Below are 57671 nucleotides of genomic sequence, written 5' to 3'. Positions count from 1 at the left end.
GGTGGTTTTTGGCATGCCTAAAGAGGCTATTAAACGGGGGGCGGCAATGTACATCATCGACCTTGCATCAGTGCCAGAAAGCATAATGAGCTATTCACAAGGATAATGCTATGAACCCTATGGCGACGCTATCTGCCTTGATAGTCGAAGATAGTAAAATTCAGCGGAAGTACTTAGTCGATTTATGTATGAGGCTAGGTGTCGTCGCTATCCAAGAAGCGGAAGACGGGCAATCGGCATTAACCATATTAGAGGAACATGACACCGAATTTGATGTGCTGATCTGCGATCTAGAGATGCCGGGCATAGATGGGATTGAATTGATTAACCTATTAGCCCGTAGACATTACATGTGTGGACTAATTATTGTCAGCAGCCGTGAAATGGCATTAATTCATGCCGTGGAACTGATGGCAAAGGTAGAAGGCTTAAATGTACTCGGCTCCCTACAAAAACCGGTGCAAATGTCTGAGTTAGAAAAGCTGATACAAAGCAACAAACTCACGCTTTCGGATATTAAACCGAGCGGCCACTCCCCTGCACCACAAGTGACCGAAAGCTTATTACGTCAGTCCCTGATTGATAATAGGTTTGTGCTGCATTTTCAGCCCAAAGTCTCGATAGCCAGCAGGAATATCGTCGGCGTAGAAGCGTTAGTTCGTCTGCAACATAATGAACGGCTTATTTTCCCCAACGACTTTATTCCATTATGTGAACATTACCAACTCATAGACGAACTCAGTATTTTGATCGTTGAAATGGTGATAAAGATGCAGCGAAAATGGCTCGACGATGGGCTATTTATCCCAGTTAATATCAACTTTTCCGCCACCTCTTTTGAAAGCCGAGAGTTTTCTCAGGCGATATTAGAACTCATCAAAAAATCTGGCATTCCACCGCAATATTTTATCTTTGAAGTGACTGAAACTGGGGTAGTGAAAAATACCGCCACTGCGCTTGCGATGATCACTCGGCTACGTTTAATGGGGTGCGGACTCTCCATCGACGATTATGGCACTGGCTATTCCTCCATTAAGCAACTCTCTCAACTGCCCTTTAATGAGCTTAAATTGGATCAGAGTCTGATTAATGGTATTAGCCATAAACTTCATTTGCAGATCATTTTTGAAAGCACCTTAACCATGTGTAAAAAATTAAATATTCGACTCGTAGCAGAGGGTATTGAATCCGTGAATGACTGGCATTACCTGCAAAAGAATGGCTGCCACATAGGTCAAGGCTATCTTATCTCTCCCCCTATGGCGGAGGCGCAACTCTTAGACTGGATAGCCAATGGCATGCATTTTCTTAAAAGCATTACGGCTGATAAAACATAAGCCGATTGAAATAGCCTATTAAAATAGCCGCTCGCTTTAGAACCGCATTGAAATCATGTTCGATAGAGAACCTTAACCACATGCCAGCCAAACTTAGTTTTCACTAAATGCGGTACTAATAACTCTCCCGAAAATGCGACTTTATCGAATTGGGGCACCATTTGGCCTTTCTTAAATTCGCCTAAATCGCCGCCTTTTTTCGCCGAAGGGCAAGAGGAGAAACGTTTCGCCAGTGCCGCAAAATTAGCCCCATTATTCAATTGCTTGATAATGTCTTCCGCCTGTTCTTTGTGTTTGACTAAAATATGCACTGCGGCGGCGGTTTTATAGATCATGTTCACATCCTCAAGGTTTCGCCCCATGGCAAAGGCGTTAGGGCCTATGCCATGGGGCGATTCATTTATTCACTGACTTTCAATTACTTAGAGAGCTTATTGGCCTAAAATCTTCTGCCACCACTGCAATGGCTCACCGCAGTTTACCGCAGGATTGTAAGTGCCCTTTAATGCAGGAAGCGCAATAACCTGGCTGCAACCCGCTTCCTTCGCTATTCCGGTATCGCGGTCAAAATAACCTTGTACGACCCCAGGCACAGGGATAGAGCGTAAGCCAATGGGCGGGCGCTCATTTAAGAAAGATTGATAAACAGCCATAGCGCCGCTGCTGCCATAGAGGCTGGTTTTTCCGTTATCGTCCCGTCCAACCCAAATGGCGGCCACGTTACGTTCATCAAATCCAGCAAACCAAGAGTCGCGACTGTCGTTACTAGTACCGGTTTTACCCGCAAGGGCAACACCAGGGAAGGCATTGCCTAAACGGACCGCGGTTCCTGAGCGCACCACCTGTTGCATCGCATATTGCACCAAAAAATCCGTCTCGGGAGCTATGGCCTGCTCCTTCGCTAAACGGGTCACAGGTAAGGGCTGATTGTGGCTATCGAGCACGGCGGTGACAGTCGTGAGTTTGCGGTAAGTCCCATTATCGGCAAGGGTTTGATAGACCTGAGCCACCATTAATGGCGAGCCATTCACCGCACCTAATAGCATAGACGGGTACTCGTTTAGGGGTTCTTCCCAGCCCGATTTGGCCAGCGTTGTTGCCACCGCCCCGACACCGACCGCAATCCCGAGATTAACCGTTGGCACGTTCATCGACTTCTTTAACGCCGTTAATAACAGTACTTGGCCGCTAAAGGACTTATCAAAATTCTGCGGCGACCAAGTCTTACCTTGCTCATTCTTCAGGGTAATAGGTTGATCTTTGAGCGGCGTAGCAAGTGTGAACTTGCTGTTAGGTGTCAGCGCCGTCGCATACACAAAGGGCTTAATTAATGAGCCTATGGGGCGACGAATTTCTACCGCACGGTTAAAACCATCGAATCCTGGGGTTTTATCCCCCACCATGGCCGCAATACCACCTGTGTATTTATCGGTGACGACCATACCTATCTGCAGGGATTTATTGCCCTTATCTAAACTTTTAAAGGTTTGTGTCACGGCTTTTTCTGCGGCTTCCTGGGCCATAGGATCTAGGGTCGTATAGATTTTCACCCCTGACTGTTTCAGTAGCGCATCGCCGTAACGCTCAACAAGTTCTTGTTTTACCAGCGCATAGAAGGCAGGTAACTTTTGATGCACAGGTTTATTCTGATTACGTAACCCTAATGGCGACTCGACTGCGACTTTATATTGGGCCGTATTTAATTCGCCCGCCTCCATCAATAGGCGCAGCACGAGATCGCGCCGCTCTTGACTACGTTCTGGGTATTTCCACGGGTTGTAATAGGAAGGCCCCTTAATCGCCGCCACTAAAAACGCTTGCTGCGCCGTGGTTAATTCACCAATTGGGCGTCCAAAATAAAACTGCGACGCCAGCCCCATACCGTGGACGGCGCGGGATTTATCCTGCCCCATGTAAACTTCATTCAAATAGGCTTCGAGGATTTCATCTTTGCTATAACGGAAATCGATAATCACCGCCATTAAGGCTTCCCGCACCTTGCGCAGTAAGGATCGCTCACTCGAGAGGAAGAAGTTTTTCGCCAGCTGCTGGGTTAAGGTCGAACCGCCCTGCACTGTACGCCCAGCACTTAAGTTAACAACGGCGGCGCGCACAATGGCAAAGGGATTCACGCCGTGATGTTCGTAAAAACTCCGGTCTTCCACCAGCAATAATGCCTGTACTATGAGTTTTGGCATTTCATCTGTGGGGACAAATAGCCGGTCTTCACCATCGCCGGCGATAATTCTATCGAGTAGCACGGGTTCGAGGTGGAACACCGCCAACTGGCGTTTGTCTTCCATGCGCGCCACCGAGCTCACGCCGTCACTATCGAAGCTAATCATCACTCTCTGTTCGGCTTGATCGCCCTCTGGGTGCAAAAATGGCCGACGCCATAGTTCGATACGGGTACTCGATGCGGAAAACTCCCCGACTTGGCGCGGATTCGCCACCTTGCGATACCCTAATAATTTCAGTTCCGCCATCAACTGCGGATGACTCACTGCGGCACCGGGATACAGGGCCATAGAGCGACTAAAGACCTGGGCGGGGAGATGCCATTTTTGCCCCTCGAATTTACGGGCAATCACTTGGTCGAGGTAAATACTGTAAAAGGTCACCACCGCAAGCACGACCAAGGCGAGCTTCCAAGTGAGCGACCAGATCCGTCCAAACAATCCGCGACTACGCTTAGTTTGGCGCTGGGCAGGTGTTTTTTTTGTCGTCTTAGTTGTCATATCTACTTCATCATTACGGCATTAAAGGCTTCAGTCACAGACACAACACGCCAGTGTTGTTAATCAAAGCAGTCTAAACGCTATGACTGGGATAAACCCAAGGTTTTTTTCTTGGTAAATTTTGTGGGTAAGGTATTTGCGGGATCATCCGGCCACAGATGTTTTGGATATCGGCCGCGCATTTCCTTCTTCACTTCAACATAGGGGCCCTGCCAAAAACTGGCTAAATCCGCCGTTAGGGCTAAGGGTCGCTGGGCGGGTGACAATAACTCCATGGTCACCTTCAGTTTCCCCTGTGCGAGCACTGGGCTTTGGGCCATGCCAAAGGTTTCCTGCAATCTGACCCTCAGCAAGGCTCGACCCGATGCCTCATACACTATCGGCGCAAAAGTCCCCGTCGCTAACGGCCATGAGGTCGGCAATAGGGCGTCGAGCGCCTGTTGTTGCTGCCAACTCAGCCGATTGGCGATAAAGCTAAAGCAATCGAGTTTCTGTAATTGCGGCAGATTATTCACATTTTCGAGGTATGGCGCCAGCCAAGTTTCAAGGCTCGCCAAGAGCGCAGCATCGCTTATATCGGGCCAATCTGCGTTAGCATCTAACGTCCTAGCCAGTTGGACCCTAGACTGGAATTGCTCTAAGTTAGCGTTCCAATTGAGGATTTGTAAACCTTGCTGACGAATGTAATTCAGTAATGCGGCAATAATTTGCGGGCGTTCAGGTTTTGCTATGACCTCAGATTTTATGACAATTTGGCCGATCTTAAACTGCCGCTCGGCAACCACCCGCCCCTTGGCTTCGTCCCAACCGCATTGTTCGCTCAGTTCGAGCAAAGATTTCAGTGCCCCATCAAACAAACTGGGCTCTAGCTTGGACGCCAAATAGATCCGCCCTGCGTTTCTGCCTTCGGTTTCTTGAAAGTCCGCCACCACCAGCCAAGGTGTTTGCGACAGCGCATCTTCAGCCGCCAGCACGACGCCAGTGCCATTGGCCAATTGATAGCCCTCAACACCGCGAGCTTTAGCGATGCGATCTGGATAGGCTAGCGCCAACAGTAAGCCAACATCGCTGTGGTGAGCTTGGGTGGCAACCTTAGATAAGTCTGCGGTTAATCCTAGCTTCTTCTGCCATTGTTTTGCCTGTTGCCCCGCTTGCCCCTGACAGGCAAAGTGCAGGTAATTGAGCATATCCGCGCCTTTTCGAGGTAATCCTCGCGCCTCTAAAATCCCCGCAAGCAAACAGGCTAAACTGCCTAGCGCCATTGCATTGAGTGATTTTGCGACCAACAGCATATGGGCAAGGCGGGGATGGCAACCTAGCTCATAGGCTGCCTTACCGTGGGAGGTCAGTTTATGTTGGGCATCCACCATACCCAAACGCTGCAGTAATTGCCAGGCTAAGGTTTCATTCACACTGGGCGGCGGCGTGAGTAACATCATGTCGCTAAAGGATTTTGCGCCCCAATAGGCGCAATCGTGGGCCATAGAGACCAGATCCGCTTGGCTAATCTCGGGCTCATCGGCCTTTAACATCCGCCCTTGTTCTTCTTGGCTCCATAATCTGATACACACGCCAGCGGCTAAACGCCCAGCCCTGCCTGCGCGCTGCGTCGCCGAGGCTTGGCTTATCCGTTTAAGACTTAAGCGGGTTACACCGGTTTTAGGGTTAAAACTTGCCTGGCGTTTATAGCCACTATCGACAACAAAACCAATGCCTTCGATGGTTAAACTCGACTCTGCCACGTTAGTCGATAGTACTATTTTACGTTTCCCCTCCTGCGATGCTCGGATAGCGTTATCCTGCTCGGCCCCTGAGAGCTCACCATAGAGGGGGCAAATTAAAAAAGCCGCGCTATCGAGGCGCTCACCTAGATACTGGGCCGATTTCAGGATTTCCGCCTTACCGGGTAAAAACACTAACACATCATTATGGGGCGTTAAGCTTGCTGTGGTGGCGAGTTCGAGCACGCAGCGGCAAAGATGATCTAACCACAGCTGTTGGCTGGGTACGGGCCGATATTCAAGGTCAACGGGAAAACTGCGCCCTTCACTGTGCAGAATCGCCGCGGCGGGCATAAGCTCACCGAGTGCCAGCCCAGACAGGGTTGCCGACATGGCTAATATCTTTAAATCGTCCCTAAGGGAGCTTTGCACTTCGAGGGCGAGGGCCAAGCCTAAGTCAGTCGTGAGATGCCGCTCGTGGATCTCGTCAAAAATGATCATTTCAACCCCAGTTAACTCGGGATCTTGCTGGATCATCCTAGTCAATACACCTTCGGTGACTATCTCTAACCTTGTGTTACTACTGACCTTTGACTCACCGCGGACTCTATAGCCAACCTCTTGCCCGACGCTCTGTTGTCGACAGCTGGCAATATAATGCGCCACACTGCGGGCAGCGACTCGGCGCGGTTCTAACATTAAAATTCGCCCGCGAATTTCAGGCCAATCGAGCATAGCCAGCGGCAAAGCGGTAGATTTACCCGCCCCCGTTGGCGCCTCGAGGATCACTTGGGCGTGGGTCGAAAATGCAGCGCGTAGCGGCGCTAACAGAGAGTGAATAGGTAGAGAGTTCAAAGCTCAGATGTCTAAGGCCAAAATAGGCCGTCAGTGTACTAAGAATCGGCCTTAAGTACCATTTTGCGCTAACCTAATCCAGATTAAAGGTTGATGTAGGCCGCTAAGGTATCATGGGTCTGTAGCCAAGGTTGGCTCAGCCCCGAGTGTAATTCAGATAACCGCATGGGTTTATTGATGGCATAACCTTGGGCGTAGTCTACTCCTAAGGCTTGTAATTTAAGGCCAATTTCCTGGGACTCCACAAACTCGGCGACCACATCAAAACCCATATCCTGCCCTAGTTGGCAGATCGCTTTGACTATGGCCTGATCGGCGGGATCGTCACAAATGTTAATCACAAACTGACCATCCACTTTAACAAAATCCACGTTCAGACGCTTAAGGTAAGCAAAACTTGAAAAACCCGCACCAAAGTCATCGAGGGCCAACTTACACTTAAGCGGGCGCAGGACTTCGATCAGTTTAGTCGCTTGGTCTAACTGACTCACGGCGGCCGTCTCGGTGATCTCGATGCACAACTTATCCACCAGCTCAGGTTCCGTCATCAGACGCATTTCGAGCCAATTCATAAATTCACGATCCCCCAAGGAAGTGGCGGACAGATTGACCGACACTAAATCCAGCTGCTGCCACAGCGCCAAATGGCAACTTCCCCATTTGAGTAAATTATCGATCACCCAAAGGTCGACCTTAGAGGCTAAGTTATAACGCTCGGCGGCCGGCAAAAAAATCGCCGGAGAGACAATAGTGCCGTTCGACTGCACCATTCGCAGCAGGATTTCCAAATGCAGCCCAGACTCTTCACGATTGAGTGGCGCTATCGTTTGAAAATAGAGTTCGAACTGATTAAGGGCTAAGGCGCTGACAATATCCACAGAGGCCATCATCTCAGTGTAGAGACGGGTCATTTTGGGATCTTTGGCGCTGTATAAGTGCCAACCATTGCGGCCTTGATCCTTGGCAAGACGGCAGGCGGCGTCCGCTTGGCTCATCACGGTATAGATATCCGTCGCCGATTTATCGAACTTAGCGATCCCCATGCTGACACTGACATTGTGGCAACGGTTTTCCCACACAAACTCATGGCTCGCCAGTTGGGTACAGATCCGAGTGGCGATATGCTGCGCGGAATCCACATTGCAATAATGCATTAAAATGCCGAATTCATCGCCACCTAAACGCGCGACAATATCGCCCTTACGCACTAACTGTTTAAGACGTAATGCCAATTGGCACAATAGCTTATCACCGGCTTGATGGCCGCTAATATTATTGATGACTTGAAACTGATCGACATCGACAAAGGCCACGCAGGTGGGCATATCGTCCCGAGCTTGCAAGAGATTGTCGAGCAAGGCCTCAAAATGTAAGCGGTTGGGTAATCCCGTCAGCGCATCGTAATTGGCGTGGAAGGAGAGTTCATCGGCGAGGCGATATTTTTCACTCACATCTTCGGCAATCATCACTAGCGTGTCCCTATCACCGTGGATCTGACTAAAACTTAACCTCAACCAATCCAGTTGATGCACCGATTTTAACGGCAATTCGCACCAAGCTTGGCCTAGCACGCCCTCGCGCACCATATGCAGAGTATCGGTCAGCATGGCATGCTCTTCTTCACGCACCATACAAAATAGATCGTAACCGTGTTGCACCGGCAGGGTTTGCTGCGCCACTTTATTCAACATGGCCAGTTGATTATGTTTATCGAGTAAGGCGCAGGCTAAGGGCAATTGGTTAAACACTTCACGGTATTTATGCTCACTCGCCAGCATATCGTGGGCAATGCGGGTCAGCTCCATGGCCGAGCCTATCATCACTGCCGCATGGTTAAACTCAAGGATAAATTCATCGCTCCACTCGCAGCATTCAGAGCAGTTTACCGCCCCCAATGCAATCCGAGTTTCGCCGAATACCACGGGGGGTAATACCAATAGACTCTTAACATTCCAGTCCCTTAGCAGGGCTCGTTCCGCCTGCGCATCCGCAGGTAGCGTATTCACATCGGGGAGGTTTAATAGCCGAGGACTGCGCACTAAGGAGCGGAAAAAGGGCATTCTCGCTAGGGGCCAGACCCGGGTCTGTTGCCCTTGGGTAAATTGCGGTTTGAGATAAATATTGCGGGTGCGTAAATGGTCGAGGGATTGGCTACCAGTCAACACAAACACCCCATCACAATGGAGTTGTAGGGTGATTGTTTCTAGGGCGCGGTCAACGTTTTGCTCTAAGGTTTCTAGCGGTGTTTCGCTAAAAATGGTCACCAGTGCCTGTTGGAGTGAATTTGTTAAACCATCTGACATGTAAAGGTATTTCCTTACCTAAAACGCTATTTAACGTAATATTGCCATGCTCTGAGTATAGAAGCTCACGCGAACAATGCTTGTATGCCAATACAATTGCATAATAAAAGCGCTATCGAACAAAAGCATAGCTTATTCTTTACATCTCGGTTGCGATTCTAAGGAGAAACACTTGTTACAACGATTATTTCTTGGGTTTGCGCCGACGGAAATACAGCGTCAGCAACTGGAGCAATTACAGCACATCTTAATCAACAGCCTTAATCCAAAAGCCAAGGCCGTCACTGCGGCCAACTTACACTTGACCCTCGCATTTCTCGGTATGGCCACAGAATCCCAACGCCAACAGTTGATAAGTTTGCTTGATGTATTAGATAAGCCGCGATTGAGTGTTCGACTTCACCAAATCACCCTCTGGCCCAAGGCGCAGGTCTGTTGTTTGAAGGGGACTGAGGTTGGCGCAGAGCTAGCCCTATTGGCCGAGCAAACCCAATCCATAGCGCAGGATTTAGGGCTGCATGTGAGTGAGCACGCTTTTCGCCCCCATATCAGTTTATTTAGAAAGGCCAACAACCTCAGCCTAGCCCAAGACACCTGCTTAAGCTCATTAGCGAATATGCCCTTTAACGAACTCACCTTAGTGCCCGATGCCCTACATTTATATCATTCGGCGAGCACTCAGTCGGGAGTCGAATATCGTCTGCTGCACACTTGGCCACTTGGGAAATAAGTCACTTGGAAAATAGGCTTGAATTTACCTCAAAAAAATAGCCCGAACGGATCCGGGCTAGATAATCTTCATCGACAACTGCAACGGGTTTATTCTAACAAACGTACAGTTTCACGGTAGGCGCGCTTTTGTTCATAGGTCTGTAGGCGCTGCATAAACTCGTCAGTCTTAGTGATCTCTGCGCTCATTTTTAATGCTTCTATGGCTTTTTGTTGCGTCGAAATTGCCGCACCAAAATCCCCGATTTCGGCATAGGCGGCGGCGAGATTATCGAGGTTTGTCGGATCGTTCTCGTTCACTTTAAGCAACTGTAAGGATAACTCGACCGCTTTATTGCCATCTCGATATTCGGCTTCTGGGCAGGTTGCTAAAATCCACGCCACATTGCCTAGGGCAATATCATCGCCCACTTGGGTAAATTGCTCGACCGCCTTACCACAATTGCGCGCGACACCATCGCCACCAGAAGCATAAATAAAGCCTAATCGAAACTGGGCCCAACGACTGCCACGCTCACCCATGGCCTTATACCAATGCTCAGCGACCGCTAAATCACGTTTAATTAATTGCCCTTCAAAGGAAAGATCCGCCAGAGTTTGCTGGGCTTTTTCATGTTGCTGCTCGGCGGCGAGCGACATCCAATGCACTCCAGAGGGTATTTCCTGGGCGACAAAACGCCCGGAGAGATACATCAGCCCCAGTAAAAATTGAGCATCGGCATCGCCCTGCGCTGCTTGTACTTGAATATGCACAAATTTACTCGCCGCAATTTCAGTTGCTGGCTGTGGGATAGAAAAGGCGTGTGCCGCCGTGCTGAGTCCTGCGACTACAGCTAAACCAGCACCTAAAACCCATTGTTTGTATTTCACGTCCTAACCTCTCTGAAAAGCAACCGCACCACAAAGTTAGCCTGAATTTAGCCCATAAGTCGAGCCAAAATCGCGTTTACCCCACGACTAAATGAAGCAGACGAGACTAAAATAGCCCGAATGAATCCCCACATTGGTCATTATTTTCTTTATTTAGGTTATAAAAGGATTCCTAAGATGTGATTAACTCTACAGAGTTAGGTGAATCCAATGAGTTTCACGCCGATTTAGTTGACTTAAATCACTAAAGTAGCAAAATGAGCTCTAATTTTAGAGAGTTAATTGCATTTATTCGTTGATTCTAAACTAAGACTTTCATCAAGTTTTTATCAGTTTGATTGACGTAAAATGCTTATTTAGAATATCCTTACTTTCGTTTTAATCAATCGAGGAACACCAACATGGCTCTGATTGGTAAGCCAAAACCTGATCCAACTTTGGAATGGTTTTTATCACACTGTCACATTCATAAGTACCCCGCAAAGAGTACCCTTATCCATGCTGGTGAAGACTCAGACACCCTTTATTACATCGTAAAAGGTTCTGTTGCGGTATTGATTAAAGATGAAGAAGGTAAGGAGATGATCCTTTCGTATCTTAATCAAGGCGACTTTATCGGTGAACTAGGGTTGTTCGAAGAACAAGCCGAGCGCACTGCATGGGTTCGTGCAAAACAAGCCTGTGAAATCGCTGAAATTTCTTACAAGAAATTCAAACAGCTAATCCAAGTTAACCCAGAAATTCTGATGAAACTGTCGGCGCAAATGGCCTATCGCCTGCAAAGCACCAGTCAGAAGGTCGGTAATTTAGCGTTCTTGGATGTGGCAGGTCGCATTGCTCAAACCCTATTGCACTTAGCCAAGCAGCCAGATGCAATGACGCATCCCGATGGCATGCAGATCAAGATCACTCGTCAGGAGATTGGTCAGATCGTCGGTTGCTCCCGTGAGACTGTGGGTCGTATCTTAAAGATGCTCGAAGAGCAGAATTTGATCCAAGCACACGGTAAAACCATAGTGGTTTACGGCACCCGTTAAGTTAGTCTTCAGCTTGATTTAAGCCTGCTTCATTAAAGTGGCCTAGCGTAAATTCTAGGCCATTTTTTATTGGGGAGCACAAATGAAACGGCTGTTTTTTATCTGTTTTTTCAGTCTGTTCACATTGATGTATCCAACAATAAATAATGCTGAACCCATTGAATTAGAACACTATCAAGTTAAAGCACTGGTTAACTCAGGGCAAATACTGTCACTCAATGGCACCCTTAGCGTCGTGAATCAATTTTGCCAAGGTGAACTAATTGACGCCCATCTCTACCAAGAAGATCATAAATGGCGTTATGATTTACAAATCAAAGTTCAACGCGGCCAAATAGTCAATCTGAGTATCGATGCCACTAATGGTCAACCCGTGGACTCCATAGCATTACCGAGCGAATGTCGAAAACATGAAACTGCTACTCGTTGAAGATAACCCTATGCTAGTCACCGAGTTGGAGAAACAACTCAAACTCGCAGGCTATGTCACTGATATTACGGATAAAGCCCTTGAGGCCGATTATCTAATCAAAGAAACCCAATACGATTGCGTGATCTTAGATATAGGCCTACCCGATGGTAATGGGCTCGAATTGCTCGAAGGTTGGCGTAATCAGGGCATCAGCACCCCTGTCATCATGCTGACCGCCCGCAGCCAATGGCATGAAAAAGTCGAAGGCTTTAATGCGGGCGCGGACGATTACTTAGGCAAACCTTTCCACACTCAGGAGCTATTGGCGCGCATTCAAGCCTTGATCCACCGTGCCCACGGCCGCTTAAATACCTCAAGTAAACAACTGAGTTATGGCGGTGTCACCTTAGATGAAGCCGAACAAACGGTGGAAGTTGCCGAGCGCGTTTTTGAACTGACAGCAATGGAATTTAGGCTGCTGAAGATCTTCCTAATGTCGCCTAAGAAGTTGTTATCTAAAGTACAGCTGACCGATAAGCTGTATCAATTTGACGATGAGAAAGAAAGCAATGTCGTCGAAGTCTATGTGACTCATCTGCGTAAGAAGCTTGGGAAAACCGCCATCGAAACCCGTCGCGGACAAGGTTATATCTTCCACGGCGTAACTGCATGATCTCCATTCGCACTAAGCTCAGTTTATGGTTAACGGGCTTATTAGTGTTAGGCACAGTGATTGGACTCATATTGTTTGAGTCCATGCTGCGCCAAGCCTTCCACGACTCTATTATCAATCGGTTAGAAGAAGATCTCGAACACATTATGTTGGCCACCCATATCAATAATGGGGAGATCCACATAGATCAGAGCCAACTTTCCAGCTTTTACAAACCCGCCTATTCTGGCCGCTATTTTCAGCTTAACCTGCCCACAGAAATCATTCGCTCTCGATCCCTGTGGGATATGCAGTTAGATATCGAGCCACTCGCCCCCAATCAGACCCGAGTATGGCAGGCAAAAGGGCCGAAAAACAATGATATGCAATTGTTGTCCCTAGGGTTAAATTCCAGCAGTGCCAATGTAAAAGCCACCTTAACCGTTGCCCAAGATTTGAGTATCGGCAGACGGGTGTTTAGCGAGGTCTACGGTACTAAACTTGGGGTCAATCTGGCGATGCTAGTGGCGATGATCGCGGGGATCTTTCTGATCCTCAGGCAATCCTTTAAGCCAGTCAAACATATACAGCATGCTCTTTCCCGCCTGCAGGAAGGCGAAATCAACGCGTTAGAATTGAATCATCTCCCGCCCGAGGTGCAGCCACTAGCCAAAACCTACAATGAGTTACTCGAATACACAGCCAAACAAATCAAACGTAGTCGTAATAATTTAGGTAACTTGAGCCATGGCCTTAAAACCCCATTAGCCGTGATGCAACAGCAGGTTGAGGCCCTTGGCCTTAAGGATCCCGACACCGCTATTGCCCTACAGCAACAGCTAGATGCTATCCATAAGATGGTCGAACGTAAGCTCGCCGCGGCCAGGATCACCGGCGATATGCTCCCCGCCGCGCAATTGGTTATCCCAAGGGATTTACACAGTCTTGCCAATACCTTGCATAAGGTGCATCGACATAAATCGATTAAATGTGAGTTTGAAATAGACCCCAATATACAGCGACTGCCCATCCACCGCGAAGATGGCATGGAACTCCTAGGCAATCTATTAGATAACGCCTTTAAATGGGCACAGAGCCGAGTGAGCGTGCAGCTATCCCGTCAGCAGGAGCGGATCTTACTCTGCATCGACGATGATGGGCCGGGTGTCGCGGGTAATGAATTGGATAAACTCACCCAGCGGGGCATAAGGCTCGATGAATCTGTGATGGGGCACGGCCTAGGTTTATCGATAGTGAAGGAGATTGCCGAGCAATATGGTATTGAGCTTAGCTTTAATCATAGCGCCCGCCTTGGGGGGCTTGGGATTGAACTGCGCTTTAGCTAACCCAGTTTATCCCATAAAAAACGCCATCAAAGGATGGCGTTTTTATACACATATCTAGGTAACGCCTTAATAATCTAGGCTTTATTCACGTTTGTGCTTTCAAAAATCTTATCGGCAGATGCCGCCACAAAACCGGTATAAAGCTCGCCATTCGCCTTAGGATAACGCAGGGCAAACTCGTAGAAGCAGCTTGGGATCTCCACAGTCATATCGCTAAATTCAACCCCAATTTTATCGGCCATAGTCGATGACTGTTCGAGTAACACATCGGCCGAACCTTTTATTTCACCGCCAGCAGAATTAAGCACAAATCCCACCTGTTTCAAGGTGTTATTTACCGTTTCCAGCGAATGATAACCATCGAGATGATTAACAGAGACAGTGAAATGGTTCGCACGGTAACCAAATGCGGCCACCCAAGCGGCGTATTCGCTCTCGGCCAACAGATCTTGATAGGTTTGATAATCCAGTGACCAATGGCGACCCGAATAGATAAAATTATCCGCCGTTGTTGCGGCGTCATCCACCTGGGCGATTAAACCTTGAATGGTCGCTTGCAGCGCAGGGCTAAACTCTTCTACCAACAGCTCAGAGATAAACACTTTAGGTTGGGTCGAGTCAGGGTGCTCAAAATGCTTAGCGACTAACTTCTTCTGTTCAAACTGATAGTCACCACAGGCAACATAACCCAATGAGGTGAAATGCGCCGCCAACACATCCAAATTCACCTTAGCAATATTGAAAGTACGCAGGGCGATATGATCGTTGATGATCGCCTTGCCATCACCGAGTAGTGCGTGTACTTTCGCCGCTGAAGGGGTCATCTGGATATAGTCTTGCCATAAAGCGGCAAACAACGCATTAATATCTGTGTGCATAAAAAACTCCACTTACCGTGCCCGCGGCGATTCATAGGGTTTGCCGCAGCACTGATGTAACGACTTAACGACTACTGCCAATATGGCTGACAATAAAAGTCTACATAAGGTTACTGCTTGTTATTAAAAAGGAAGAGCATCCGCCCTTCCTCCTATTTACTTCAATTAGTTAATTTTATTGGTAACCAAGACGCCTACAGACTCAAGCCAGGGCTTAGGGTCGCAGGTAGGCTTACCGCATCGGCCTCGACCGAAGCCACGGGATAAGCACAGTAATCGGCTGCATAGAAGGCACTCGCCCTATGGTTACCCGAAGCGCCAACGCCACCAAAAGGTGCCGCTCCCGATGCGCCAGTGATCTGTTTATTCCAGTTAACAATCCCGGCACGAATGCGAGCGAGGAAATAGTCATAATCCTCACGGCTATCGGCGAGTATTCCCGCTGACAAGCCATAACGCGTCTGGTTGGCTAATTTGATCGCCTGATCGAAATCACGGTAACGCACTAATTGCAGCAGCGGGCCAAAGTATTCTTCATCCGGCAAGGCATCGATTGCTGTCACATCGATAAGCCCAGGAGACACTAAGCCAGTACCAACCTCTAGATGGGTTAACTCGACTAAAGACACGCCACCTAAACTCACTAAATTCGCCTGCGCAGCAACCATACCTTTCGCGGCGGTTTCAGAAATCATTGAGCCCATAAAAGGTTGCGGCTGGGCGTTCCAAGGACCGACTTTAATCTGTTTGACTGCCTCGATTAACATGGCAATCAGGGCATCGCCCTGCTCGCCTTGTTCGACATATAAACGGCGCGCACAGGTGCAACGTTGGCCCGATGAGATATACGCCGACTGCAAAATATCGTGCACTGCGGCCTTAGTATCCTGCACACCTTTGATAATCAGCGGATTATTACCGCCCATCTCCAGCGCTAAAATCTTGCCCGGATGCCCCGCATATTGTTGATGCAATACATGGCCAGTGCGTGAGCTACCGGTAAAGAACAGGCCATCGAGCTGCGGGTGAGAAGCCAGCGCTTTACCCGTATCGACCTCTCCTTGAACTAAGTTAAGTACGCCAGCAGGCAGACCCGCCTTATCCCATAGGCTGACCATCAACTCGGCGACTTTAGGCGTCAATTCCGAGGGTTTGAAAATCACAGTATTACCCGCCAGTAGCGCAGGGACTATGTGACCGTTCGGCAAATGGCCTGGGAAGTTGTAGGGGCCAAATACGGCGACAACACCGTGGGGCTTATGGCGGATCACCGCGCGTCCCGCCGGCGTATCGTTAGCCTCTGTGCCTGTACGCTTGTTGTAAGCCGCGGCCGATAAAGCAATCTTGCCTATCATGGCCGCCACTTCGGTTGCGGTTTCCCATTGGGGTTTGCCCGTTTCTTGGGCAATGGTTTCTGCAAGTTCAGCTTTATTGGCTTCGAGCTGGCTGCGATAGGCTTCAACTATTTTTAAACGTGCATCGAAACCAAGCATAAACCAGTCGAATTGCGCTTCGCGGGCGGCATCGACGGCGGCGTTCACTTGTTCTGCGGTGGCGGTTTTACCAGTCCAAATAGATTGTGCATTGGCAGGGTTAATTGAGGTCACGTCATGACCCTTGCCAGCATGCCACTGGCCTTGAATATAATGTGTCATTGGTTATTCCTACATTGCCAAAATACGGATTTGATCGCCTTTTGCGAGTAACAAACCCGCAGCTAGCTCGGGGCTAATGGTGATATGTTCGGACTTATCATCGACAGCCAAATAGGCCGACGTCGCACGGTAATTGGCTAATTGAGTATTCGAGATAATAAACTGGCTGTCGGCTTCGACCATATCACCGATATCAATAGTCAATAATCGGCTTTCACGTACGGCGCGAATGTCCGATAAACGACACTCTACCGTTGGCCCACCATCGAAAATATCCACATAACCACGGCATCTAAAACCTTCAGCCTGCAATAGACTTAAGGCGGGGCGAGTATTGGTATGCACTTCACCGATGACCTTTTGCGCTTCCTCCGGCAACAGACAAACATACACTGGGTTACGGGGCATCATTTCCGCCATAAACGCCTTTTTGCCTAGGCCAGAAAGATAATCCGCCTGAATAAAATCAATGCCTAAGAAGTGCTTTTGTAGCCAACCGTAAAAAGGCGAGTGACCATCGGCATCGCTGACACCGCGCATTTCGGCAATCACAGTTTCACCGAAGCGTTTTGCATGTTGGGCTAAAAACAAGAAGCGACTGCGGGATAACATGCGGCCATTGTTACCTTTACGGTAGGCTTCACGCAAAAACAGCGTACAAAGCTCGGCGGCGCCTGTGTAGTCATGGCAGAGGGTTAAGGTTTCAACCTCATTACGTACTTCAATTTGTTCGGAATGATAGACTTCGGTGCCGAGGCGATAATGGTAAAACGCATCTTCCATCCCGACTGCGGCTTCGATTGCGCAAGTGCCGACAACTTCGCGGCTGTCGGTATCCTCAAGCACCATCAAATAACCTTCATCGAAGGGAGTGTCTACGGCTTTGACAAAGGACGTTTCGGCTCTGGCAATCTTATGCCTCAGTAAATCCGCATTGACGGGTAATGACGTAAAACCATGCCCAGACTCTTCAGCAATCTGGTATAAGGCTTCGAAATCCCCGGCCTGAATAGGACGTATGATTAACATCTTAGTGTCTCCTCACTTTGACTTGCCGTGCACCAAGGCGCCTATCTGTAACAAGACAGGTAGTGATGCACGTAAGTATTCCCTGACAAAAAAGGAGTGCGAATAAATTCAGCACTCCTTTGGTCATTTAGGCGGCAGCTATGCTCGCCACAGCACGTTCAAAACGAGCTAGACCTTCGGCAATATCTGCCTCAGGGATCACCAGAGAAGGAGCAAAACGCACCACGTTAGCGCCCGCCATCAGGCTCATTAAGCCTTCGGCAACAGAGGCCACCAAAAAGTCCCGTGAGCGACCTTGGTATTGTTCATTAAGAACCGCCCCTAACAGCAAACCTTTACCGCGAACTTCTGAAAAAACATGATATTTTTCATTGATTTTATTAAGACCATCACGCAATAACTGCTCGCGATGTTTTACACCGTTCAATACTTCTGGCGTGTTTACTACATCTAATACCGCATTGCCGATTGCACAGGCTAATGGATTGCCGCCGTAGGTTGAGCCGTGGGTACCGACCTTTAAATGCTCGGCAATTTCAGCGGTTGTCAGCATAGCCGCGATAGGGAAACCACCACCGAGTGCTTTAGCTGTGGTTAAAATGTCCGGTACTATGTCAGTACCCATATAAGCATACAGTTCACCAGTACGGCCCACACCGGTTTGGACTTCATCGAAAATTACCAGCGCGTTGTACTTGTTCGCTAATTCACGCACGGCTTTCAGGAATGCAGGATCGGCATCGATAATACCGCCCTCGCCTTGCAGCGGCTCAAGCATGATGGCGCAGGTTTTGTCCGACACTGCAGCTTCTAATGCGGCAACATCGTTAAATGGCAGGTGAGTAATGCTCTGTGGCTTAGGACCAAAACCATCGGAATAGGCGGCTTGGCCACCGACGCTGACGGTGAAGAAGGTACGGCCGTGGAAGGCCTTATCGAAGGCGATAATTTCATCTTTCTCAACGCCATGTTTCTCTAGGGCATAACGACGGGCAAGTTTCAGTGCCGCTTCGTTGGCTTCGGCGCCAGAGTTAGCAAAATACACTTTGTCGGCAAAGGTGCTGTTAACTAACTTAGTCGCTAATGCTAAGGCTGGCTCGTTGGTCATTACGTTTGACAGATGCCATAATTTTTCGCCTTGCGTCTTAAGGGCATTCACAAGAGCGGGATGACAGTGACCTAAGCAATTTACCGCGATACCGCCAGCAAAATCGATAAACTCGTTGCCCTCTTGATCCCATACTCGGCTGCCTTCACCGCGAACAGGTATCACGGCAGCAGGCGCATAATTAGGCACCATAACTGCGTCAAATTGGGCACGATCTAACTTCATATCAACGCTCATTCTACTTCATCCTTTGGTTTGTTTAACGGCATCGGGCGCCGTCTGGGTCCCTGTGTATCTTTATTTTGAGTTAGTGATACTGGGAATACTTGTGTCTGTTAACAGCCATTATTAGCGAAATTGTGATCAAAATACCAGTTTTTCACAAACAACAATCGCCATGCATGAGTGCAAAGTGCATAAAGATTGCAGTTTAAGAACTATACAAGCGTTTAAGCTAGAGGCTTACAGCATATTTAGTCAGAAAAAAAGTTATTTCCCTCTCTTTTTGCTAGCTATTCACTGAATATGAATAACTACACAATTTTAACGAATCAAATGAGAAAGCACAAAATGCTTAATTTGCTCCCTTGCCTCAATGGCTTCGGGCAATAAATCAAACAGAGGAAACACATGGGGCATATTAGGGTAAAAGCAGCCCTTAATCTCACCATCGCAGGCCTTTACTTGGGCGACCAAACGCTCAGAATCCTGCAATAACAGCTCCCGTGTACCCGCAACCACTAGAATAGGCGGCAGCCCTGCTAAGTTACCTTGCAAGGGTGAAACCTTAGCCGACATAGGGTTAGCTCCCGCAAGGTAGGCACCGCGCAAACGCAGTAATGACTCTATGGTAAAAAAGGGATCATCGGCCCCAAGTATAAACTCAGTGTCACCCGTCATAGCCAAATCGAGTGCGGGTGATAACAGCACACAGGCTTGGGGCAATGGCAAATCTAGGCGTTTAAGCTCAAGCAGTAAACTTAATGCTAAATTCCCGCCAGCCGAGTCACCCATCAAAATCAAATTATCTGCGCCTTTAAGCTCGATTAAGCGCCGATAGGCTTCGAGAACATCGTCAAACGGCGCGGGGAATGGATGTTCTGGGGCGAGACGATAATCGGGAATATAGGCATCCAATTGGCACCGCTGACTAATATCCGCGATCAATCTTGCATGTGCGTGCGGTGTTTTAAAACAAAAACCACCACCTCGGATATAAAACAGCTTTCCAAGGCGAACTTGTTCATCGAGGAGTACATAATGCAGCAGGCTGGAATGGCGCAGGGGAATGCTGGCGCTGACAAGCTTATCCGGCCAAGGAAGCCAACGTTTATCCAGCTCAAACAACTTTTTGCGCACCTGAGCTAAGGGTATTTTGGCCTGTCCACGACTGATGGATGGCCTAGCAACATAGGATAAAATTGTATTCAGTACAGATGCTTGCCAACTTGGCATATCCCTTCCTCCACATAAACGCCGCAATCATGGCGCTACGCAGCAGGCCGTGGATTACAGCAGATCTAGCTTCCGATAATTCTGTGCTTTTAAGCGCAATACCTCTTGTTCACTCAACTCGTAATAGTCAAACATTAACCGCTTTTCTTGGGGATCGATTTGACGCATCTCTTCGAGCAGCAACACCTTAGCATAACAGTTGGCCCGGGCGACAATTGCCGCTTGGAAAGAGAGGTCTCGATAACTTAATGTTTGATCTAACTCCTTGAGTAGCTGAGTCAAAGGGCTATTTTCAAACTTAAGCAACTCGAGCAATTGCCAGTTCAGCTTAAGGCCATGGCTTAACACTTGTTCAAACACGGCCTTGGCCGGAAACTCTGTGGCGATCACCGCATCGTACACTTCTTTATCGCGGCTGCTACTGGCCTCCCGTATCCATGATCCCCAGGTTTGATCGAATAAGCGCGCACTTAAACTCAACACCACAGAGGTGCCTAATTGATTGAGTAAGGCACTACTATAAACGAGGGCCGAGTCAGTATTATGAAGCTGCGCCAACGCATTGGCTGCGATACCACTGACTATGCTATAACGCCACAGTTTTCGAGTGGTCCAGAGCAGTTTGGCATTGCCACTGGGAAGCCAGTTACGCAGGCAAAAATACGGGATAATAGTGCGTAAATTTTCGATACCAATGTAATTCATCACCAGTTTGATATCGGTGACGCGCACCTCGGAACCCTGTGGACGACGGGCACGAAAACTAGGGCTATTAACCATATTGGTTAAATCCCGACACAGCCAGCTTAAGTTACTGATCAGCGGGCGTAATCGTGTTGCATCGAGGTTTTTGGCGAGTAACAGCTCAAGCAGTAGGATCTGGGATTCATTGATATCGGATTTAGCCAACACTAATTCAGGGGAGGCCAATTGGTGCTCAATGGCATTATTAACGGTTTCATGTAATTGCTTTGAGACGGCCTCAAAAACTTCCCTGGCCTGAATTTGTTTGAGCAAGCGCGACAGAATCGCTTCGCGCTCGACATCTAATTTATTGGCATCGGCCTCCAGCTCAAGATCCAGCTCATCCAAAAGGGTCGGACTCGCCTTTTGCTTGCCGAGGATCAATTGCTGATAGAGCCTATGCTCTATCTCTATAATCTTGCCGGGTCTAACGCCACCCGCTACCGAAATTGCCACTATTAGACTTTCCTATATCGCCGATATCATCTGGCGCTAGCACGGTAAAATATTCAAAAACATTACAATTTCAGCACATACGCTTAATCTTAGCAATAAGTAAACCCTGCGGTATTCAGATGGATGAACAGATATTTAATACGCTTGATATTAGCGCCATAATTCCGGCAATGGCGCAATAAAAAAGCCTCATAATGAGGCTTTTGTTTGGATTAACACCCTATTTAAGTTCTTGTTCAAACAACTTATAAATACGGCGATATTCGTCCAACCAGCTAGACGGTTGACGGAAACCGTGGGGCTCGACGGGATAAATCGCCATTTCAAACATAGGTTTTTCCAATTCGATCAGATGCTGCACCATGCGCACGCTGTCTTGGAAGAAGACATTATCATCCATCACCCCACTCATGATCAGCAGCGGCTTTGTGAGTCCTTGGGCATGCTCGATAGGAGAACTGCGCTCATAGGCGATAGGATCGATATCGGGCGTATTTAAGATATTAGAAGTATAAGGCGCATTATAATGTGCCCAATCTGTCACCGGCCGCAGTGCAGCACCTGCTTGGAACAAGTCAGGGGCAGTGAACAAAGACATAAAGGTTAAGAATCCACCGTAGGAACCACCATAGGTCCCAACACGCTGCGTATCGACGTTCGTATTACTTCCCATCCAGCTAACGCCATCCTTTAAGTCCTCTACTTCTGGATGACCCATATTACGGTAAATCGCGGTGCGCCAATCGCGGCCATAGCCTTTAGAGCCACGGTAATCCATGTCCATCACCACATAACCTTGCTGAGTCAGTAGGTTGTGGAACATAAACTCGCGAAAATAACCGCTAAATCCATAGTCAGCGTTTTGCAGATAACCCGCACCGTGGTTAAAGATAACGGCTGGGTATTTCTCGGCGCGGGATTTATCGTAACCCTGAGGTAGATAAACGCGGGCGTACACTTTACCTGCGCCATGACTTGAAGGTACGGCAACCACCTCTGGCGCTTGCCATGAATAGTTTTTAAAGGCATCACTGGTATAGGAAGTTAACTGCTTTAATGCGCCGCCTATGGGTTGAATATAGAGTTCATTCGGCTGCGTACGGCGTGAAGCATTGAGTAATAGCTGAGTGCCATCTGGGCTTAGGCTGTAATCTAAGTTGCCATCCCACTGGGTTAATTGCTCATTCTTACCTGTGGTGAGATTTACGCGGTGCACATTATAAATACCAGGGTGGCTTTGGTTAGCCTTGTAGTAGATGTAGTTCGCATCGGGCGACAGCGTAATATCGCTCACCACAAACTGACCTTGAGTCAAGGCTCGCGGCTTTTCTCCCAGTGCTTTGATATAAAGCTGAGAATAACCGGTTTCTTCAGAGAGATAGTAAAGGGTGTCCGTACCTGGTAACCAGCCAAATTGGTTGTAGTCGTAATTCACCCAAGCGTCATCGTGCAAACGATGTTCGGTGATAAATTTACCCTTGGATAGATCGACGGTGGCGATCCAACGGTCTTTATTGTCGGTGGCTTCAACCATCACGGCGACCTTATTTTCAGACGCGTGCCACTGAATCGCGCTCTGCGTCCAGCCCCAGTCCTCCATTAATTGGATCTTCCGCGGCACTTTTGTGCTCTGATAGGTTTCACCTTTAGCCTTAGCATTTTCCGCTTTGACTTTCGCCAGCACGTCTTCATCGAAGCCAGTGAGCCCCTCGATAGTGATATCGACTTGTTTATGCTCATTTAAATCGAGCACCACAAAGCGCTGCCCAGGTGGAGTGTCTTCGGCGACACGGGCACGTACTGGCACAGGATCGATATACCCTTTGCTACCTAAGTAGTTCGGCATAATGTCGTGTTCACTGCTACCTGTGTAATTCTTATCCGTCAGGGCAAGTAAGATATAACGACCATCGGGTGACAGGCTAAGCTCTGACACCACTTCGCTATCACCTAAATACCAAGTGCTGGCGGCGAGCGTCGGGTCGCTTTTTTGCAATTCATCTTTAAACTGTTGTTTAGCCTTAGCGTTTTCCTGCTGCTGCGCCACATACTTAATTAATCTGTGTTGTTGCTTAGCAATATAAGTGCTCGGCTCTTTTACGCCTTCCGGCGCTTTGGCCATTTTGATTTCGGCAAGCTGTTCGACTAAGCCTGAACTCTGGTGAATTTGAAACACATTATCACCCTGCCAATAGGCGATATCGCCATTATTCAAATAACGCACACCATCGATGGCGCTGTGTTGACGGGTGAGTTGAGTGACCTTGCCGGAGCTTAATTGCTTAACAAAAATATTGCCTTGGTAAAGATAAACCTTATTGGATTTAGTCGGATCGAATGCGCCAAATTGCTGATCCGCAGCGTGTAATTTATCGAGGGCTAATTCAACCGCACGGCTATCATTGATGCCTTGCTGATAATAGCTAGGTAGAGGCGCAGCACTCGCTTGACGGGCAAAGAACACACTTTGGCTGTCATCGCTCCAATAAGCCTGTTTAGCGAAAATACCCATCCAATCGGGATTCGCCATAATTTGATTCAGCGTCAGCGGCTGTGAGACTTTAGGAGGTTGAGCCAAAGGAACTTGAAATGCGGGTTGATCTAATGTTGGAGCCGTTGTTTCGGTCGATGACGCCGCGCACCCCGCCAATACGGCAACCGCCAAGGCACTTAAACCCAAATGTCGCATTACGCTTTTCATTAATCCTTCCTTTTATCGTTATCGCAGCGGTGCGAGCAAAAGGGGCTCCCCAGTAGACTCGCAAACGGGCGTTGTTTTGCGGCAGTTATATCACACTTAGGCGACATATTTGCTTAAAAGGAGGAGAAATCTTGTAACAGAGATTGATAAATTGGTGGCTAAAGCGGCGCTCGCTTTTATGCTAAAGCGACAGATTGGGATAAAAAATTAGCTAAAAGTTCATGGCCTTGTTCAGTGAGAATCGACTCTGGGTGAAACTGCACCCCATAAAGCGGCAAGTTTTGGTGGCTTATGGCCATGATTTCTAAGCCATGGAGAGGATCATCAAACCAAGCATCCAATACAAAACCCTCGGGAACGGTATCAACCAATAGCGAGTGATAACGTGTCACAGTTAAGGGCTGATTCAAGCCTTTAAATAACCGTTCGCCACTATGACAAATAGCACTGACTTTCCCATGCATGACTCGTTGCGCCCGTATAACCTTAGCCCCAAAAACCTGCGCCATGGCTTGATGACCTAAGCACACACCTAAAATGGGGATACGGCCAGCAAAGTGCTCGATTGCCGCAAGGGAAATACCCGCTTCATTCGGTGTGCAGGGGCCAGGGGAAATCACTAAATGGGTTGGCGCGAGCGCGGCTATTTCATCTAGGCTAATTTCGTCGTTTCGCTTAACCACTATCTCTTGCCCTAGCTGCTGAAAATACTGCACTAGATTAAAGGTAAAAGAGTCGTAATTATCGATCATGAGCAACATACAAAATCCATGGGCTATACAAGATTACCCATTTGCTAATGGGCAATGCGGGCACAAATGCTACCACACCTTCCCCTTAAGGTTTAGCCGAAGGGATAAAATATAGCGACAAAAAAGCCAGTCACTTGACTGGCTTAGTTTTCAATTTAATTTTCAAAAAATTGCCGAGGCTATATAAATCCTGCTACTTAACGACAGTTAAGTGACTACGACGCTTAGGCGGCTGATCCGTTGGCTCTAGTGGTTTTTCCGCTGTATCGACCACGGATAGCACAGAATCTACTTCATCCTCCATCAGATATGCGTCTTCAATATCGAAGACTGTGCCTGCACCATTTTCACGGGCATAAATGGCAACAATCGATGCCATTGGCAATAATACCTGCTGGGGAACGCCCCCAAAACGTGCATTGAACTCCACAAACTCATTGCTAATTTGCAAATTGCCCACTGCGCCAGCTGCAATATTCAGCACTATCTGGCCATCCTTCACATACTGCTGCGGCACTTGAGTCCCTTTTACAAAGGCATCGACCACAACGTGAGGCGTTAATTGGTTATCCATCAACCAATCATAGTAAGCCCTTAGTAAATAAGGACGATTAGGAGTCAAAGGCTTCATTACATACCCATGCGCATTTCGCGTTCTGCTTCCGTTAAGGAGGCTTTGAACGACTCACGCTCAAAAATACGTGTCATATAGGCTTTGATATCTTTCGCTACGCGGCTATCTAATTCAATACCCAATACAGGTAAGCGCCACAATAGTGGCCCAAGATAGCAATCCGCTAGACCAAATTCTTCACTCATAAAGTAAGGAACTTCAGTGAAGACTGGCGCTATGGCAATCAAGCTTTCCGTCAGCTCTTTACGAGCCGCTTCAGCACGATCACCCTTGCGAATGCGATCAACCAGCGAATACCAATCAGTATCGATGCGGTGCATCATCAAACGGCTTTGGCCGCGGGATACTGGATAAACTGGCATCAGTGGTGGATGAGGAAAACGCTCATCCAAATATTCCATAATAATGCGTGATTCGTATAAAACGAGTTCACGATCTACCAAAGTTGGCACTGAGTTATAGGGATTTACTTCGAGCAAATCCTCAGGCATTTCATTAGGGTCGACCAGTAAAACATCAACAGTAACCCCTTTCTCAGCTAACACGATACGTACTTGATGGCTATACAGATCATCAGCACCTGAAAACAGTGTCATGATAGAGCGTTTGTTGGCAGCAACAGCCATTGATACCCTCCAGAATCGAAATAAAACAAAAGTAAACGAGGGGCAAAGCCCCCCGTTTACACTATGCGGATATTATATTTTACCCGTTATTGGTGCCTAGTGTACATCTTTCCAATACTCTTTCTTCAAGAGGTAGGCCACAATAAAGAATATAAACAGGAATCCGAGTACCCACCAACCCATAGCTTCACGCTCTAGTTTAACGGGTTCAGCCGAATAGACTAAGAAGCCCGTGATATCACGCACCGCTTGGTCATACTCTTCTGCGTTTAATTTACCGCCAGTGACCACAATACTGCCATCTTCTTGCTTAACAGGCATACCTTGTAACTCTTCGAGCACATGTGGCATACCTACAGATGGGAATACAGTGTTATTCACGCCAAATGGACGGCTTGGATCTTTGTAGAAGCCTTTGAGGTATGAATATACCCAATCTTCACCACGAACACGGGCCACTAAGGTTAAGTCTGGTGGCGTCGCACCAAACCACTTAGCCGCATCTTTCGGTGGAATCGCGTTTTGCATAAGCTCACCAATTTTAGCATCGGTAAACATATACTTATTACGCATATCATCCATAGAAATACCGATATCGGTCGCCACGCGCTCATAGCGTTGGTACTGAGTGCTATGACAGCCAGAACAATAATGTTGGAATAGGTCCACACCACGTTCTAAGGAAGCTTTATCATGCAGATCAACATTGGCGTCTTCTAAATGTACGTGTCCGCTCGCGGCAATTGCCAAGGTCGGCAACAAGGCAACTAATGCAATCAATAATTTTTTCATTAGTGTGTCAACCTCGCTGGAACAGGTTTAGTTTTTTCATTCTTGCTGTATACCCACAGCGCCACAAAGAAACCAAAGTAAGTAAAAGTAAATACCTGTGCAACTATCGTCAGTGTTGGTGTCGCAGGGACTACACCTAAGTAACCTAACACAATGAAAGACACTGCAAATTGCGCAATATTCAACTTGTGCAGCGTGCTACGGTAGCGGACTGACTTCACTTTACAGCGATCTAGCCAAGGCAACACAAACAGTACAGCAATCGACAGACCCATCATGATCACACCGCCCAATTTATCGGGAACGGCACGTAAAATGGCGTAGAAAGGTGTGAAGTACCAAACGGGTGCAATGTGCTCTGGGGTCTTCATCGAGTTAGCCGCTTCAAAGTTTGGCTTCTCAAGGAAGTAACCACCGCCCTCAGGGATAAAGAACAACACATAACAGAATACAATCAGGAAGCCAGCGACGCCCATGATGTCTTTTACTGTGTAATATGGGTGGAATGGAATACCATCAACTGGCCAGCCATTCTCGTCTTTGTTCTTCTTGATTTCGATACCGTCAGGGTTATTCGAACCCACTTCGTGCAGTGCAATTAAGTGTAAGAACACTAATACGACTAACACTAATGGCAGTGCGATAACGTGCAGCGCGAAGAAACGGTTCAGTGTCGCGCCAGAGATCACGTAGTCACCACGGATCCACAGGGTTAAGTCGTCACCAATAACAGGAATCGCACCGAACAGAGAAATAATTACCTGCGCGCCCCAGTATGACATTTGTCCCCATGGCAACAAGTAACCCATAAAGGCTTCAGCCATCAGTACGAGGAAAATCAACATACCGAATAGCCATAGCAGTTCTCTAGGCTTCTGATATGAACCGTAAATCAGACCACGGAACATATGCAGGTAGATCACCACGAAGAACGCAGAAGCACCCGTTGAGTGCATATAACGCAGCAACCAACCGTATTCAACGTCACGCATGATGTATTCAACAGAGGCGAAAGCGCCTTCTGCTGTTGGTACATAGTTCATCGTCAACCAGATACCCGTCAGTAATTGGTTAACCAATACCAACATCGCTAGCGAACCGAAAAAGTACCAAAAGTTAAAGTTAGTTGGTGTTGCATACTGTCCAACATGACGGTTATAAGTCGCCGTCATAGGGATGCGAGCATCAATCCAATTAATTAAATTCTTAACCATTACGCCACTCCTTTATCTACACCGATAATCACGGTGCCATCATCAACATATTGATGTGGAGGGATAACTAGGTTCAATGGAGCAGGTACGCCTTGGAAAACGCGACCAGCCATATCAAACTTAGAGCCATGACATGGACAGAAGAAACCAGAAGTGACACCTTCAACTTGCTCACCAAATGAATCTGGTAAATAAGTAGGTGAACATCCGAGGTGGGTACAAATACCAACGGCAATAAAATACTCTGGCTTGATTGAACGCAGAGGATTTGTTGCATAATCAGGCTGCTGCATTTCAGCAGAAGCAGGATCTCTTAACTTATCATCGTGGGTTGGCAGTTCATTGATCACGGCTTCTGTGCGACGGACAACCCATACAGGTTTTCCACGCCACTCAACACGGATCAGCTGACCTGGCTCTACTTTACTGATATTTACTTCGACCGGTGCACCTGCAGCTTTCGCTTTGGCACTCGGATTCCATGACTTGATGAAAGGAACCGCTACAGCGACGGCACCAGCACCACCTACTACGGCGGTTGCGGCTGTCAGGAATCTGCGACGTCCGGTATCGACTGGCGCATTGCTCATCCACTTATCTCCCAGAGGGTGTTGGAATTTTTGTTTTTCAAAGACTTTCCGCCCGGGGTCATCACCATGGGCAAAAATCGAAGTTTGAAGCGGGGCTCATTATAGCTAAAAATTAGAAGCAGATCATAGTGAAAACACGCAAGTAAGTTAGGGAGATTGCGTGTTTTTTAAAAAATGGACAAAAAAAGCACAACTTTTAACCTATTTCAACCTTCGTTGAGGATATTTTAAGCACATCCTCTTTTAGCTCGGCATAAAGCATGCATCACTAATGTAAATAAAGTCTCAGCCCCCCAAATCCATCGCCTCGAGATAAAAAAATAGGCCCTGTTAAACAGGGCCTATTTCAACGCGAATATTTAGCGATTATTTCTTAGGTGCAGTGCTCTTCATATATTTGAAGAATTCACTGTCGGGCTCTAATACCATGATATCTGAGTTGCCAGAGAAACTCTCACGATAGGCTTCTAAGCTACGGACAAAGCTGAAAAACTCAGGATCTTTGCTGTATGCATCAGAGTAAATCTTAGCCGCTAACGCATCACCTTCACCACGAATGGTCAATGCTTTACGTTCAGCTTCGGCAATCTTCACCGTCACATTAGCATCAATCGTTGCACGAATGATTTCAGATTGCTCTTTACCCTGTGCTCTGTGCTCTTTTGCCACAGCTTGACGCTCGGCACGCATGCGCTGGTAAATACTATTACTGACGTTAGCCGGTAAATTGATTTGCTTTACACGCACGTCAACCACTTCAATACCTAAGTCTTTAGCGCTTTCTGAAGCATTAGCGAGTGCATCATTTTGCAATTCATCACGCTTACCAGAAACAATTTCCTTGATAGTGCGACGACCAAACTCAGTACGTAAGTCGTTGTTGATCTTACGTTGTAACAGCGATTCTGCATTCGATTTAATACCACCATTTGTGGATAGGTAATACTTCTCGAAGTCAAAAATACGCCACTTCACATAGGAATCAACCATCAGATCTTTTTTCTCTGAGGTGACAAAGCGATCGGCTGCACCATCCAATGTCTGAATACGGGCATCGAGTAGCTTCACTTTATCGATCACTGGCACTTTAAAGTGCAATCCAGGACCAAAAACGCGAGTCACTTGGTTACCGTCAACATTGTCTTTTACGATTTCACCGAATCGCGCCACAATGGCTCGCTCGCCTTCGTTGACGACCATCATAGAAGATAAAACCACGCCTAAAACAACGGCGATAAGAATAATACCTAATCTACCCATGAATTAATCCCTCCCTTGGCGAGTACGATCATCGCGGGACGGACGTCCACTCAAAGGCTCACCAATGCGAGTCGTTGATACAGATGAAGAATTGACATTCTGCTGAGGCTTAGGTTCAAGATCAGGTGTCGCTGTCTTCTCTTTCATTAACTTGTCTAACGGCAAGTACATTAAGTTGCCATTGTTTTTGGCATCAATCAGCACTTTGTTGGTCTCCGTCATCACCTGCTGCATTGTATCTAAATACAAGCGTTTACGAGTGACTTCAGGCGCCGCTTGGTACTCAGGTAACAGCAACTCAAAACGAGCAACCTTACCGCGAGCTTCTAGGATTTCACGCTCTTTATAGGCATTAGCTTGTTGCGCCATGCGTTCCACTTCACCACGTGCTTTGGGTTCAATTTCACGGGCATAGGCTTCAGCTTCACGAATAAAGCGCTGTTCATCTTCTTGGGCAGAAATAGCATCATCGAAGGCATCTTTCACTTCTTCTGGCGGACGCGCAGGTAAGAAGTTAACGTCGACAACCTCAAGGCCCAATTTGTACGGTTCAAGAATACGTTCTAATTCTTTCCAAGTGTCGCGACGAATAGCATCACGGCCCGTGGTCAGAATATCGTCCATCTTGTTATGACCAATCACATAACGCAGGGCGCTATCGGTCGCTTCACGTAAGCTGGCATTGGCATCAACCGCACTGAATAGATACGAGTACGCATCTAAAATACGATACTGCACATCAAGCTCAACTTTCACGACGTTTTCATCGGATGTCAGCATGCTACCAGACGCTGGAATAGAGCGAACCGATTGAATGTCGACGGGATAAATCTGGTCGATAAAGGTCGCTTTCCAGTGAAGGCCAGGGCCAATTTCACCATTGTGTTGACCAAAACGCAGTGCTACACCACGCTCAGCCTCTTTAATTGTGTAAAAACCCGAGAGTCCCCAAACAGCTAAAGCAATGGCAAGAATGATGATTAAGCCAAACGAACTAAAGTTCTGGCCTGATGAGCCATTGCCTTTGCCGCCAAAGCGCTTTGAAAGATTACGAAAAACCTCATCAAGGTCCGGTGGTCCTTTGTCGTTACCACCTTTATTTCCCCAAGGATCATTACCCTTGTTACCGGGCTCGTTCCAAGCCATTTAACACTCCATAAGTGGATGAAATAAATTAGATTATTAACAAACAGCCTTTTCTATCGACGTATCGAAGATAAAGGTTTCTAACTCACCCTGACTCTGTTTAGCTAATCGGCGCCAATCGGCGTCCGATAAACGAACAGACAAAATACAGTTCCCCAGATCGTCGTACTCTTTCTGCTGTATCGCATCCAGTCGATAAAACTGGCCAAGATAATGTCCAGCAGTTGCCGGAATTCTAAGTGTTAACTCCCTAATGACCTCACCAATAAGCTCAGTGATAGCCTTGAGGAGTAAATCAAACCCCAAACGCTTTTGTGCCGAAACCCATACGCGAACAGGCTTGCCTGTATCGTCATACTCGATTCGAGGTGTCACATCTTCAAGCAGGTCAATTTTATTACAAACGACCAGCTGCATGACTTCATCGGCTTCGATGTCTTTCAGCACATTTTGCACTTGTTCAAAATTATCCGCCATATTTTCATCTGCACAATCAACAATATGCAGTAGTAATTCCGCCTGACGAGTCTCCTGTAGCGTTGCCTTAAATGCGGCGACGAGATCGTGTGGCAGATGACGAATAAACCCCACTGTATCCGCTAATATCACGGCACCATCGGGTAAATCGAGCTTTCTAAGCGTGGGATCGAGTGTGGCAAATAACTGATCGGCTGCATAAACGTCTGACGAGGTTAACGCATTGAACAAGGTTGATTTGCCCGCGTTGGTATAACCTACCAATGAAACCGTTGGCATTTCGCTGCGCTTACGGGCGCGGCGGCTCTGCTCACGTTGCTTATCAACTCGCTCTAAGCGCTTATTGATATTTTTAATCCGCCCCCTGAGCAGACGTCTATCGGTTTCAAGCTGAGTTTCCCCAGGCCCACGTAAACCAATACCGCCTTTTTGGCGCTCAAGGTGAGTCCAACCACGCACAAGGCGAGTCGACATGTGACGCAATTGCGCTAGCTCCACCTGCAACTTACCTTCGTGAGTCCGTGCACGTTGAGCAAAAATATCCAAAATAAGCGTGGTCCGGTCCAATACTCGGCACTGGCACACTTGCTCAAGATTACGCTCTTGGGCAGGACTCAAGGCGTGGTTAAAAATCACCACATTGGCCTCAGTCGCAGCCACAAGTGCGGCTAATTCTTCGGCTTTTCCAGATCCCACAAAAAACTTGCGGTCTGGTGAGCGTCGACTTCCAGTAATGACCCCGACTGAACGCGCGCCAGCGGACTCAACGAGTAGCTGTAGCTCGACTAAGTCTTCTCGGCGTTCCTCATCGGAAAAGTCGATATGGACAAGAACCGCTGTTTCTCCCGCCTCATAACGATCAAACAAGAAGCAAACTCCTCAAATAAAACTTATTCACCACTAGGCATATCATCCTGCGCGCCGTATCCGCCCTGGGCATTTTGATGGCCAGTAACGTTGAATGGACGAGCGGGAACCACGGTAGAAATAGCGTGTTTGTAAACCATTTGGCTCACTGTGTTTTTCAACAGAATGACAAATTGATCAAACGACTCTACCTGTCCCTGGAGTTTAATGCCGTTTACCAAGTAAATTGATACAGGAACGCGCTCGCGGCGCAGTGCGTTCAAAAATGGGTCTTGTAAAGATTGCCCCTTAGCCATTTTATTATTTCCTTTTTAATTTATATAAAAATAAATCTATATCAGTGAAGTTTTTTGTTTAGTTTTAGTATTATACAGCAAGGGCTAATAAGCTAGCGGCATTGACGCATAAGTGTAACTAAATTCCCCTCAGCACCACTTTCAAGCCAATTCAACTCTGGCCAACTGCGCAACCATGTTAATTGACGCTTAGCCAATTGCCTAGTAGCTGCAACTGCTTTTTCGACCATAGTATCATAGTCAAACTCACCATCGAGGTACTGCCAACATTGTCGATATCCCACACAACGCATTGATGGTAAATCTAAATGCAGGTCATTTCTCGTTTTTAGCTGCGTAACTTCATCAATAAAACCTTGCTGCAACATGATCTTAAAGCGCTGCGCTATTAAGTCATGTAACACTTTACGCTCGCGGGGGGCAATGGCAAATTGCACCACATCGTAGGGCAAAGGTGCTGACTTAGTGTGTGTCAGCTCAGTCAGACTCTTGCCGCTTATTCTATAGACTTCCAGCGCTCTTGAAAGCCTTTGTGGATCATTAGGATGAATTCTTTCTGCCGACACGGGATCTATCTCCCGTAATTGGTCGTGCAGCACGTCCCACCCCTTAGTGTCCGCCTCGGCTTGGATCTCTGCCCGTATCGCTTCATTGGCACTGGGAAGCGGTGATAATCCTTCTAATAACGCCTTAAAATACATCATGGTGCCACCGACCAATAGGGGTGTTTTTCCCATGCTGATAATTTGTTCAATCTCTGCCAGTGCATCGGTTCGAAAATCGGCAGCCGAGTAACTTTCGGCCGGATCGCGAATATCGATTAAGCGATGCGGCCAACGGGCTAATTCTTCAGCCGAAGGTTTGGCGCTGCCAATATCCATACCACGATAAATCAGGGCGGAGTCAACTGAGATAATTTCACAGTTGTGTTTCTCGGCCAACTCTAGTGCTAAAGCCGTTTTCCCCGAGGCCGTAGGCCCCATAAGGAATAACACTTTAGGCTGTTGTTTTTTATTCACTTGCTTGCTCTTCTAGCCACGACTGCCAAGGTAAGGATATTGCATTTTTGGTGATATACTGTCTTTTCTCTTCACTTAACTGACAAAATGCAGCCCAGATCTCAGGCGCTGACACAAATCCCGCTAGACTCTGCTCCGCCAGCCACACAGCTAATGCATTGGGTGCTGGCGCCTCAAAACGCAGCGATTGTAACCACTCGGGGATCACCTTAGCCAACGGGCTGTCCCTGAGATATGGGGGCACTTTTTTAATTATCAACTGCTGGTAACGAATTGTCAGTTCTAATCCCAGTTGACGTATTAAGGTCTCGTGCTCATCGATTAACGACTGCCACTCAGTATCGGCAGCGACCGATACTGGCATCAATAAAGGCTGCCCAATCAACCCTGTAGCCAGTTTCATTTCAATTTCATGGCAGCGGATCGCTAATGCTGCAGACTCAATACGTAATAAACTTAATTTTGGCCCATCAGTAAATACCCAAAATTGTCCATCGAGTATCGCAGGCATAGGTTGCGCTGGTTGATACACCTTATCCTGCACGCTGTAGGATGGGGTTTGCAATAACGCACCATAGCTTGCAATTGCGGCCTTTGAAGGCAGCTCAGTACGCGGTCGAGCTCCCCCTGCCGCACCACTGCGAGTCTCCCTTGGCACAGCCATGCTCCCAAAGGCGTTGCTATGAATCACAGTTCCAGCGCGAGTCCTTGGAATGTCAGCAGAACGAGATCCAGCTAATGCCGTTTCAGTTTGACTCTCCCTAGACGTATCAACCCAGGCGAGGCTGTCTTTCGCATCTGAAGATTTAAGCTCGAAAGCAGAATGCGCTGGCTGGCTAACATGAAGATTATCTTCTAGTTGTGGCGAGTTTGGTTCAAAACTGAACTCGCCAGCTTCCTCTAGCGCCGATTGCAACGCCTGCAAAATATAATCATGCACATAACGGCTCTGATGGAACCTGACTTCATGCTTAGCGGGGTGGACATTGACATCCACTTGATGGGGGTCGATGTCCAACATCAGTACATAACCTGGCTGTTCAAGTTCGGCTTTTTGCGCAAAGGCTTGACGCACCGCATGATTCACAAGACGGTCACGCACCAGTCGACCATTCACATAGAAATAATGGGTGTCTGTAAGCACGGTTGACCAAGGCGACTGCAAATAACCACTTAGGCGCAGATCATCATGCTGGCATTCAACCCGCAGCGCCTCATCGGCAAATTGCCGTCCGGCGACCTGCGTCAGCCGCTGTAAATATTGAGGCTCATTCATCGCGGGGCGATAGTTACGCACCGTTTTACCATTGTGAGTCAAGGTAAAATGGATATCTCCCCGTACTAATGCGATACGTTTTAACCATTCATCGATATGGGTAAATTCGGTTTTATCACTCTTTAAGAAGCGTCTACGAGCCGGGGTATTGAAAAATAGATCCATCACTTCAATGGTCGAGCCCACGGGATGAGCGGCGGGCATCACCTTAACCGCCATATCGGCCCCTTCGGCCTGGGCTTGCCAAGCTTCGGTTTGCTTAAGCGTGCGTGACGTTAAGGTTAAGCGAGAGACTGAACTAATACTGGCGAGCGCTTCCCCGCGAAAGCCAAAACTTAAGATAGCTTCGAGATCGTCCAGCGTATGCAATTTGGATGTTGCATGGCGTGATAATGCTAAGGCAAGTTCGTCCTTTGGGATCCCCGAGCCATTATCACGGATCTTGATAAGCTTACTGCCTCCCCTATCGATTTCAATATCGATGCGCGTCGCACCCGCATCTAAGCTGTTCTCGACTAGCTCTTTGACGACTGAAGCAGGCCTTTCAACGACTTCGCCGGCGGCAATCTGGTTGGCCAGTTGTGGAGGAAGGATCTGAATACCCATAGTTTTTTCCATGTTAGCTCTCAGGGATCACTAGGGTTTGGCCTAACTGCACTACATCGGATTTCATTCCATTCGCTTGTTTAATACTGGACATAGACACACTGTAGCGCAGCGCGATTGCAGATAAAGACTCACCGCGACGGACCTTATGCTTAACCTTTGTCGGAGCAGTATCATCAACATAGGCTGTAGGGGTTCTTTCCGTCGGGGTTCTTTCCGTCGGCGTTTTTTCGGTTGATGCTTTTGTAGTTGTTTTTACTGACTTAGCACTGCTGGAACTTCCACCCCGCCTTTGGGCAAGTAAGGTATCCGCTGGCGGATTATTATGATAGTAACGACTCACACCCTTATAAATAGCATTGGCGATGCTCTCTTGATGACGACTGCTCGATAACAAACGTTCTTCTTTGGGGTTTGAAATAAAACCTGTTTCCACCAAGATTGAAGGAATATCCGGCGACTTTAACACGGCTAAACTCGCGGACTCGGGGCGACTCTTATGCAATTGTGTCACGCCGCCTAGATCTTTTAAAATATCCCCCGCAACGGAGTGGCCAATGGCCATGGAGCTGTTCATGGACATATCGAGCAATGTCATTGCAAGATATTGTTCATTATCGGTATTTTGGATAATCTCCCCCGCACCACCAAGCAGTTCTGAATGCTTTTCTTTTTGCTCTAACCAGCGACCAATTTCACTATTGGCACGACGCATGGAGAGCACCCATACGGAGGCTCCACGGGGATTGGGTGAAGTAAAAGCATCCGCATGGATAGAAATCAACAGGTCCGCCTTACTGTTACGAGCCAGTTCCGAGCGTTTATTTAAATTCACAAAATAATCGCCGGTACGGATCATCACGGCACGCATCCCAGGCGTGTCATTAATTTTACTCGAAACCCGCCGCGCAATTTCAAGGGCGACCTTCTTCTCGTATACCCCAGAAGGGCCAATTGAACCGGGATCGTCACCACCGTGGCCGGCGTCGATAGCAATCACAATATCACGGGAGGATTGCGCCGCTTGGGTCACCGTTTTAACCGGGGTTGATGATACAACTGCCGTTGCCGTAGTGACGGTTTTATCTTCGAGGTCTACCACCAGACGATTGCCGTAAGGCGCGGTAACGGGTAGGGAAAATAAGTTGGCGTTTAACGGTTTAACCAGATCGATCACTAAGCGCAAATCACCTTTGGTCGGGGATTTACTCACCCGGATCCCTTTAACCAACTTGCTATTATTATCGATATTTTTAAGGTTTAGCTTAGTCGATGCCTTTTTAAGATCGACCACTAAGCGATTCGGGCCATCGATGGAAAAGTGTGTGTAGTTTGGTGCTTCACTTAAGTCGAATACGACGCGGGTCGATTCCGGGGCGGCCCAAATACGTACGCCTTCTAACTGATTTGCCGCATGGGCAGACACAGTAAAAAAGGCACACAATAAAACAGTAATAATTTGAAAGTAATGCTTATTTTTAGTCATTGTTGTTTTTATTTTATCGCGGCTAATAGCTTTTTACCTGATTCTGATAAAGCTTGGATTTGGATTTCACGCCCAGTATTGGCATAACTTAAATGCAGGTGGATATCGGCATCGGGCAACAAACCTTCTCCTTTATCAGGCCATTCCACTATACACAGGCTCTTATGGGTAAAGTAATCGCGGATCCCCATAAACTCGAGTTCTTCAGGATCGTTTAAACGATACAAATCAAAATGATAAACTTCGACACCATCAAGCTCATAAGGTTCAACTAAAGTGTAAGTCGGGCTTTTAACTGCACCTTTATGGCCCAACCCCTGAATTAAGCCGCGACTCAAAGTCGTCTTACCGGCACCCAAATCACCCGTTAAATACAGAGTCAAAGGCGCTTGAACATGGCGAGCCAATTTTTGCCCTACCGCAATGGTGTCGTCTTCGTTTTTTAAAAAAAAGGTTAACTCTGTCATTTCCACTTATATCACTACTATTGTTGATGGATGAGGTTGCTCAAGCATAAAAAACCAGCAATGGCCTATGCTTGAGTCTCACATACCGCCTAGAGTAAATCACTATTCACTAATTGGCGAATAAAAGGCATTAAATCACTCGCTAACATGCCCCGTTCACCTTGTACTGCGGCAAGATCCGCAGCGCAGCCATGGACAACCACCCCAACGACGGTTGCCTGCATATTATCCATTCCCTGTGCCATGAGCGCACCTATAATACCAGATAACACATCCCCACACCCACCACTGGCAAGCCCAGGGTTACCCACAGGTGCGACAACCATTTGCTTACCGTCGAAAATCACAGTACCCGCGCCCTTTAAAAGCACTACACCGCCATACTTCTGCTGCATTGCGCGCACGGCGGCAAATCTGTCCTGCTCAATATCAGCGACAGAGCACCCCAATAAACGGGCGGCTTCCCCTGGATGGGGCGTTAACACCCAATTTGTTTGCCTGCGAGGTTCATTACTGAGCAGATTCAATGCATCGGCATCTAATACACAGGGTTTATCACTCAGGCCCACCGCTTTAAATAAGTTATAACCCCAATCATGTTTACCCAGCCCAGGCCCAAGCACTATAACTTGAGCCCAACCAAGACGCAGATACACCTCCATATCCACGAGATCGCAGCCCCAAAACATCAATTCAGGACGGGAAACATTGACTGTTAGTTGATGTTCGGGGCGACTTATCACTGTGACCAACCCAGCTCCTGCACGTAAACAGGCTTCACTGGCAAGACGTATAGCCCCAGCCATACCGATATCACCACCAATCAGAGTCACTTTGCCCGATTGCCCCTTATGACTATCCCTCGCACGGGCGGCAAAATAGCCTTTTAGCATTTCTCTGCCAACACGTAAGGCGTTGCAATCTCTAAAGAATGGCGTTAAACCTAGATCGGCAAATTCAATAAAACCGCTATAGTGCCGCGCCTTGCTGGTGAGTAACCCCTGTTTTATACCGCCAAAACATAGGGTCACATCGGCCATAACAGCAACCCCCGCAACAGTCCCCGTATCGGCAATAATTCCCGACGGGAGATCTAGGCTCAATACCCAGGCAGTACTTTGGTTAACGGCGTGGATCAACTCTGCCGTTTCCTCCCGTACACTGCCCTGCACGCCAGTCCCAAGCAGACCATCAACTATGATCTCTGCCTGTAGAATATCTTCAGTTTTAATGGATTGAGCCGTACCACCTTGATTAAGGTAAGCCGTTAATGCCTGTTCAAACTCGTCGCTGCCAGTAGTTTTGAGCAACATGACACAAACCGAGATCCCCGCCTCAAGCAAAAGCCGAGCACAGACTAAGGCATCGGCACCATTATTACCGCTGCCAACGAGGATTGAGACTGTTTTAGATTGAATACCGCCCCGCTCGGCACAATGTTTAACCAAACATTCAAAAGCAGCACGACCCGCCCGCTCGACCAAGCCATAAAATGTCGACTCACCCTCAGTCACTGCGAGCAACTCAGCTTCCCTAATTTGCTGCTGGGTATAAAGCGCCGTGGGTAATCTTGATAAATCTTGTGCCATAGATAAGCTCCTGCGCCACCAAAGAATAAATATCTCGCTTCATCACTCAACCCATTGAACGCATTGATTCAATCGTCTTACTGATAAAGGATTAAACACCGTTCATTAGATCAAGAAAGTAGCAAAAACCGCTCCGCCAAATTATGACGTAAATCAGTTGCTGAGCGAAAATATCCACGGGATGGCAATAAAAAAGCCGCGATAGAAACAACAAAACCAGCAATCAGCTGGCTTTGTTATAGGGAATGGCAGTTTGAGCTAGATATCATCCATCCGAATTGTGCTATGGACTAAGCGTTGTTGCTGCGTTTTCTCCACCCGGATTAAGTCGGCCAATGCGCTACGGGCATCCTCTGCCGTAGTCGAATTAACGGTTTTCTCCAATAGGCCAATGAGGCGATTTTCCAAGTCGAGATGCAAATTAAGCACATCTTCTTCATTCATATTTGCGGGCAACATTGTGTCTTGGCAGCGCTTGGTAAAGTCTTCAAATACAAAGTCTTTATACCAAGTATCTAGGATGCGGTGAGGAGCATCGTCCATATAATCACGCAGGTTCTCCGCCACCTTTTTTTGATGGGACTCAAAATATTCCAACATCATTTTCACTCGAGCCGAATCGGCTTGATTCATGAGCCGGCCATAGAGTTGCGCCATATCTAAGCGACAATTTGCCACATACTCGAGTAGATCACGCAATTGTTGAATACGCATATAATGCACTCCACTGTCAGGCCAACAACTTGGCGCTATTAACTTTGTCTGTGTTCATTATGTGAGTAAAAGTGCTAAGAATATTTGAACAAGGTCATAATTTAACTTTCGCAACGCCATCTAATTTAGGCATTCTTGAAGAAACAAGGCGCAGATCACGCATTAGCCTAGCTGTTTTAATTATCACAAAATGAAAAACATAGCCGAAAACAGCAACTGAGCTAATGTCGCATTTACAGCTAAAGGATGGAATAGTTTGAAATTTAGAGCGACGTGATTTTAATCAAAAGCGGTTCGAACCGATGACCTATACCTTGACTAATTTAACAATCACAAAGGTATCGCCACACTAAGAACTCAACTGAGCTAATGTCGCATTTACAGTTAAAGGCTAGAATAGTTTGAAATTGGAGCGACGTGATTTTAATCAAGAGCGGTTCTAACCGATGACCTATACCTTGGAAAAAAAAGGTATCGCCATATTAAGAGCGCAACTGAGCTAATGTTGGATTGACATTTAAAGATTGGAATTTGGAGCGACATATCGGGTTCGAACCGATGACCTATACCTTGGCAAGGTATCGCTCTACCAACTGAGCTAATGTCGCATAATTTGGAGCGACATATCGGGTTCGAACCGATGACCTATACCTTGGCAAGGTATCGCTCTACCAACTGAGCTAATGTCGCATAATTTTGTATTTAATGACTTGGTAAATCACTAAAATTGTATTTGGAGCGACATATCGGGTTCGAACCGATGACCTATACCTTGGCAAGGTATCGCTCTACCAACTGAGCTAATGTCGCCTTTTGTATCGCTGCTACATTTGCCTTCAACCTTCAACATTAACAAAGGTATCGTCTTTCAACCCTTGCCAACTGAGCTAATGTCGCAATCACTTATATGTTCGGCGCTTCATGTCCGCATCAAAAAGTTGAGGCCGCATTATATGAAAAATTCATGCGGCTGCAACCCCTTCTTGCAGATTTATCTGCTGATCGGTCAAATTTTAAATACTTTGCTGCGATAATATTGTAATTCAGCGATCGATTCTTGAATGTCCTGCAGTGCTTGGTGGGTTCCTTGCTTCTTAAAACCCGCCATAGTCTCAGGGCTCCAGCGTCTCACTAGCTCTTTTATCGTACTGACATCAAGGTTGCGATAATGGAAGTAATCCTCCAATTCACGCATATAACGATTTAAGAAGCGCCTATCTTGGCCAACACTGTTGCCACACATAGGGGAAGCGCCTTTAGGCACATATTGCTCTAAAAAAGCAATCGTCTTAGCAATGGCTTGTGCTTCGTTATCTTGGCTTGCACGCACACGGTCAATCAGCCCAGATTCGCCATGGTGTTTTTGATTCCAATCATCCATGGCCGCCAGTACGTCATCCGACTGATGAATGGCGATCACAGGGCCTTGACCGATAATATTGAGTTCTTGGTCCGTTACTAATGTGGCAATTTCAATGATCCTGTCTACATCGGGCTCTAGTCCCGTCATCTCTAGGTCAATCCAAATGAGATTATTTGCATCTGCCGCCATAAATCTGCCTTATTGTGTCAGTTAGCCTAAATTCAGGCATTTTTATTCAAGAGCGTGTATCATACTGCTTTTTTCCAACACAAAAAATCACCTAATTGACGAAGAAGAATCAGTGAGTAAAAAGAAACCCCTAAGCCAAGGTCAATTACGCCGTATGCGTGCCAATCACGAGAAACGACTCAATCGTGACAACGGCGAAAAAAACACGCCAGAGTTACAGGATAGTTCACTCGGAGCCGAACAGAGCGGCACTGTGATTTCCCGTTTTGGCCAACATGCCGATATCGAAACCGAAGACGGCCAGATAGTACGTTGCAATATTCGCCGAACCATTAATAGTTTAGTCACTGGCGACAAGGTCGTTGTGCGTTTAGCCATTGAGAGCCAAGCCAACAGCGGTATCGCGGGTATCGTTGAAGCCGTTCACCCTAGACGCTCTTCGCTAACACGCCCAGATTTATACGATGGCGTTAAGATTATCGCCTCGAATATCGACCAGATTTTAATTGTGTCCTCGGTATTACCCAGCTTTACCACCCAAATTATCGACCGCTACCTAGTCGCCGCCGAAGATACCGACATTCCGCCTATCATCGTTTTGAATAAAATTGACTTACTCAACCCAGATGAAGCCCTGGCAATAGATGAAGCGCTACAGCGCTATAAAGATATTGGCTATCCGGTTTATAAGGTCAGCAGCAAGTTAGGCGAAGGTATCGATACCATCAAGGGCTTACTTAAGGATAAAGTCAGCGTATTTGCGGGTCAGTCTGGTGTAGGTAAATCTTCTATCATCAATGCGCTATTGCCGGATGCGGATCTCTTAGTGGGTGATGTTTCCGATAACTCGGGTTTAGGTCAGCACACGACGACCACGGCCAAGCTATTGCATTTGCCCAGTGGCGGCGATTTGATTGACTCCCCCGGCGTACGTGAATTTGCCCTGTGGCACTTACCCGCACAGCGTGTAGGCTGGTGCTTTATCGAATTCCGTGACTTTTTAGGTGGCTGTAAATTCCGCGACTGCAAGCACGGTGATGACCCAGGTTGCGCATTAAAAGCCGCTGTTAATGAAGGTAAAATTAGTGAAGATCGCTTCAACAATTACCACCGCATTATTGCCAGCCTAGATGAGCAACGCCATGCGCGACATTTCCGCGCCGCGGCGGATGAATAACAACTTATTGATGAATAACAACGGTCTCAGCACAGATTGAGCGGTAAGAAAAGGAATTAAAATTGGATAAAGTCAAAATTGCCCTGCAGTACATGCTGCCAAAACACCTATTATCACGTTTAGTGGGTAAGCTCGCCGCCGCGCAAGCTGGCGCCTTGACCACAGCCGCCATCAAGTGGTTTATCAAGCAATATAAAATTGATATGAGCGAAGCGGCCCAGAGCGAACCTGAGGCTTACACCAGCTTCAATGACTTTTTTACCCGAGCCTTAAAACCAGGGATCCGCCCCATCAACCCAAATCCCCAAATTATGGTGCATCCGGTGGACGGCGCGGTTAGCCAACTGGGGCCAATCAAAGATGGGCGTATTTTCCAGGCTAAGGGCCACCACTACTCTTCGCTCACCTTATTGGGCGATCAAGCCGAAGATGCCAAGCGCTTCGAAGGCGGTGATTTCGCGACTATCTACTTAGCGCCTAAGGATTACCACCGTATCCATATGCCAATTAAAGGCACTTTATCGAAGATGACCTATGTGCCCGGCGAGCTATTTTCGGTCAATCCATTAACCGCAAGACACGTTCCCGGCCTTTTCGCCCGTAACGAACGTGTGGTGGCGATTTTTGAAACCGAGCTAGGCCCCCTGGCTATGGTGTTAGTTGGCGCGACTATCGTTGCCAGCATTGAAACCGTCTGGGCCGGCACCATCACACCACCTACAGGTAAGCAAGTGTTCACTTGGGAATACCCCACTGTGGGGCCAGATGCCATCACCTTAGATAAGGGCGATGAAATGGGCCGCTTTAAATTGGGCAGTACTGTGGTGATGCTATTTGCTAAAGACGCGATTGACACCTTTGCCGAAGGGGTTGAAGCCGAGGCGGTAACCCGTATGGGCCAAGCCTTTGCCAATCTTAACGGTGTAAAATCAGCGGACTAAGCGTTTTTGAGTGCATCGAATGTGAGTGCTGCTAAATCCTCAGGATTAATCGAGTTACATCTTGCTGTGCTGATGTTTGGCGGCACAGCATTGTTCTCAAAACTCATACCCTTAAGTGCACTCGATATCACCCTCTTGCGCTGCTGCGTCGCCTCCGTGGTTTTAGGCCTATTGGTAAAATTTCGCCGTCAGCACTTAACCTTGGCGAGCAAACAAGATTATCTGGTTGCTATCGGTTTAGGCGTAATTGTGAGCCTGCATTGGGTCACCTATTTTGCCGCTATGCAGCTCTCCTCCGTTGCCATAGGCATGATTGCCTTTTTTACCTATCCTGTGATGACAGTGATTGCCGAGCCTCTGCTAACGGGGCATAAAATCAAACCCCAGGATATTGCTAGCGGCGTATTAGTGCTCATCGGGGTGATTTTATTGATCCCCGAGGCCAATCTTGGCAATGATACCACCCTAGGGATCGCTATCGGCATTCTCTCGGCCATGTTATTTACCGCCCGAAATTTGCTGCAAAAACGCTACTTTACCCAATACTCTGGCCCCCATGCGATGTTTTACCAGACCTTAGTAGCCGTGGTTTTTTTGTTGCCTTGGCATGAGGCCGACCTTAACAGTATTCCATTAGATGTCTGGGGATTAATTATCCTGCTTGGTGTGGTATTTACCGCGGCACCCCACGCATTGTTTACCTCGGCACTGCGGCACTTAAGTGCAAAAACCGTCGGGCTCGTCTCCTGTTTACAACCCTTTTATGGTGCCATGCTGGCGCTGGTGATTTTGGGTGAAGAATTGAGTCTCACAACCCTGATTGGCGGCACGATAATCGTTGCCACGGCAATTTTTGAAACCCACCAGTCGCATCAATCACAGCGGCAAAAAAAGAAGCACTGAAACATACCAATCTCAGCCTAAGTTGGCTAAGATGAGTGCGCCATTTTCCCCGAGTTGTTTTTAGTCGATATGCTACGTATTTTATTGTTCGTTATTGCTTTTTTCTCTTTCCACTCCTTAGCCAATTCGCCCTTGCAGTTGGATAAACGTCTTGGTTTAAACAACCAAAATCAGCAACAAGCCATTAGCATTGATGAACAAATTGCTGAGCTAAAAAACAACATCGATAGACTGGCGGCGGAGGCGGCAAGTTTCCAGCAGGCTCAACTGGATTTTGAAAAAAATAAAAAGACCATTAATCAAGATCTCAAAGAAGCAGCAGTACAACTTAAACTGAAAAAAGGCACAGATCTCAGCCAACAGGCATCGATGGCCTATTTACGCTTGTCGGAATTAAAGGAAAGTGAGTCTACCTTAGGCAATCAAGTCAATGAGTTATTGCAGCGCCATAATCTTTTACCCTCTGTAATTGCCACGGCAAGGCAGAATGTGCTGCAAAGCAAGAAGTCTGAGCTTGCGCCCTTAGATACCCCAACGGGGGAATTGCAGCAAACCCAGCGGATCTTCCTAGAACAGACCCTAACGACCAATGAAGCGGAACTCGCCAGCAGCCAAAAGCGTATCGAACTGACCCAATTACAATTGCAGTTAGTACGGCAGCAGTTGATCCAACAGGAAGCCTTGATTGAAGCCATCAACAAGGCCATGAATAAACAGCGCCAACAGCAAACCGATGCAACCTTAGCCAAAAATCTGGTTGCGACGGATAAAGCCGTCGATCCTGTGACGCGCAATATTATCGATACCAACCAGATCTATGGCCAAAAACTGCAAACCTTAACCTTGCAAATCAACAATGTGATTGAGCAGCAGGAACAAGCCGAGATCCAATATCAATCCCAAGCTAAGCAACTGGCGAATATTCAAGAACAAATTACTTGGGTAAAAATGAATTCCGCCTTCGGTGAACGCTTCTTGCAAATGCTGCAATCACTGCCTAAGCCACCCAACCACGAAAAACTGCAAACGCTTATCGCCGATGCGCGCTTAGACAGATATCACCTTGAGCAACAGCAAGCGCTTAATGAACAGGAATTAGAGCAGCCAAGCCACTACACTGATGCACAAATTAAGCTGCTTAACTCCCAGCAAGTGCTGCTCACACAGTTAATGCAAGGTTATGATCAATACCTGAGTGAACTTGGCAAACTTAAGGTAAATTATCAACAGCTTAGCCAGCAAAACCTCACACTTAAAAATACCCTTAACGAACATTTATTCTGGGTGCCTAATGCGGCCAGTATCAATAAATTATGGCTGACAGATGTCCAGCGCAGCACCCTATGGTTAGTGCAACAAGCGCAGTGGGAACAACTCAATGAAGCCTGGCAAGAGCAAAACGACTATTGGTCATGGTGGATCATTCTGCTGGTGCTGTGTCTCGTTATCCAAGATCTCGTGACACCTAAATTTAATCGGCTACTCACCCATTACGCTACCTATGTGGGTAACGTGACCCAAGATAAGTTTATTTACACCCTAAAAGCACTTATTTGCAGCATTGGTTATGCCTTAATCAAACCTCTGCCTGTGGTCATTGCCGGGTGGATTTTCTACCAATCCGACCGCAACTTCGTGCAGGCCGTGGGGATGGGGATTTTGGCCATTGGCCTAGTGTATTTATTGTATCGTTTGATTTTTATCTTGGCCCTCAATAAGGGCGTTTTGGTTGGACACTTTAAGCGCCCCTCAAAACTTATCCAAGCGGGCCAATTTCGGCTGAAGCACTTTGTGTTAGTCGTGAGCCCCCTATTGGGATTAATGGGGTTTACCGAAGTATTAGACGCCTCTTTAGTGCGTAACAGCATAGGCCGAGGCGCATTTATCCTCTTTTGTATTATGTTGTTCTTGCTCTACAAGGACATTCTCATCCTGAGCCGTCAAAATATCGATAGTCAAAAAGACGGTAAGAATAAGAAGCTGCTGCAAAAAATGCTCTGGGCCCTATTGATTTCGGTGCCGCTACTGAGTGCTGGACTTGCCTTCAGAGGCTACTACTTTACCGCCTTCCAGATGCTGCTACAGCTGCAACTGTCGTTAATATTAGGCCTAGGCTTTTTACTGCTATATCAACTCATTAAACGTTGGATGTTGATCGAACGCCGGCGTATCGCCTTCGACCGTGCTAAGGCCAAACGTGCCGAACGACTAGCCCAACGGGAAAAAGGGGAAACACACCATCCATCCAATGATGGCCTAGACACCTACGAGGAACCCGTTGTCGACCTCGAAACTATTTCGAGCCAGTCCCTAGGCTTAGTCCGCTCACTGTTGCTGCTCGCATTTTTAGCCAGCTTGATTGGCCTCTGGACTCAAACCCACACGGCACTGTTTTCCTTCCTCGATGGCATCACCCTGTGGACCACTAACACTAGCATTAATGGTTTAGAACAACAGTTACCTATCACCATGAAATCCCTGATGTTTGGATTAATCATTGTAGGGTTTTCATTGATGATAGCGACCAATCTTCCCGGATTATTAGAGCTGATGATCCTCCAACGGCTCGACCTTACGCCCGGCACCGGATTTGCGATTACCACGGTCAGCCGCTATTTAGTGGTCTTTTTAGGCCTATTGATTGGCTTTTCAAACCTTGGGATGGAATGGTCCAAACTGCAGTGGTTAATTGCCGCATTATCACTCGGTCTAGGTTTTGGTTTGCAGGAGATTTTTGCCAACTTTATCTCGGGTCTGATTATTCTGTTTGAAAAACCCGTGCGCATTGGCGATACGGTCACTATCCGCGATCTCACCGGCACTGTGAGTAAAATTCAGATCCGCGCTACGACGATTATCGACTGGGATAGAAAGGAAATTATTATTCCCAATAAAGCCTTTATCACCGAACAGCTGATCAACTGGTCGCTATCCGATCCTATTACTCGAGTGATAGTGTATGTCGCGGTTGCAAGGGACTCGGATCCCGCAAAAGTCGAGGCGACCCTCTATCAAGCGGTGCAGGAATGTGAAGATGCGCTGCCAAATCCAGAGCCTGAGGTTTGGTTTGCAGGTTTTGGTAAGCACACCCAAGATTACGAGGTGCGCGCCTACGCCAAAGATATGTCGGCTCGCTGGCCACTGCGCCATGATCTTCATAAACGCATCACTAAAAAGCTCAAAGAAAACAATTTAGAACTCGCCTATCCGCAAATGGAAATCCATATCAAAAATGGCCAGAATCGCGATCAGGTCGGCATTATTCGAAGTTAACAGGATTGTAGAACATGCTTATTTTTGCTCACCGCGGCGCCAGCGGTTACGAGGTTGAAAACACCTTAGCCGCCATGGCTAAAGCACTGCAATTAGGTGTCCAAGCTATCGAGCTTGATGTCCATAATGTCGAAGGCGAACTGGTCGTATTCCATGATAGGCGGCTCGATCATAAAAGCTCAGGCACTGGCGTCATCCACTTAATCGATCGTGCCTACCTTGAAAGCATTAATGTGAAGGGTGAGCCAATCCCAACACTCTGGCAAGTGCTTGAATTGGTTGCGGGTCGCTGCATAGTCAATATTGAGTTGAAGGGCATAAATACCGTTGCACCTTTGCTCGACTTATATCCAAAGGCATTAAACGAACTCGGTTTTACTCCTGAGCAATTGCTGCTTTCCTCCTTTAATCACCCCTATCTGCAGGCAGTAAAGCAGGCATTACCTGGGGCCTTAGTCGCACCACTCCTTGCCAGTATTCCCTTAGATGGCGCGGCGGTAGTCAGTGAACTAGCGGCTTACTCATTACACTTAGATATCAGTTTTATCAGCCAAGCTCTGGTAGATGATGCCCACCACAGGGGCGCTAAAGTGTATGTCTATACCGTCGATCATCAAGATGATATTCATGCACTTAAGCAAATGGGGGTCGACGGTATTTTTAGCAATTATCCCGATCGGGCCATGAAAGCACTCACTCAAACCAGCAGCACCAATTACCAAGGTTATTTTGAGTAAGTGAGTTATCTAGGGTGATTAAGCTTGGTTATTTCGCTGTGCCCAATAGCCGATAAAAATAAACATGGCCAGAATGAGTAGAAACATCCAATGGGATGGCATAGCCACGATTTGCCTTGCCATCCAAGGGATGACTTTGACAATCAATAGACCATAGCCGAAGGCATTTACAATAATAAAAACAACGGTTCGTAACACAAAGGAATGCCCCAAAAGATGGCGCCTGATCGTGCGGTTAATATCGGCCGAAAACACTAAAATCAGACACACCAACATAGCGGTGGCAATATCAAATGCCCAAGGGCGCAGCATATTCCCCAAGTGGGCAATGATCGCAACTAACTGTTCAAACATAATACTCAACCTAAAAAGGTGCTACGTAGCCCCAAATCTTGACCACCAGCACATTGAAAAATAACGATAACCAAGCATAAAGGGAGACGCCATGGGGCACAAGTTACTCTTACTCACTAAGGCAAATGAGCATTATCGCCAACTGATTGAGGCACAAAAGCTAACGGATCTCGTGTTACTCAGTGATGACCCCGCCAATATCGCTAACGCCGACATCTGGCTCGCTGAACCTAAACTCGCCGCACCTTTATTGCCCCACGCCAAAAAACTGCAATGGCTACAGTCTAGCTTTGCGGGTATCGATGCCCTACTCAGTCCAAGGGGAAGGAAAGACTATCAGCTCACTAATATAAAAGGAATTTTTGGGCCGTTAATGAGTGAGTATCTGTTTGGTTATTTGCTTGCACATATCCGTGGACACCATTTTTACGAGCAACAACAGCGGCAAAAAAACTGGCAGGCTCAGCCCCCAATGCGCCACTCGACATTACAAGGAATGCGGCTCCTACTGCTCGGTACGGGCTCTATTGCACAGCAAGTTGCACAGACGGCAAAACATTTTGGGATGCAAGTGACGGGAATAAACCGCAGCGGTCAAGCCGTTGCAGGGTTTGATCAAATTGAAGTCATATCAAGATTAGAACTAGCCATAAATGATGCCGATGTGGTCGTCAATTTGCTGCCAAGCACACCGGAAACGCGCAATATTCTGAATGCACCTAGGCTATCAATGCTAAAGGAAGATGCCATCCTGATGAATGTGGGCCGTGGCGATGTATTAGATCTCGATGCACTCAATGCGCAGCTTATCGCCCATCCGTTGCAACAAGCGGTATTAGATGTATTTCACCAAGAACCTTTACCAGCAAGCCACCCTATTTGGGACAGACCTAACGCTGTGATCACACCACACATTTCGGCGCCCAGCCATCCAGAGCAAATCGTTGATATTTTTAGCGATAACTACCATAGATTCATCAAAGGTGAGCCCTTGTTATCCCAAATTGACTTTGCTAGGGGTTACTAAAATGCGCGCCGCGTAACAAAATAAGTAAAGACTTTGGCTAAGATAAAAAATCACGATTGCATTTGATAAGTGTTTTCATTTAGAATTAGCACAATTCAGATTGGGGACGAAAAAATGTACGTTTGTCTTTGCCATGCAATCACTGACACGCAAATTAAAAATGCCGTAAGCCAGGGCGACAGCTCACTCGCTGATGTTAAGAAGCGCTTGGGTGTTGCAAATCAGTGTGGTAAATGCGCCAGAATGGCAGTGCAGATCATTCAGAACCAATTAGAACTCGAGCCAAATTATTACGAGGTCGCTTAAGCTCTGAAGTTTTCGTTCGGCCTTTGCGTATCCCTCTACAGACCCAAACGTCTCCTTGACGCCCCTCTAATTGACCTCTCTATCTAATATCCCTCTCTATTTAATTGATCTATTTCGAATTAACCCAATCAATAGGCAGGCTAGCTTTCGCCTTTGTCGGCCATGGGCGCATTTGTGCAAGTGAGTAAAACCACACCTGCGGTTCGGTTTATTGATGGTGCCCCCATTACGCGCCTCCCCACTAAGTGAACCAGCAAAATGGGGGGCGGCAGCGGTATTACATCGTTTTTGCTATTTACGTTTTAAAAGGTAAGCGGCCTCATTCAGCCAAGGCACTTCTTTCTTTATAAACCTTGGGTTATCCGCAAGCACATCCTGACAATCCAAGAGTTGGATTTCAAAATCCTCGGTTAAATATGTCTCAATCCAAGTCGGTGATACCGCAAACGGTGGGCCGTTTAATGCCTCCTGCGGATAATCTAAGGTCACGAGCAAGCCTAGGCTGCCACTGGGTAATAAACTCGCTAATTGCTTAGCATATTGGGCACGCATACTTTCGGGCCAAGCGATCAAGGCCGCACGGTCATAAAATGCCGTCACATCCTGCGTAAGTTCATTCGGTAAGGTGAAGATATCGCCTTGGTATAAACTGATTTGCTCGGTTTGATAATGCTGATGCTCGCCCACTGCGGTTTTGGTCATCTCGAGCTGGTTATCACTGAAAAATTGCTGCACTGCTAGCTCATTTAACTCACAACCTATCACTTGATGGCCCTGTTCGGCCAAAAAGCACATATCCAATGACTTACCACACAGGGGAACAAAGACTTTGGCAGTGGCCGGCAATGCAAGCTTCTGCCAATATTTAACGAGGAAAGGATTGATATCCTGTTGATGAAAACCTATTTGCTGCTGATGCCACTTGTCATGCCAAAAACCGGGTTCCATAGCTATATCTCAAATCACTAAAATGACCCTTACTCTAATGGCATTTCTCTATGGATGCAAAAACTCTGATATAGCAAGTTAATCATAGGGATGTAAAGACTCACTTACTGATCTAGCGCAGCCTGCACTTTACGAAGCCAAACACAATTATCACACTGACATTGGCGGCGAGATAAGTGATGTGGGCTCAGGGAGGAGTCAATAAAATCCACCGCAATCAACAATTGCTGCTTCAATTCGGCAATGGATTTTTTCTCTACCGCAACGAGTTCATCGTTCTGGTTCATCCAAATGCATTCCATGCCCTGATGACAAGTTAAACACTGCTCATCACTGTCATTAAAAAACACCGCGTGGGGGCAATGGGTCACCTCCATTGACTGTAGGATTCGTTTACGCGGATATTCTAATAGTTCAATCAGTAACGCTTTATATTGGGCGGGCATATGCCCTCCTTCAAATACATTTTGCCTGCGGGTTATTTAACAAAATTTTATCCCATCCATTACGCCAAAGATTACCTATAGTTCACCCAATTTAATTTGATATAAGTCAAAGTCAGCGACGAAATGATGGGATAGGTAAGCCGACAATCACGCTAACTCTCAGCCTTATACATAAATAGGTAAAAATAAATATTGCCCTTATTTGATTATTTCCCCCGCTTACTGGTTAAATGAACAAAACAAGGAGCACGATTTTGCAAACACCCCAGCTACAGCATTTTTACATTTCTGAAGAGCAATCCATCTATTTGCTTAAGGCCAATGATGCCCGCAAGCACAAGGCTTGGATCCGTCTCTGTAAACAACAGCTGAGTAAATTGGGCTATACCGATATCGAATTTATCGGCAAGGGGGCCTATGGCTTCGTTTTTGCGGGAGTCAATCTTGCGGGCGATGCCCATGTCTTTAAATTTTCACGGATTAATCTACCGCAACATATTCAAGACAGGCTCGAAGAAGAAGCCTTTATGCTGTCCTTGCTCAAGCATCCCAATGTTCCCGCCGCCATCAAATTTGAGCGGGTCGGCAAGCAAGGGATCCTAGTGATGGAACGCGCTAAGGGAGAAGATCTTGAGCAGCTTTGCCGCCGTTTAGGCGCTCTGCCCACGGCCATGGTGATGAGTATTGCCCGGCAATTGGCCGATATCTTGTATTACCTACGTACAGGTAAGCCATTGGTTCATGGCGATATTAAGCCTTCAAACTTAGTCTATGATACCCAAAGCCAACACTTGTCATTGATCGATTGGGGCTCGGCGGTATTCGCCCAGCGGGACGAATATAACAAGCCCGTCGAAGATAACGTCATGGCGCTGATGTCGAGCGATCAGCAGCACACCAATGCCCGCATGGGGGACGTGTATTTTATCGGTGAGGAGCAGCTCAATGGCGCCCTCTCAAGCCCACGTTTTGATGAACAAGGGGTTGCGGCAACCTTATATGCCCTCGCCTCTGGGCAAGCGAGCCGTTTCGGGGCGCAGGTCATTCCCCCCACCAGCATAGGGTTACCTATGGAGCTTGCCCGCACCTTAGAAGGCATGCTCAGTAGCGATGCCAAGCAACGTAACATTGCGGGGGATTACTTTTTAAAAAGCATGCGCCACAGCCACAGATTACACCTACCCGAACTGCCGAAAGCTGAACTACAGGGTGAGATCCCCGTCTGGGTGCAGTCCCGTGAGAAGGATGTAGAAACCGTGAGCTACAGTTCCCGGAAATCCTTTTTAAAGGAGCATAATGCCCAAGATCCGATCGCAAAAATGGATGATATTCAGCTCGAGAAATACTATCGCAACTTCCTCGCGGGCATGGGCGATACCGAAAAAGGCTTTATTGCCGCTGTGGGTCGGTTAGCGCAATATCCTATCGTCGGTGGACTCGCTATCCATTGGCAGGAAACTGGCGTGTTTATCGATTCCAATCTTGCGATTTACGATGCCAAACAAAAAAGCGCCTTAATTATTGCGGTCAATAATATGGTCACGCTGGCACGGGGCATTAAACGTATCGGGGTGTTTAAGGCCTGTTTCTTTAACGCGAGGGACACACTGCATATCGAGCGGGAAAACACCCACGAACCCTTTGTCGCCAGTGCCGATTTACAACTGCCCTTCGAAGTCGGCGATGTGCCCACGCTCGAGGATAAATCGCGGTTACATTCCTACTTTGAAGACGGCAAAGATCCCGATGAAAACCTGGAATTACCGAGTGAAATCATGGAGGAATTGGCGCGGATCAACCAAATCCACCACACGGGCTGCATCATTTTTGAGGCGCTGCCGAATCACTTAAAGATCCACAGCTATCTGAAATTACTCAACCCCCGCAAACAGGCGGCGTTTCGTGCCAGTCTCGATCGTATCTTGCATTATGTCGGCAAAATCCAAGGTCATGGCGTATCAGGCTTTATGAAATTGCCCTACAAAAACACGCGGCGTTTTAATCACCTAGAGCGTAAAACCGACTATTTTTACCCCAAAAACCCTAAAGAAATAGGCGCTTAACTGTTGCGATTTCAGCTACGCCTATTTCATTTTCTAGCTAATATTTTCAAGCTTAGATAGGCGCCCCCGGTGGTAGAGTAAGAGGCTGAGCTATCAGCCTTGCCTTAGGATCCCCAAGCCCAGCACTGAGCACTTGCAGCAGCCAAGTATAATGGGCAGCCCGGGTTGCATTGGCCCGATTCGCCTTCGCTTTTAATTGCTTAATCACAAATTGAGCGCGATCGTTAATCATGGCTTTAACCTCTGGTGACGTCTCTGAATGGTGCAGAGTCGCAAGCAGTTCATCAATCACTACCGCATTGACCCGCATCCACACGCCTTCAACCAGCCCAAGCTTATCCTCTTGATATAACGTGGCGGCAAATAACTTATCGAGCAAAACGGTTACGGATAACTGCTCATTATCCACCATCGACGCTTGGCTAACACGGTTCAAACGCTTAGGCATCAATAACAGGTTAATGGTATGGCGACTAAAGACTTCGGCCATTCCGAAGGGATCCGTTTGGACACCTAAACCTGAGTCAAAGGATTCCCGTGATGCCTGATAATTCCCCGCCTTGGGCACTAAACTATCGAGTAAGGTTTGTGGTACGGTTAAACTCGTCGCATCCAAGGTTTTAAGCAAGGCATCTAAACCCGTAGACTGCAACTGCGGTGCAATATAGCTCCAGCGGCTACCTTCGCCAATCGATTGATAGTTATAGTCGATTCCACCGATAAACTTAGCCACGGCATCGATTTGATAGCGGGTGAGCAAATAAATCGGGGCAAATGCATCGGCCAATTCCCCGAGTGGCTCATTGGCTAATAATGCCGTACTGGAGAAACCTTCAATCGCTTTAGTGCGGATCCTATCGAGCTGCGTTAACTGGGCAATAGGATCATCACCGCTATCCCACAGACTCGCATAGGCATGGCTGCTATCCTTTTGGCGGGAATCTGCCTCGCCTATATAGCGCAAGCCCTTGCGCGCAACTTCTGCAAGCAACTGAGTTTGAAGTTTTTTCTGCGCACTTGCATCCCCTTCATCGCTGTAACCATAGGCGATGGTAAAATTATCCCAAGGTCCAACACTGGTGGTATAGGGCGCTGAAATATCAATATCATTGCCCTTTAGTTGGATTTTAGGATGGGGGTAATCCATCACTGAGGCATCCTGATTGGTGGAGGCGGCAAAGTTATGATCTAACCCTAAGGTATGGCCGACTTCATGGGCGGCAAGCTGGCGAATACGGGCTAAAGACAGCTCAGTTGCGGCTTTTTCGGCCGCGGCTCTATCCTGCCAACCCGCAGTGAGCCCTTTAGCAATCAAATAATCCTGACGCACACGCAAACTTCCAAGGGTGACATGGCCCTTAATGATTTCACCGGTGCGCGGATCGGTCAGCGCGGCGCCATAGGACCAGCCCCGTGTAGCCCTGTGCACCCATTGGATCATGTTGTAGCGTATATCCTGGGGATCGGCATCTAAGGGGAGTAATTCGACTTTAAAGCCATCGATAAAACCCGCTTGGGTAAAAGCACTCTCCCACCAACGCGCACCGTCGAGCAGTGCCGAGCGGATCGGCTCCGTGACTCCCGGATCCAGATAATAGATAATAGGCTCAACCACTTTACTCGGCCCAGGGCCGGGATTTATCTTCTGTAAGCGATGGCGCAGGAGAAAACGCTGCACCAAAGGTTGGTCAAAGGGCGTGGCATAGTCGCGGTATTCATCGGATAAATAGCCGCTCATAGGATGATAGGGCCGGGGCTGATAACCAGCGTCAGGAAGCTCAACGAAGGAATAACGCATCCGCACCGACACGAGGGAGCCATCGGGCGTGACCTTAGCGACTTCGTCCCCGACGGTATCGCCTTTGAAAGTCAGCTGCACATCGACATCAGCATTTTTCGCAAAAGATTTAACTCTTGCGGGCAAGAGGCTCGAGCGACTCACATCGAGGCGATAATCCCCCTGTGCCGTGCGTTGTAATGCGGCAGCGACCCCGTGTAAATCATTGAGTACCAGATCGTTAATCGCCACCAAATCCGGCTTTCCTTCAAGCACTTTACCCTGCCATAGTACAGAGTCGGCAAATGCCTCCTCAACGGCCCTTTTCTCGGCGGGATCCTGAGTATCGGCACGATACTGGGTATTAAGCTGCTTTAACTGCACATAGGGGCCTTGACGCTCAAACTGCACCATACGTGTTTGCCCAAGCTGACCACGGTCGAGACCAATATCGTTCGACCCGACCCCTTCGGGTAAGCTAGTCACCAATAGAAAAGGCTGATTAAGGCGGTTGACCTCAAGGTATAACTCCCCCTGAGATTCCTCGTAATAGAGATTAAGAAAACCTTTAGCCTCTTGGCTCTGCTTAATAATCTTGGCGCTAGGCACGGTAGCTGCGACGGTAAGGGTAGGAAATCCTAATAGCGTTATGGATAAGGCTAAGGCTAAACGTTGGGGTTTCATCTTTCCTCCTATTCGGCTGGCTGCATTATTGACGCTATAGGCGACTGGCAATCGCGATACTCTGTAGCGCAGTTAAATAACGCGGGGCCATCACTGGCCCCAAGCTCAGATTAACTATGCTGATGTTTGTGTTTGATCCAGTGATTTAAGGTTTCAAATAACTCATTGAGCACTATGGGTTTAGTAATATGGGCATTCATACCCGCCGCTAAACTCTTTTCCCTGTCGCCCGACATGGCATGGGCCGTCATGGCAATAATAGGCAACTCATCGGCACTATAACGTTCCCGCAGCGCCCGTGCCGCCGTTAAGCCATCCATCACTGGCATTTGAATATCCATCAATACCGCATCGAATGGACGGGAATCGATAGTATCGAGGGCAATTTGGCCGTTATCCGCCAGCACCACTTCATAGCCCGCACTCTTTAACAGTTCGGTCGCCACTTGCTGGTTGATAAAGTTATCCTCCACCAATAACACTAATCCCGTGTGCTCGCCTACTTCTGACTCGATTTCCACTTTAGGTTGAACCACGTTTAATCTAGGTTCATCGGCAAAGGCCGCGATGATTTCATCGAACAGGCTCGAGGCCTTAAAGGGCTTTTGCAACACGGCAAACACATTGGCACTATCCACCTCATGCTGTAAAGGTTCTGCCGCATAGGCCGTCATCATAATAATGATGGGTCGCTTAGGGATACGCCCCTCGGCCACCATAGTATCGATGGCGCTGATCACATCACCGCCGTCCATTTCAGGCATCATCCAATCGAGTAGCAATAGATCTATGGGATCCCGTGACAGCTTATACAGGGCCTCGGCACCGCTGGCGGCGGTATCGACTTCGAAGTGGAAATCCCGCATCACAGCGGAATAAATTTGCAGGGCCGTCGGGTTATCATCAACCACTAAGGTACGTAAATTATTGAGTTTTTCCGGTACCACTAGCGGCGCAATTTTCGCTTCTTCGGCAATTTCAAAACTGATAGTAAAGCTGAAGGTACTGCCCACCCCAAGCTCGCTCTGTACCTGCATCTTGCCGCCCATCATAGACACTAGATGCTTACTGATCGACAGGCCTAAACCTGTGCCGCCATACTTACGGGTCGTCGAACCGTCGGCCTGGGCAAAGGCATCGAACAGTTTCTCCTGCTGATCTTTGCTAATACCAATGCCGGTATCACGCACCCAAAATTTCAGGGTAATGCGGTGATCCCGCTCGCCCACATCCTCACACCCCAGTTCGATTTCACCGGATTGGGTAAATTTGACCGCATTTGAGAGCAAGTTAATCAGCACTTGGCCTAAACGCAGTGGATCGCCCTTGAGGATAAGCCCGGCGGTGACGGGGGCATAGAGCAACAGTTCAACGCCCTGCTCCTGTGCCTTAAGCGCATTAAGATCGAGTGCATGGTCGAGCACTTTATCCAGCGGGAATGGCACCCGCTCAAGCTCAAGCTTACCCGCTTCAATCTTAGAGAAGTCGAGGATATCGTTAATAATCCGTAGCAGGGATTGCGCCGAGAATCCCGCCTTTTCAAGGTAATCCTTTTGCTGCGCCGTTAACGAAGTGCGCTGGGCGAGCTGCAACATACCAATAATGGCGTTCATCGGCGTGCGGATCTCATGGCTCATATTCGCCAG

At 47.6% G+C, this 57671-nt stretch carries 49 protein-coding genes and 3 tRNA genes (2 of these 52 running past the window's edge); 15 read left to right on the top strand and 37 right to left on the bottom strand.

Annotation, left to right across the window (positions count from 1 at the left end; translation table 11 throughout):
• Both JFT56_RS03300 and JFT56_RS03295 read left to right on the top strand, forming a co-directional pair.
• Positions 1–106: the end of a protein-glutamate methylesterase/protein-glutamine glutaminase gene (locus tag JFT56_RS03300; protein WP_198782294.1), read on the top strand. Its footprint begins 956 nt before the window's first position; 106 of the gene's 1062 nt are visible here — the last part of the coding sequence; its start codon lies off the left edge, out of view; it ends in the stop codon at positions 104–106.
• A gap of 4 nt (positions 107–110) precedes the next feature.
• The gene (locus tag JFT56_RS03295) at positions 111–1337 is read left to right on the top strand and encodes an EAL domain-containing protein (protein ID WP_198782293.1); all 1227 of its coding nucleotides are present in this window, start codon (positions 111–113) and stop codon (positions 1335–1337) included.
• A gap of 53 nt (positions 1338–1390) precedes the next feature.
• Here JFT56_RS03295 and JFT56_RS03290 read toward each other — a convergent pair whose 3' ends face one another.
• From JFT56_RS03290 to JFT56_RS03275, 4 genes are all read right to left on the bottom strand, one after another.
• Complete coding sequence (locus JFT56_RS03290) at positions 1391–1669, bottom strand: peptidylprolyl isomerase (protein ID WP_198783487.1); 279 nt, start codon at positions 1667–1669, stop codon at positions 1391–1393.
• 99 nt (positions 1670–1768) lie between these two features.
• Positions 1769–4075 (bottom strand): penicillin-binding protein 1B, encoded by a 2307-nt coding sequence (gene mrcB / locus JFT56_RS03285; RefSeq protein WP_198782292.1) that lies wholly within the window; start codon positions 4073–4075, stop codon positions 1769–1771.
• Positions 4076–4155: 80 nt separating this feature from the next.
• On the bottom strand, positions 4156–6651 hold the full coding sequence (gene hrpB, locus JFT56_RS03280; protein WP_198782291.1) for an ATP-dependent helicase HrpB: 2496 nt from the start codon (positions 6649–6651) through the stop codon (positions 4156–4158).
• A gap of 83 nt (positions 6652–6734) precedes the next feature.
• Entirely contained in the window at positions 6735–8954 is a 2220-nt protein-coding gene (locus JFT56_RS03275) for a putative bifunctional diguanylate cyclase/phosphodiesterase (protein WP_198782290.1), read from the bottom strand.
• 172 nt (positions 8955–9126) lie between these two features.
• Between JFT56_RS03275 and thpR the strand changes: the two genes are divergently transcribed.
• The gene (thpR, locus tag JFT56_RS03270; RefSeq protein WP_198782289.1) at positions 9127–9684 is read left to right on the top strand and encodes an RNA 2',3'-cyclic phosphodiesterase; all 558 of its coding nucleotides are present in this window, start codon (positions 9127–9129) and stop codon (positions 9682–9684) included.
• A gap of 89 nt (positions 9685–9773) precedes the next feature.
• Here thpR and JFT56_RS03265 read toward each other — a convergent pair whose 3' ends face one another.
• Positions 9774–10553, bottom strand: coding sequence for a tetratricopeptide repeat protein (locus tag JFT56_RS03265; RefSeq protein WP_198782288.1), 780 nt, complete (start codon positions 10551–10553; stop codon positions 9774–9776).
• Positions 10554–10954: 401 nt separating this feature from the next.
• On the opposite strand from JFT56_RS03265, the gene crp reads away from it, so the two are divergent.
• From crp to JFT56_RS03245, 4 genes are all read left to right on the top strand, one after another.
• The gene (crp, locus tag JFT56_RS03260; protein WP_011070954.1) at positions 10955–11590 is read left to right on the top strand and encodes a cAMP-activated global transcriptional regulator CRP; all 636 of its coding nucleotides are present in this window, start codon (positions 10955–10957) and stop codon (positions 11588–11590) included.
• A gap of 82 nt (positions 11591–11672) precedes the next feature.
• On the top strand, positions 11673–12020 hold the full coding sequence (locus JFT56_RS03255; RefSeq protein ID WP_113939135.1) for a PepSY domain-containing protein: 348 nt from the start codon (positions 11673–11675) through the stop codon (positions 12018–12020).
• Complete coding sequence (locus JFT56_RS03250) at positions 12001–12675, top strand: response regulator transcription factor (protein WP_198782287.1); 675 nt, start codon at positions 12001–12003, stop codon at positions 12673–12675. Before JFT56_RS03255 ends, JFT56_RS03250 begins: the two co-directional genes overlap by 20 nt.
• Positions 12672–14000: an ATP-binding protein gene (locus JFT56_RS03245; RefSeq protein WP_198782286.1), complete on the top strand. Its 1329-nt coding sequence runs from the start codon at positions 12672–12674 to the stop codon at positions 13998–14000. Before JFT56_RS03250 ends, JFT56_RS03245 begins: the two co-directional genes overlap by 4 nt.
• Before the next feature lie 74 nt (positions 14001–14074).
• Here the strand turns inward: JFT56_RS03245 and JFT56_RS03240 are convergent, their stop codons facing one another.
• The 27 genes from JFT56_RS03240 to orn form a co-directional block, all read right to left on the bottom strand.
• Positions 14075–14878: a DUF1338 domain-containing protein gene (locus JFT56_RS03240; protein WP_198782285.1), complete on the bottom strand. Its 804-nt coding sequence runs from the start codon at positions 14876–14878 to the stop codon at positions 14075–14077.
• A gap of 194 nt (positions 14879–15072) precedes the next feature.
• Complete coding sequence (gene astD / locus JFT56_RS03235) at positions 15073–16533, bottom strand: succinylglutamate-semialdehyde dehydrogenase (protein ID WP_198782284.1); 1461 nt, start codon at positions 16531–16533, stop codon at positions 15073–15075.
• A 9-nt stretch (positions 16534–16542) separates the two neighbouring features.
• Entirely contained in the window at positions 16543–17562 is a 1020-nt protein-coding gene (gene astA, locus JFT56_RS03230; RefSeq protein ID WP_198782283.1) for an arginine N-succinyltransferase, read from the bottom strand.
• 127 nt (positions 17563–17689) lie between these two features.
• Complete coding sequence (locus JFT56_RS03225; protein WP_198782282.1) at positions 17690–18907, bottom strand: aspartate aminotransferase family protein; 1218 nt, start codon at positions 18905–18907, stop codon at positions 17690–17692.
• Between the two features lie 306 nt (positions 18908–19213).
• Positions 19214–20125, bottom strand: coding sequence for an alpha/beta hydrolase (locus JFT56_RS03220; protein WP_198782281.1), 912 nt, complete (start codon positions 20123–20125; stop codon positions 19214–19216).
• Between the two features lie 54 nt (positions 20126–20179).
• Positions 20180–21325, bottom strand: coding sequence for an HDOD domain-containing protein (locus JFT56_RS03215; protein ID WP_198782280.1), 1146 nt, complete (start codon positions 21323–21325; stop codon positions 20180–20182).
• A 220-nt stretch (positions 21326–21545) separates the two neighbouring features.
• Positions 21546–24026, bottom strand: coding sequence for a S9 family peptidase (locus tag JFT56_RS03210; RefSeq protein WP_198782279.1), 2481 nt, complete (start codon positions 24024–24026; stop codon positions 21546–21548).
• A gap of 176 nt (positions 24027–24202) precedes the next feature.
• Positions 24203–24787, bottom strand: coding sequence for an anthranilate synthase component II (locus tag JFT56_RS03205; protein WP_198782278.1), 585 nt, complete (start codon positions 24785–24787; stop codon positions 24203–24205).
• Between the two features lie 184 nt (positions 24788–24971).
• Complete coding sequence (locus tag JFT56_RS03200) at positions 24972–25409, bottom strand: ClpXP protease specificity-enhancing factor (protein WP_198782277.1); 438 nt, start codon at positions 25407–25409, stop codon at positions 24972–24974.
• Positions 25409–26038 (bottom strand): stringent starvation protein SspA, encoded by a 630-nt coding sequence (gene sspA / locus JFT56_RS03195; RefSeq protein WP_198782276.1) that lies wholly within the window; start codon positions 26036–26038, stop codon positions 25409–25411. The genes JFT56_RS03200 and sspA overlap by 1 nt, the downstream gene beginning before the upstream one ends.
• A 96-nt stretch (positions 26039–26134) precedes the next feature.
• On the bottom strand, positions 26135–26830 hold the full coding sequence (locus JFT56_RS03190) for a cytochrome c1 (protein WP_198782275.1): 696 nt from the start codon (positions 26828–26830) through the stop codon (positions 26135–26137).
• Complete coding sequence (locus JFT56_RS03185) at positions 26830–28044, bottom strand: cytochrome b (protein WP_198782274.1); 1215 nt, start codon at positions 28042–28044, stop codon at positions 26830–26832. The genes JFT56_RS03190 and JFT56_RS03185 overlap by 1 nt, the downstream gene beginning before the upstream one ends.
• Positions 28044–28634, bottom strand: coding sequence for a ubiquinol-cytochrome c reductase iron-sulfur subunit (petA, locus tag JFT56_RS03180; protein ID WP_198782273.1), 591 nt, complete (start codon positions 28632–28634; stop codon positions 28044–28046). The genes JFT56_RS03185 and petA overlap by 1 nt, the downstream gene beginning before the upstream one ends.
• 366 nt (positions 28635–29000) lie before the next feature.
• Entirely contained in the window at positions 29001–29894 is an 894-nt protein-coding gene (hflC, locus tag JFT56_RS03175) for a protease modulator HflC (RefSeq protein ID WP_198782272.1), read from the bottom strand.
• Positions 29895–29897: 3 nt separating this feature from the next.
• Positions 29898–31040: an FtsH protease activity modulator HflK gene (gene hflK / locus JFT56_RS03170; protein WP_198782271.1), complete on the bottom strand. Its 1143-nt coding sequence runs from the start codon at positions 31038–31040 to the stop codon at positions 29898–29900.
• Positions 31041–31076: 36 nt separating this feature from the next.
• Positions 31077–32384: a ribosome rescue GTPase HflX gene (gene hflX, locus JFT56_RS03165; protein ID WP_198782270.1), complete on the bottom strand. Its 1308-nt coding sequence runs from the start codon at positions 32382–32384 to the stop codon at positions 31077–31079.
• A 23-nt stretch (positions 32385–32407) separates the two neighbouring features.
• The gene (gene hfq, locus JFT56_RS03160) at positions 32408–32680 is read right to left on the bottom strand and encodes an RNA chaperone Hfq (RefSeq protein WP_198782269.1); all 273 of its coding nucleotides are present in this window, start codon (positions 32678–32680) and stop codon (positions 32408–32410) included.
• 92 nt (positions 32681–32772) lie between these two features.
• Positions 32773–33699, bottom strand: a complete 927-nt coding sequence (miaA, locus tag JFT56_RS03155) for a tRNA (adenosine(37)-N6)-dimethylallyltransferase MiaA (RefSeq protein WP_198782268.1) — start codon at positions 33697–33699, stop codon at positions 32773–32775.
• Positions 33692–35581: a DNA mismatch repair endonuclease MutL gene (mutL, locus tag JFT56_RS03150; protein ID WP_198782267.1), complete on the bottom strand. Its 1890-nt coding sequence runs from the start codon at positions 35579–35581 to the stop codon at positions 33692–33694. Before mutL ends, miaA begins: the two co-directional genes overlap by 8 nt.
• 13 nt (positions 35582–35594) lie before the next feature.
• On the bottom strand, positions 35595–37067 hold the full coding sequence (locus JFT56_RS03145; RefSeq protein WP_198782266.1) for an N-acetylmuramoyl-L-alanine amidase: 1473 nt from the start codon (positions 37065–37067) through the stop codon (positions 35595–35597).
• Between the two features lie 8 nt (positions 37068–37075).
• Positions 37076–37534 (bottom strand): tRNA (adenosine(37)-N6)-threonylcarbamoyltransferase complex ATPase subunit type 1 TsaE, encoded by a 459-nt coding sequence (tsaE, locus tag JFT56_RS03140; RefSeq protein WP_198782265.1) that lies wholly within the window; start codon positions 37532–37534, stop codon positions 37076–37078.
• Between the two features lie 89 nt (positions 37535–37623).
• Positions 37624–39123, bottom strand: coding sequence for an NAD(P)H-hydrate dehydratase (locus tag JFT56_RS03135; protein ID WP_198782264.1), 1500 nt, complete (start codon positions 39121–39123; stop codon positions 37624–37626).
• Positions 39124–39381: 258 nt separating this feature from the next.
• On the bottom strand, positions 39382–39837 hold the full coding sequence (locus JFT56_RS03130) for a hypothetical protein (RefSeq protein ID WP_198782263.1): 456 nt from the start codon (positions 39835–39837) through the stop codon (positions 39382–39384).
• 532 nt (positions 39838–40369) lie between these two features.
• Positions 40370–40445, bottom strand: a tRNA-Gly gene (locus JFT56_RS03125).
• Between the two features lie 6 nt (positions 40446–40451).
• A tRNA-Gly gene (locus JFT56_RS03120) sits at positions 40452–40527 on the bottom strand.
• 44 nt (positions 40528–40571) lie between these two features.
• Positions 40572–40647 (bottom strand) — tRNA-Gly (locus tag JFT56_RS03115).
• Between the two features lie 196 nt (positions 40648–40843).
• Complete coding sequence (gene orn, locus JFT56_RS03110; protein WP_198782262.1) at positions 40844–41389, bottom strand: oligoribonuclease; 546 nt, start codon at positions 41387–41389, stop codon at positions 40844–40846.
• A gap of 112 nt (positions 41390–41501) precedes the next feature.
• On the opposite strand from orn, the gene rsgA reads away from it, so the two are divergent.
• From rsgA to JFT56_RS03085, 5 genes are all read left to right on the top strand, one after another.
• Positions 41502–42566, top strand: coding sequence for a small ribosomal subunit biogenesis GTPase RsgA (gene rsgA / locus JFT56_RS03105; RefSeq protein ID WP_198782261.1), 1065 nt, complete (start codon positions 41502–41504; stop codon positions 42564–42566).
• 62 nt (positions 42567–42628) lie between these two features.
• Positions 42629–43507 (top strand): archaetidylserine decarboxylase, encoded by an 879-nt coding sequence (asd, locus tag JFT56_RS03100; RefSeq protein WP_198782260.1) that lies wholly within the window; start codon positions 42629–42631, stop codon positions 43505–43507.
• Between the two features lie 21 nt (positions 43508–43528).
• Entirely contained in the window at positions 43529–44410 is an 882-nt protein-coding gene (locus JFT56_RS03095; RefSeq protein WP_198783486.1) for a DMT family transporter, read from the top strand.
• 69 nt (positions 44411–44479) lie between these two features.
• The gene (locus JFT56_RS03090; protein ID WP_198782259.1) at positions 44480–47683 is read left to right on the top strand and encodes a mechanosensitive ion channel domain-containing protein; all 3204 of its coding nucleotides are present in this window, start codon (positions 44480–44482) and stop codon (positions 47681–47683) included.
• Positions 47684–47697: 14 nt separating this feature from the next.
• A complete protein-coding gene (locus JFT56_RS03085) occupies positions 47698–48420 on the top strand; it encodes a glycerophosphodiester phosphodiesterase (RefSeq protein ID WP_198782258.1) in 723 nt (240 codons plus the stop codon).
• An 18-nt stretch (positions 48421–48438) separates the two neighbouring features.
• Here the strand turns inward: JFT56_RS03085 and JFT56_RS03080 are convergent, their stop codons facing one another.
• A complete protein-coding gene (locus JFT56_RS03080) occupies positions 48439–48774 on the bottom strand; it encodes a DUF3392 domain-containing protein (protein WP_198782257.1) in 336 nt (111 codons plus the stop codon).
• A 91-nt stretch (positions 48775–48865) separates the two neighbouring features.
• Here JFT56_RS03080 and JFT56_RS03075 point away from each other — a divergent pair, with 91 nt between their 5' ends.
• Together JFT56_RS03075 and JFT56_RS03070 are read left to right on the top strand one after the other, a co-directional pair.
• On the top strand, positions 48866–49801 hold the full coding sequence (locus tag JFT56_RS03075; protein ID WP_198782256.1) for a D-2-hydroxyacid dehydrogenase: 936 nt from the start codon (positions 48866–48868) through the stop codon (positions 49799–49801).
• A gap of 114 nt (positions 49802–49915) precedes the next feature.
• Complete coding sequence (locus JFT56_RS03070; RefSeq protein WP_007644598.1) at positions 49916–50107, top strand: bacterioferritin-associated ferredoxin; 192 nt, start codon at positions 49916–49918, stop codon at positions 50105–50107.
• 291 nt (positions 50108–50398) lie between these two features.
• On the opposite strand, the gene JFT56_RS03065 is transcribed toward JFT56_RS03070, so the two are convergent.
• Positions 50399–51055: a thiopurine S-methyltransferase gene (locus JFT56_RS03065; RefSeq protein WP_198782255.1), complete on the bottom strand. Its 657-nt coding sequence runs from the start codon at positions 51053–51055 to the stop codon at positions 50399–50401.
• Between the two features lie 104 nt (positions 51056–51159).
• Entirely contained in the window at positions 51160–51501 is a 342-nt protein-coding gene (locus JFT56_RS03060) for a hypothetical protein (RefSeq protein ID WP_198782254.1), read from the bottom strand.
• Positions 51502–51755: 254 nt separating this feature from the next.
• On the opposite strand from JFT56_RS03060, the gene JFT56_RS03055 reads away from it, so the two are divergent.
• Positions 51756–53564, top strand: a complete 1809-nt coding sequence (locus JFT56_RS03055; RefSeq protein ID WP_198782253.1) for a protein kinase domain-containing protein — start codon at positions 51756–51758, stop codon at positions 53562–53564.
• 52 nt (positions 53565–53616) lie between these two features.
• Here the strand turns inward: JFT56_RS03055 and JFT56_RS03050 are convergent, their stop codons facing one another.
• Together JFT56_RS03050 and JFT56_RS03045 are read right to left on the bottom strand one after the other, a co-directional pair.
• A complete protein-coding gene (locus JFT56_RS03050) occupies positions 53617–56025 on the bottom strand; it encodes a zinc-dependent metalloprotease (RefSeq protein WP_198782252.1) in 2409 nt (802 codons plus the stop codon).
• Positions 56026–56135: 110 nt separating this feature from the next.
• Positions 56136–57671 carry the 3' portion of a response regulator gene (locus tag JFT56_RS03045; protein WP_198782251.1) on the bottom strand. It continues 2175 nt past the right edge of the window, so 1536 of the gene's 3711 nt are visible here — the last part of the coding sequence; the start codon falls outside the window, past its right edge; its stop codon occupies positions 56136–56138.

The organism is Shewanella putrefaciens (assembly GCF_016406305.1).
Lineage (GTDB): Bacteria > Pseudomonadota > Gammaproteobacteria > Enterobacterales > Shewanellaceae > Shewanella > Shewanella putrefaciens_C.
The sequence above is the reverse complement of the archived record's forward strand: the minus strand, read 5'-3'. Positions and strand labels throughout refer to the sequence as shown.

Excerpts from the sequence above, each read along its gene's own strand:
- JFT56_RS03295 (WP_198782293.1), top strand. The coding sequence starts at position 111 with ATGAACCCTATGGCGACGCTATCTGCCTTGATAGTCGAAGATAGTAAA.
- mrcB (WP_198782292.1), bottom strand. The coding sequence starts at position 4,075 with ATGACAACTAAGACGACAAAAAAAACACCTGCCCAGCGCCAAACTAAG.
- JFT56_RS03275 (WP_198782290.1), bottom strand. The coding sequence starts at position 8,954 with ATGTCAGATGGTTTAACAAATTCACTCCAACAGGCACTGGTGACCATT.
- crp (WP_011070954.1), top strand. The coding sequence starts at position 10,955 with ATGGCTCTGATTGGTAAGCCAAAACCTGATCCAACTTTGGAATGGTTT.
- JFT56_RS03255 (WP_113939135.1), top strand. The coding sequence starts at position 11,673 with ATGAAACGGCTGTTTTTTATCTGTTTTTTCAGTCTGTTCACATTGATG.
- JFT56_RS03250 (WP_198782287.1), top strand. The coding sequence starts at position 12,001 with ATGAAACTGCTACTCGTTGAAGATAACCCTATGCTAGTCACCGAGTTG.
- JFT56_RS03245 (WP_198782286.1), top strand. The coding sequence starts at position 12,672 with ATGATCTCCATTCGCACTAAGCTCAGTTTATGGTTAACGGGCTTATTA.
- JFT56_RS03240 (WP_198782285.1), bottom strand. The coding sequence starts at position 14,878 with ATGCACACAGATATTAATGCGTTGTTTGCCGCTTTATGGCAAGACTAT.
- astD (WP_198782284.1), bottom strand. The coding sequence starts at position 16,533 with ATGACACATTATATTCAAGGCCAGTGGCATGCTGGCAAGGGTCATGAC.
- astA (WP_198782283.1), bottom strand. The coding sequence starts at position 17,562 with ATGTTAATCATACGTCCTATTCAGGCCGGGGATTTCGAAGCCTTATAC.
- JFT56_RS03225 (WP_198782282.1), bottom strand. The coding sequence starts at position 18,907 with ATGAGCGTTGATATGAAGTTAGATCGTGCCCAATTTGACGCAGTTATG.
- JFT56_RS03220 (WP_198782281.1), bottom strand. The coding sequence starts at position 20,125 with ATGCCAAGTTGGCAAGCATCTGTACTGAATACAATTTTATCCTATGTT.
- JFT56_RS03210 (WP_198782279.1), bottom strand. The coding sequence starts at position 24,026 with ATGAAAAGCGTAATGCGACATTTGGGTTTAAGTGCCTTGGCGGTTGCC.
- JFT56_RS03205 (WP_198782278.1), bottom strand. The coding sequence starts at position 24,787 with ATGTTGCTCATGATCGATAATTACGACTCTTTTACCTTTAATCTAGTG.
- JFT56_RS03200 (WP_198782277.1), bottom strand. The coding sequence starts at position 25,409 with ATGAAGCCTTTGACTCCTAATCGTCCTTATTTACTAAGGGCTTACTAT.
- sspA (WP_198782276.1), bottom strand. The coding sequence starts at position 26,038 with ATGGCTGTTGCTGCCAACAAACGCTCTATCATGACACTGTTTTCAGGT.
- JFT56_RS03190 (WP_198782275.1), bottom strand. The coding sequence starts at position 26,830 with ATGAAAAAATTATTGATTGCATTAGTTGCCTTGTTGCCGACCTTGGCA.
- JFT56_RS03185 (WP_198782274.1), bottom strand. The coding sequence starts at position 28,044 with ATGGTTAAGAATTTAATTAATTGGATTGATGCTCGCATCCCTATGACG.
- petA (WP_198782273.1), bottom strand. The coding sequence starts at position 28,634 with ATGAGCAATGCGCCAGTCGATACCGGACGTCGCAGATTCCTGACAGCC.
- hflC (WP_198782272.1), bottom strand. The coding sequence starts at position 29,894 with ATGGGTAGATTAGGTATTATTCTTATCGCCGTTGTTTTAGGCGTGGTT.
- hflK (WP_198782271.1), bottom strand. The coding sequence starts at position 31,040 with ATGGCTTGGAACGAGCCCGGTAACAAGGGTAATGATCCTTGGGGAAAT.
- hfq (WP_198782269.1), bottom strand. The coding sequence starts at position 32,680 with ATGGCTAAGGGGCAATCTTTACAAGACCCATTTTTGAACGCACTGCGC.
- mutL (WP_198782267.1), bottom strand. The coding sequence starts at position 35,581 with ATGGGTATTCAGATCCTTCCTCCACAACTGGCCAACCAGATTGCCGCC.
- JFT56_RS03145 (WP_198782266.1), bottom strand. The coding sequence starts at position 37,067 with ATGACTAAAAATAAGCATTACTTTCAAATTATTACTGTTTTATTGTGT.
- tsaE (WP_198782265.1), bottom strand. The coding sequence starts at position 37,534 with ATGACAGAGTTAACCTTTTTTTTAAAAAACGAAGACGACACCATTGCG.
- JFT56_RS03135 (WP_198782264.1), bottom strand. The coding sequence starts at position 39,123 with ATGGCACAAGATTTATCAAGATTACCCACGGCGCTTTATACCCAGCAG.
- JFT56_RS03130 (WP_198782263.1), bottom strand. The coding sequence starts at position 39,837 with ATGCGTATTCAACAATTGCGTGATCTACTCGAGTATGTGGCAAATTGT.
- orn (WP_198782262.1), bottom strand. The coding sequence starts at position 41,389 with ATGGCGGCAGATGCAAATAATCTCATTTGGATTGACCTAGAGATGACG.
- JFT56_RS03090 (WP_198782259.1), top strand. The coding sequence starts at position 44,480 with ATGCTACGTATTTTATTGTTCGTTATTGCTTTTTTCTCTTTCCACTCC.
- JFT56_RS03085 (WP_198782258.1), top strand. The coding sequence starts at position 47,698 with ATGCTTATTTTTGCTCACCGCGGCGCCAGCGGTTACGAGGTTGAAAAC.
- JFT56_RS03080 (WP_198782257.1), bottom strand. The coding sequence starts at position 48,774 with ATGTTTGAACAGTTAGTTGCGATCATTGCCCACTTGGGGAATATGCTG.
- JFT56_RS03075 (WP_198782256.1), top strand. The coding sequence starts at position 48,866 with ATGGGGCACAAGTTACTCTTACTCACTAAGGCAAATGAGCATTATCGC.
- JFT56_RS03070 (WP_007644598.1), top strand. The coding sequence starts at position 49,916 with ATGTACGTTTGTCTTTGCCATGCAATCACTGACACGCAAATTAAAAAT.
- JFT56_RS03065 (WP_198782255.1), bottom strand. The coding sequence starts at position 51,055 with ATGGAACCCGGTTTTTGGCATGACAAGTGGCATCAGCAGCAAATAGGT.
- JFT56_RS03060 (WP_198782254.1), bottom strand. The coding sequence starts at position 51,501 with ATGCCCGCCCAATATAAAGCGTTACTGATTGAACTATTAGAATATCCG.
- JFT56_RS03050 (WP_198782252.1), bottom strand. The coding sequence starts at position 56,025 with ATGAAACCCCAACGTTTAGCCTTAGCCTTATCCATAACGCTATTAGGA.